Origin of the sequence: Bradyrhizobium viridifuturi (assembly GCF_001238275.1) — a bacterium.
Taxonomy (GTDB): Bacteria; Pseudomonadota; Alphaproteobacteria; order Rhizobiales; family Xanthobacteraceae; genus Bradyrhizobium; species Bradyrhizobium viridifuturi.
The window spans coordinates 55,109-111,289 of sequence record NZ_LGTB01000015.1 but is presented as its reverse complement, the minus strand read 5'-3'; the positions used below and the strand labels follow the sequence as shown (position 1 = coordinate 111,289).

53 protein-coding genes and 3 pseudogenes (2 of these 56 only partly in view) are annotated in these 56,181 nt (G+C 64.8%); 25 read left to right on the top strand and 31 right to left on the bottom strand.

The genetic code is table 11. The features are described 5' to 3' along the window. The 8 genes and pseudogenes from ALC15_RS15795 to dnaK form a co-directional block, all read right to left on the bottom strand. A protein-coding gene (locus ALC15_RS15795) for a 2,3-bisphosphoglycerate-dependent phosphoglycerate mutase (RefSeq protein WP_050628030.1) crosses the window boundary here: on the bottom strand, positions 1-273 show its start. It extends 351 nt beyond the left edge of the window; 273 of the gene's 624 nt are visible here — the first part of the coding sequence; it begins with the start codon at positions 271-273; its stop codon lies off the left edge, out of view. A 48-nt stretch (positions 274-321) separates the two neighbouring features. Continuing rightward, positions 322-1,134 carry a 4-hydroxy-tetrahydrodipicolinate reductase gene (gene dapB, locus ALC15_RS15790; protein ID WP_050628029.1) on the bottom strand — a complete coding sequence of 271 codons (813 nt, stop codon included), beginning with the start codon at positions 1,132-1,134 and terminating at the stop codon, positions 322-324. Positions 1,135-1,199: 65 nt separating this feature from the next. After that, complete coding sequence (locus ALC15_RS15785; protein ID WP_050424071.1) at positions 1,200-1,502, bottom strand: DUF1330 domain-containing protein; 303 nt, start codon at positions 1,500-1,502, stop codon at positions 1,200-1,202. Between the two features lie 19 nt (positions 1,503-1,521). Next, positions 1,522-2,244, bottom strand: a complete 723-nt coding sequence (gene pyrF / locus ALC15_RS15780) for an orotidine-5'-phosphate decarboxylase (RefSeq protein WP_050628028.1) — start codon at positions 2,242-2,244, stop codon at positions 1,522-1,524. A gap of 6 nt (positions 2,245-2,250) precedes the next feature. Then, a complete protein-coding gene (locus ALC15_RS15775) occupies positions 2,251-2,829 on the bottom strand; it encodes an NADPH-dependent FMN reductase (protein WP_050628027.1) in 579 nt (192 codons plus the stop codon). A 43-nt stretch (positions 2,830-2,872) separates the two neighbouring features. Further along, positions 2,873-3,474 (bottom strand): annotated as a pseudogene (locus tag ALC15_RS15770) (class I SAM-dependent methyltransferase). A 100-nt stretch (positions 3,475-3,574) separates the two neighbouring features. Further along, positions 3,575-4,702, bottom strand: a complete 1,128-nt coding sequence (gene dnaJ / locus ALC15_RS15765; protein WP_050628026.1) for a molecular chaperone DnaJ — start codon at positions 4,700-4,702, stop codon at positions 3,575-3,577. A gap of 160 nt (positions 4,703-4,862) precedes the next feature. Continuing rightward, positions 4,863-6,764 carry a molecular chaperone DnaK gene (dnaK, locus tag ALC15_RS15760; protein WP_050628025.1) on the bottom strand — a complete coding sequence of 634 codons (1,902 nt, stop codon included), beginning with the start codon at positions 6,762-6,764 and terminating at the stop codon, positions 4,863-4,865. A gap of 577 nt (positions 6,765-7,341) precedes the next feature. Here dnaK and ALC15_RS15755 point away from each other — a divergent pair. Together ALC15_RS15755 and pncA are read left to right on the top strand one after the other, a co-directional pair. After that, entirely contained in the window at positions 7,342-8,277 is a 936-nt protein-coding gene (locus ALC15_RS15755) for a hypothetical protein (protein WP_050628024.1), read from the top strand. A gap of 100 nt (positions 8,278-8,377) precedes the next feature. Then, positions 8,378-9,088, top strand: coding sequence for a bifunctional nicotinamidase/pyrazinamidase (gene pncA, locus ALC15_RS15750; RefSeq protein WP_050628023.1), 711 nt, complete (start codon positions 8,378-8,380; stop codon positions 9,086-9,088). Positions 9,089-9,107: 19 nt separating this feature from the next. Here the strand turns inward: pncA and grpE are convergent, their stop codons facing one another. Together grpE and hrcA are read right to left on the bottom strand one after the other, a co-directional pair. Next, the gene (gene grpE / locus ALC15_RS15745; RefSeq protein ID WP_050628022.1) at positions 9,108-9,713 is read right to left on the bottom strand and encodes a nucleotide exchange factor GrpE; all 606 of its coding nucleotides are present in this window, start codon (positions 9,711-9,713) and stop codon (positions 9,108-9,110) included. Between the two features lie 164 nt (positions 9,714-9,877). After that, the gene (gene hrcA / locus ALC15_RS15740) at positions 9,878-10,966 is read right to left on the bottom strand and encodes a heat-inducible transcriptional repressor HrcA (protein WP_050628021.1); all 1,089 of its coding nucleotides are present in this window, start codon (positions 10,964-10,966) and stop codon (positions 9,878-9,880) included. A gap of 182 nt (positions 10,967-11,148) precedes the next feature. Between hrcA and rph the strand changes: the two genes are divergently transcribed. From rph to hemW, 3 genes are read left to right on the top strand one after another with little or no spacing between them, the layout of a single operon-like run. Beyond that, a complete protein-coding gene (rph, locus tag ALC15_RS15735; RefSeq protein ID WP_050628020.1) occupies positions 11,149-11,862 on the top strand; it encodes a ribonuclease PH in 714 nt (237 codons plus the stop codon). 11 nt (positions 11,863-11,873) lie between these two features. Beyond that, a complete protein-coding gene (gene rdgB, locus ALC15_RS15730) occupies positions 11,874-12,509 on the top strand; it encodes an RdgB/HAM1 family non-canonical purine NTP pyrophosphatase (protein ID WP_050628019.1) in 636 nt (211 codons plus the stop codon). Then, on the top strand, positions 12,496-13,653 hold the full coding sequence (gene hemW, locus ALC15_RS15725; protein ID WP_050628018.1) for a radical SAM family heme chaperone HemW: 1,158 nt from the start codon (positions 12,496-12,498) through the stop codon (positions 13,651-13,653). Before rdgB ends, hemW begins: the two co-directional genes overlap by 14 nt. Positions 13,654-13,744: 91 nt before the next feature. Here hemW and ALC15_RS15720 read toward each other — a convergent pair whose 3' ends face one another. Continuing rightward, on the bottom strand, positions 13,745-14,947 hold the full coding sequence (locus tag ALC15_RS15720; RefSeq protein WP_050628017.1) for a penicillin-binding protein activator: 1,203 nt from the start codon (positions 14,945-14,947) through the stop codon (positions 13,745-13,747). Positions 14,948-15,267: 320 nt separating this feature from the next. On the opposite strand from ALC15_RS15720, the gene rsmI reads away from it, so the two are divergent. The 7 genes from rsmI to ALC15_RS15685 all read left to right on the top strand — a co-directional run bounded on the left by rsmI (position 15,268) and on the right by ALC15_RS15685 (position 23,373). Further along, positions 15,268-16,221, top strand: a complete 954-nt coding sequence (gene rsmI, locus ALC15_RS15715) for a 16S rRNA (cytidine(1402)-2'-O)-methyltransferase (RefSeq protein ID WP_050628016.1) — start codon at positions 15,268-15,270, stop codon at positions 16,219-16,221. Further along, positions 16,208-16,591, top strand: a complete 384-nt coding sequence (locus ALC15_RS15710; RefSeq protein ID WP_050628015.1) for a YraN family protein — start codon at positions 16,208-16,210, stop codon at positions 16,589-16,591. The genes rsmI and ALC15_RS15710 overlap by 14 nt, the downstream gene beginning before the upstream one ends. Positions 16,592-16,621: 30 nt before the next feature. Next, complete coding sequence (gene gshB, locus ALC15_RS15705; RefSeq protein WP_050628014.1) at positions 16,622-17,569, top strand: glutathione synthase; 948 nt, start codon at positions 16,622-16,624, stop codon at positions 17,567-17,569. A gap of 188 nt (positions 17,570-17,757) precedes the next feature. After that, complete coding sequence (locus tag ALC15_RS15700) at positions 17,758-18,729, top strand: MBL fold metallo-hydrolase (protein ID WP_050628013.1); 972 nt, start codon at positions 17,758-17,760, stop codon at positions 18,727-18,729. Between the two features lie 106 nt (positions 18,730-18,835). Beyond that, entirely contained in the window at positions 18,836-20,374 is a 1,539-nt protein-coding gene (locus tag ALC15_RS15695; RefSeq protein ID WP_050628012.1) for a YifB family Mg chelatase-like AAA ATPase, read from the top strand. Between the two features lie 130 nt (positions 20,375-20,504). Then, positions 20,505-21,020: a hypothetical protein gene (locus ALC15_RS15690; protein WP_050628011.1), complete on the top strand. Its 516-nt coding sequence runs from the start codon at positions 20,505-20,507 to the stop codon at positions 21,018-21,020. A gap of 103 nt (positions 21,021-21,123) precedes the next feature. Continuing rightward, complete coding sequence (locus ALC15_RS15685) at positions 21,124-23,373, top strand: PAS domain-containing hybrid sensor histidine kinase/response regulator (protein WP_050628010.1); 2,250 nt, start codon at positions 21,124-21,126, stop codon at positions 23,371-23,373. A 188-nt stretch (positions 23,374-23,561) separates the two neighbouring features. Here ALC15_RS15685 and coaA read toward each other — a convergent pair whose 3' ends face one another. The 7 genes from coaA to hisB form a co-directional block, all read right to left on the bottom strand. Next, a complete protein-coding gene (gene coaA, locus ALC15_RS15680) occupies positions 23,562-24,518 on the bottom strand; it encodes a type I pantothenate kinase (protein WP_050628009.1) in 957 nt (318 codons plus the stop codon). A gap of 35 nt (positions 24,519-24,553) precedes the next feature. Then, complete coding sequence (locus tag ALC15_RS15675; protein WP_050628077.1) at positions 24,554-24,877, bottom strand: phosphoribosyl-ATP diphosphatase; 324 nt, start codon at positions 24,875-24,877, stop codon at positions 24,554-24,556. Between the two features lie 109 nt (positions 24,878-24,986). Continuing rightward, positions 24,987-25,763, bottom strand: coding sequence for an imidazole glycerol phosphate synthase subunit HisF (hisF, locus tag ALC15_RS15670; protein ID WP_050628008.1), 777 nt, complete (start codon positions 25,761-25,763; stop codon positions 24,987-24,989). A 9-nt stretch (positions 25,764-25,772) separates the two neighbouring features. Beyond that, positions 25,773-26,504 (bottom strand): 1-(5-phosphoribosyl)-5-[(5-phosphoribosylamino)methylideneamino]imidazole-4-carboxamide isomerase, encoded by a 732-nt coding sequence (hisA, locus tag ALC15_RS15665; protein ID WP_050628076.1) that lies wholly within the window; start codon positions 26,502-26,504, stop codon positions 25,773-25,775. After that, positions 26,501-27,151: an imidazole glycerol phosphate synthase subunit HisH gene (gene hisH / locus ALC15_RS15660; protein ID WP_050628007.1), complete on the bottom strand. Its 651-nt coding sequence runs from the start codon at positions 27,149-27,151 to the stop codon at positions 26,501-26,503. Before hisH ends, hisA begins: the two co-directional genes overlap by 4 nt. Then, entirely contained in the window at positions 27,148-27,678 is a 531-nt protein-coding gene (locus ALC15_RS15655; protein WP_050628006.1) for a DUF2628 domain-containing protein, read from the bottom strand. The genes hisH and ALC15_RS15655 overlap by 4 nt, the downstream gene beginning before the upstream one ends. A gap of 87 nt (positions 27,679-27,765) precedes the next feature. Continuing rightward, positions 27,766-28,359: an imidazoleglycerol-phosphate dehydratase HisB gene (gene hisB, locus ALC15_RS15650; RefSeq protein ID WP_021078165.1), complete on the bottom strand. Its 594-nt coding sequence runs from the start codon at positions 28,357-28,359 to the stop codon at positions 27,766-27,768. A gap of 184 nt (positions 28,360-28,543) precedes the next feature. Between hisB and hslV the strand changes: the two genes are divergently transcribed. From hslV to ALC15_RS15625, 5 genes are all read left to right on the top strand, one after another. Continuing rightward, positions 28,544-29,101: an ATP-dependent protease subunit HslV gene (hslV, locus tag ALC15_RS15645; RefSeq protein WP_050628005.1), complete on the top strand. Its 558-nt coding sequence runs from the start codon at positions 28,544-28,546 to the stop codon at positions 29,099-29,101. Between the two features lie 2 nt (positions 29,102-29,103). Continuing rightward, positions 29,104-29,589 carry a GNAT family N-acetyltransferase gene (locus tag ALC15_RS15640; RefSeq protein WP_050628004.1) on the top strand — a complete coding sequence of 162 codons (486 nt, stop codon included), beginning with the start codon at positions 29,104-29,106 and terminating at the stop codon, positions 29,587-29,589. Beyond that, positions 29,586-30,182: a DUF2585 domain-containing protein gene (locus tag ALC15_RS15635; protein ID WP_050628003.1), complete on the top strand. Its 597-nt coding sequence runs from the start codon at positions 29,586-29,588 to the stop codon at positions 30,180-30,182. Before ALC15_RS15640 ends, ALC15_RS15635 begins: the two co-directional genes overlap by 4 nt. A 43-nt stretch (positions 30,183-30,225) precedes the next feature. Continuing rightward, positions 30,226-31,530: an ATP-dependent protease ATPase subunit HslU gene (gene hslU, locus ALC15_RS15630; RefSeq protein WP_050628002.1), complete on the top strand. Its 1,305-nt coding sequence runs from the start codon at positions 30,226-30,228 to the stop codon at positions 31,528-31,530. Between the two features lie 158 nt (positions 31,531-31,688). Continuing rightward, entirely contained in the window at positions 31,689-32,813 is a 1,125-nt protein-coding gene (locus ALC15_RS15625) for a hypothetical protein (RefSeq protein ID WP_050628001.1), read from the top strand. Between the two features lie 2 nt (positions 32,814-32,815). On the opposite strand, the gene ALC15_RS15620 is transcribed toward ALC15_RS15625, so the two are convergent. Genes ALC15_RS15620 through ALC15_RS15610 form a run of 3 tightly spaced genes read right to left on the bottom strand, consistent with a single transcriptional unit; the run spans position 32,816 to position 35,689 of the window. Beyond that, a complete protein-coding gene (locus ALC15_RS15620; protein ID WP_050628000.1) occupies positions 32,816-33,403 on the bottom strand; it encodes a Smr/MutS family protein in 588 nt (195 codons plus the stop codon). Further along, the gene (mltA, locus tag ALC15_RS15615; RefSeq protein WP_050628075.1) at positions 33,400-35,001 is read right to left on the bottom strand and encodes a murein transglycosylase A; all 1,602 of its coding nucleotides are present in this window, start codon (positions 34,999-35,001) and stop codon (positions 33,400-33,402) included. Before mltA ends, ALC15_RS15620 begins: the two co-directional genes overlap by 4 nt. Then, a complete protein-coding gene (locus tag ALC15_RS15610; protein ID WP_050627999.1) occupies positions 34,985-35,689 on the bottom strand; it encodes a Tim44/TimA family putative adaptor protein in 705 nt (234 codons plus the stop codon). The genes mltA and ALC15_RS15610 overlap by 17 nt, the downstream gene beginning before the upstream one ends. 420 nt (positions 35,690-36,109) lie before the next feature. Here ALC15_RS15610 and secB point away from each other — a divergent pair, with 420 nt between their 5' ends. Beyond that, positions 36,110-36,598: a protein-export chaperone SecB gene (gene secB / locus ALC15_RS15605; protein WP_021078157.1), complete on the top strand. Its 489-nt coding sequence runs from the start codon at positions 36,110-36,112 to the stop codon at positions 36,596-36,598. Between the two features lie 128 nt (positions 36,599-36,726). Here the strand turns inward: secB and dnaQ are convergent, their stop codons facing one another. From dnaQ to ALC15_RS15585, 4 genes are read right to left on the bottom strand one after another with little or no spacing between them, the layout of a single operon-like run. Further along, positions 36,727-37,449, bottom strand: a complete 723-nt coding sequence (dnaQ, locus tag ALC15_RS15600) for a DNA polymerase III subunit epsilon (protein WP_050627998.1) — start codon at positions 37,447-37,449, stop codon at positions 36,727-36,729. 29 nt (positions 37,450-37,478) lie between these two features. Continuing rightward, complete coding sequence (gene coaE, locus ALC15_RS15595; protein WP_050627997.1) at positions 37,479-38,078, bottom strand: dephospho-CoA kinase; 600 nt, start codon at positions 38,076-38,078, stop codon at positions 37,479-37,481. A gap of 37 nt (positions 38,079-38,115) precedes the next feature. Next, the gene (locus ALC15_RS15590; RefSeq protein ID WP_050627996.1) at positions 38,116-38,724 is read right to left on the bottom strand and encodes a Maf family protein; all 609 of its coding nucleotides are present in this window, start codon (positions 38,722-38,724) and stop codon (positions 38,116-38,118) included. 10 nt (positions 38,725-38,734) lie between these two features. After that, positions 38,735-39,571, bottom strand: coding sequence for a pyruvate, water dikinase regulatory protein (locus tag ALC15_RS15585; protein WP_050627995.1), 837 nt, complete (start codon positions 39,569-39,571; stop codon positions 38,735-38,737). 464 nt (positions 39,572-40,035) lie between these two features. Here ALC15_RS15585 and hemJ point away from each other — a divergent pair, with 464 nt between their 5' ends. Both hemJ and rho read left to right on the top strand, forming a co-directional pair. Further along, a complete protein-coding gene (gene hemJ / locus ALC15_RS15580; protein ID WP_050628074.1) occupies positions 40,036-40,458 on the top strand; it encodes a protoporphyrinogen oxidase HemJ in 423 nt (140 codons plus the stop codon). A 252-nt stretch (positions 40,459-40,710) separates the two neighbouring features. After that, the gene (rho, locus tag ALC15_RS15575) at positions 40,711-41,976 is read left to right on the top strand and encodes a transcription termination factor Rho (RefSeq protein WP_021078151.1); all 1,266 of its coding nucleotides are present in this window, start codon (positions 40,711-40,713) and stop codon (positions 41,974-41,976) included. A 290-nt stretch (positions 41,977-42,266) separates the two neighbouring features. On the opposite strand, the gene ALC15_RS47195 is transcribed toward rho, so the two are convergent. Beyond that, positions 42,267-42,389, bottom strand: coding sequence for a hypothetical protein (locus ALC15_RS47195; RefSeq protein ID WP_283806272.1), 123 nt, complete (start codon positions 42,387-42,389; stop codon positions 42,267-42,269). Between ALC15_RS47195 and mnmE the strand changes: the two genes are divergently transcribed. The 5 genes and pseudogenes from mnmE to ALC15_RS15550 all read left to right on the top strand — a co-directional run bounded on the left by mnmE (position 42,346) and on the right by ALC15_RS15550 (position 48,428). After that, positions 42,346-43,614 carry a tRNA uridine-5-carboxymethylaminomethyl(34) synthesis GTPase MnmE gene (gene mnmE / locus ALC15_RS15570; protein WP_244486109.1) on the top strand — a complete coding sequence of 423 codons (1,269 nt, stop codon included), beginning with the start codon at positions 42,346-42,348 and terminating at the stop codon, positions 43,612-43,614. The two genes, ALC15_RS47195 and mnmE, sit on opposite strands and share 44 nt — an antisense overlap. A gap of 212 nt (positions 43,615-43,826) precedes the next feature. Beyond that, positions 43,827-45,709: pseudogene (gene mnmG / locus ALC15_RS15565) on the top strand (tRNA uridine-5-carboxymethylaminomethyl(34) synthesis enzyme MnmG). A gap of 138 nt (positions 45,710-45,847) precedes the next feature. Next, positions 45,848-46,513 carry a 16S rRNA (guanine(527)-N(7))-methyltransferase RsmG gene (gene rsmG / locus ALC15_RS15560; protein WP_094193914.1) on the top strand — a complete coding sequence of 222 codons (666 nt, stop codon included), beginning with the start codon at positions 45,848-45,850 and terminating at the stop codon, positions 46,511-46,513. A gap of 31 nt (positions 46,514-46,544) precedes the next feature. Then, positions 46,545-47,396, top strand: a complete 852-nt coding sequence (locus ALC15_RS15555; protein ID WP_050627992.1) for a ParA family protein — start codon at positions 46,545-46,547, stop codon at positions 47,394-47,396. A gap of 141 nt (positions 47,397-47,537) precedes the next feature. After that, on the top strand, positions 47,538-48,428 hold the full coding sequence (locus ALC15_RS15550; protein WP_050627991.1) for a ParB/RepB/Spo0J family partition protein: 891 nt from the start codon (positions 47,538-47,540) through the stop codon (positions 48,426-48,428). A gap of 156 nt (positions 48,429-48,584) precedes the next feature. Here ALC15_RS15550 and holA read toward each other — a convergent pair whose 3' ends face one another. From holA to ALC15_RS15525, 5 genes and pseudogenes are all read right to left on the bottom strand, one after another. After that, the gene (gene holA / locus ALC15_RS15545; protein ID WP_050627990.1) at positions 48,585-49,616 is read right to left on the bottom strand and encodes a DNA polymerase III subunit delta; all 1,032 of its coding nucleotides are present in this window, start codon (positions 49,614-49,616) and stop codon (positions 48,585-48,587) included. An 8-nt stretch (positions 49,617-49,624) separates the two neighbouring features. Beyond that, the gene (gene lptE / locus ALC15_RS15540) at positions 49,625-50,182 is read right to left on the bottom strand and encodes an LPS assembly lipoprotein LptE (RefSeq protein ID WP_050627989.1); all 558 of its coding nucleotides are present in this window, start codon (positions 50,180-50,182) and stop codon (positions 49,625-49,627) included. Further along, positions 50,169-52,794 (bottom strand): annotated as a pseudogene (gene leuS / locus ALC15_RS15535) (leucine--tRNA ligase). The gene lptE and the pseudogene leuS overlap by 14 nt, the downstream one beginning before the upstream one ends. 344 nt (positions 52,795-53,138) lie before the next feature. Continuing rightward, a complete protein-coding gene (locus tag ALC15_RS15530; protein ID WP_050627988.1) occupies positions 53,139-55,739 on the bottom strand; it encodes an MASE1 domain-containing protein in 2,601 nt (866 codons plus the stop codon). A 348-nt stretch (positions 55,740-56,087) separates the two neighbouring features. Continuing rightward, positions 56,088-56,181, bottom strand: the 3' end of a protein-coding gene (locus ALC15_RS15525; protein WP_050627987.1) for a sensor domain-containing diguanylate cyclase. The gene runs 1,598 nt beyond the window's last position; 94 of the gene's 1,692 nt are visible here — the last part of the coding sequence; the start codon falls outside the window, past its right edge — the gene reads right to left on this strand; the stop codon is at positions 56,088-56,090.

The window sequence follows — 56,181 nt, the reverse complement described above, 5'->3', positions numbered from 1 at the left end:
GTCGCGTTCGTTGAGCGCGAGGTTCTTCGTGGTCGGCAATCCAGTCTGCCCGATCTCTTCCAGCATCAGCTTCAGCGTGTGCTGCGCGCGCGTCAGGTCGGAGGTGAAGGCGACATCGAACGACAGGCCCTGCGCCTTCAGCTTGCGGCCGGCGTCCTTGGCCTCACGGATGCCCTGCTCGGTGAGATCAGGATCCTTCCATCCGGTGAACAGGTTCTTCAGATTCCATTCGCTCTGACCGTGACGAACGAGCACAAGAAGGCGATCACTCATTTCAGATTCCGTTTTCGCTTGAGCTGGATTTCATCTCGACAAGCGACCTCAGTCGCTCAACCCGAGAACGTCGGTCATCGAATACATGCCGGGCTTCTTGCCATGCGCCCACAGCGCCGCTTTCAGCGCGCCTTGCGCGAACAGCGCGCGATCCTCGGCATGGTGCGACAGCGTGATGCGCTCGGAAGGACCGGCAAAGATCACGCTGTGATCGCCGGCCGCGGTGCCGCCGCGCAATGAGGCAAAGCCGATGTCGCCGGCGCGCCGTGCGCCGGTCAGGCCATCGCGGCCGCGCGCCGAATGCTGGTCGAGCGCGATCTTGCGGCCGGCAGCGGCGGCTTCGCCGAGCATCAAGGCGGTGCCCGACGGTGCGTCGATCTTGGACTTGTGGTGCATTTCGAGAATTTCGATGTCGAAGCTCTGGTCGAGCGACTGCGCGACGCGCTTGACCAGCGCCGCCAGCAGATTGACGCCGAGGCTCATATTGCCCGACTTCACCACGATGGCGCGGTCGGTGACGCTGCGGATCACCGCATCGTCGGACTGCGACAGGCCGGTGGTGCCGATGACGTGAACCAGGCCGCGTTCGGCCGCGATCGCGACATTGGCGATCGTCGCCGCCGGCACCGTGAAATCGAGGATGCCGTCGGCGCCCGCCGACATCGACCACAGATCGGCCGACAGCTTGACGTCGTTGGCGGGAAGCCCGGCGAGCACGCCGGCGTCCTTGCCGAGCAGTTCCGAGCCCGGCGCCTCCAGCGCGCCGACCAGCACCGCCCCCGGGGTCTCGGAAATCACCCGCACCAGCGTGCGGCCCATCCGGCCGCCGGCTCCCGCAACGATCAAACGCATGTCAGCCATGGCTCACCTCTGCAAGCCGTATAGCGAGCCATGGCTGTTCCGGCAACCGAACCGGGGGCCGCCGATCAGGGCTGCGGGCCGTCATAGCCCTCGATGATGATGAGATCGGCGATCGAATGCGGTTGCCGCACCTTGATGTTGGCCTGGTATTCCGGCGAGTTGTAGCAGGCCATCGCGGTCGCATAGTCGGGAAATTCGATCACGACGTTGCGCGAGCGGCTCTGGCCCTCGACGCAGTTGAGCTGGCCGCCGCGCACCACATAGCGGCCGCCGAACTTCTTGAAGATCGCAAGGTTGGCGACCGCGTAGGGCTTGTAGCCCTCGTCATTGTGAACGTCGACGCGTCCGATCCAGTATCCCTTCGCCATTGTCTTCTCCCTTGTTGGTTCAGGCGAGCGCCTGGGCGATCTCGGTGTGAATGGCTTCGGCTGCGGCCTTCGGATCGGCGGCTTCCATCACCGGGCGGCCGACCACCAGGTAGTCGGCGCCGGCGGCAATGGCACGGGCCGGCGTCATGATGCGCTTCTGGTCGCCGGTCGCCGAGCCCGCAGGGCGGATGCCCGGTGTCACCAGGTTCATCTGATCGCCGACGATCTTGCGCAGGGCGGCCGCCTCCTCGGGCGAGCTGACGAGGCCGTCGACACCGAGCGCCTGCGCCTGCCTGGCGCGCGCCTCGACGAGATCGGAGACATTGAGGCGGTAGCCTGCGGCGTGCAGGTCGGCATCGTCATAGGAGGTCAGCACCGTGACCGCGAGGATCTTGAGGCCGGAGCCGGCGCGGGCCTCGACGGCCGCCTTCATGGTTTGCGGATAGGCGTGCACGGTGAGGAAGGTCGCGCCGAGAGAAGCGACGCTCTCGACCCCGCGCGCAACCGTGTTGCCGATGTCGTGCATCTTCAGATCAAGAAACACCTTCTTGCCGCGAGCGGCGAGCTGCTGCGCCAGCCCGAGGCCGCCGGCATAACCGAGCTGGTAGCCGATCTTGTAGAAGGTGACGCTATCGCCGAGCCTGTCGATCATCGCCTCTGCGCTCGCGACCGACGGCAAGTCGAGCGCCACGATCAACCGGTCTCTTGGGGCGATCCTTGGAGCGATCCTGGCTGGCTGCATGTCACCTCACATCATGCGTTGGGAATGGTCGATCAGCTGCCGCACCAGCGCGCGCATCGTGTCGATGTCGGCCTGATGCTTCAGATGATCCATGTCGTCATAGGCCTGCTCGGCGAATGACAGCGCGAGCTGGTTCGGGATCACGGTGGCGTGGCACGCCGACAGGATCAGGCGCAGCGCCGCCAGCGCGCGGGTGCCGCCGAGCCGGTTGCCGGATGCCGCGGCGATCGCGAACACGCGCTCGCGGAATACCTGGCCGCGCGCCTCGTGAGGATCCTGCACGCGGCTGACCCAGTCGATCGTGTTCTTCACCAGCGCCGGCACCGAGGAATTGTATTCGGGCGTCACGACCAGCACGCCATGATGGGTGCCGATCATCCGCTTCAGATTGACGGCATGCTGCGGCACGCCCGATTTGGCCTGCAGATCGCCGTCATAGATCGGCAGCGGAAAATCGCCGAGCGAGATGCGGGTCACGTCGGCGCCCGACTGCGCGAGCTCATGCGCCAGCACGGCGGCCAGCTTCGCGTTGAGCGAGCCGGATCGAAGCGATCCCGGGATCACGAGGATTTTCAGCGCAGACATTTTGAAATCGCAGGTCCAGGGCGTGCGCCCCGGCGCGGGGCGATCAGCCCTTGCGATACACCCAGACCCGCGCGGGCGGAAGGTTCATCCAGATCCGCTCCGAGGCCTCTGTGGACACGCCCGGCAGCGACTTCGGGATCGGAGGCACCACGGAATAGGTGAACTGTACGAAGGGCGCACCGGGGGCGAGCGCCAGGAAGGCGTCGCGGACCAGCTTCAGGCGGGTCAGCATCGGCTTGGTGACCAGCGGCAGGCCGGAGACCACGGCCGAGGCCGGAGATTTCATGACGTCCCACAGCGTATCGCGCAGCCTGTAGGCGTCGCCCTGGACCACCTTGGCCTGCGGATAGCGTTCGCGCAGCAACGCGCAGAAGCCGGGATTGTACTCAACCAGGACGAGTCGCTTCTGATCGACGCCGTGCTCGATCAGCGCTTGGTGATCGCCCCGGTGCCGGGCCCAAGTTCGACGACCGGCCCTTCGGCGTCAGGATCGACATATTGCGCCATGGTGCGCGCGAGCAGCCGCCCGGACGGCATCACCGCGCCCATATGCAGCGGCTTCTCGATCCATGAACGGAGAAAACGAACCTCGTCGTCGAGACGGAGGGGCTTCTTCGACGCACGCACGGACGATTGCAGAGGCATGTCGCTACCAGGCGGGACCGCGCACAATCGAGCGGTTGTCAGAAAACAGTCATAAACACGTATAGATCGAACTCGTTACGGTCAAGCATAACGACTGCGACTAGGCGGAGCGGCTTCCGAAGAAGTCCTTGACCTTAGAGAAGAAACCCGCTGCCTCCGGCTGGGTCGCGCCGGACGAGAGTTTTTCGAACTCCATCAGCAGTTCTTGCTGCTTCTTGGTCAGATTCTGCGGAGTTTCGACCACGACCTGGACATACATGTCGCCGGTCTGGCGCGAGCGCAGCACCGGCATGCCCTTTGATGCGATGCGGAATCGCCGGCTGGACTGGGTGCCGGCCGGCACCTTCACCTTGGTCTTGCCCTTGTCGATGGTCGGCACCTCGAACTCGCCGCCGAGCGCTGCGGTCACCATCGAGATCGGCACGCGGCAGTGCAGGTCGGCGCCGTCGCGCTGGAAGAACTGGTGCGTGGTCAACGACAGGAAGATGTAGAGGTCGCCGGGCGGTCCGCCGCGGACACCGGCCTCACCTTCGCCGGCGAGCCGGATGCGGGTGCCGTCCTCGACCCCCGGAGGAATGTTGACCGACAGCGTGCGCTCGCGCGTCACACGGCCGGAACCCGCGCAGGAGGTGCAGGCGTCCTCGATCATCTGACCGCGGCCCTGGCAGCTGGGGCAGGTCCGCTCCAGCGTGAAGAAGCCCTGGGCCTGCCGGATACGGCCGGCGCCGCCGCAATGCGAGCAGGTCTTCGGCTTGGTGCCGGCCTTGGCACCGGTGCCGGAGCAGGATTCGCAGGTGACCGAGACCGGAATCTCGATCTGCGCAGTCTTGCCCTGGAAGGCCTCCTCGAGCGTGATCTCCATGTTGTAGCGCAGGTCGGCGCCGCGCTCGCGGCCGCCGCTGCGGCGCTGCCCGGCCATGCCGAACAGATCCTCGAAGATGTCGGAGAAGGACGAGGCGAAGCCGGCGCCGAAGCCGGGGCCGCCACCGCCCATGCCCTGCTCGAAGGCGGCATGGCCGAAGCGGTCATAGGCGGCGCGCTTGTCGCCGTCCTTCAAGACCTCATAGGCTTCGTTGATTTCCTTGAACCGGACTTCGCTGGTGGCGTCGCCCGGATTCTTGTCCGGATGCCATTTCATAGCGAGCTTGCGGAAAGCTGATTTCAGCTTGGTCTCGTCCGCGTTCCGCTCAACCTCGAGGGTCTCGTAATAGCAGCGCTTGGTGGACATCCTTCAATTCCGTCCGAAGTTCATCGCGATCATCAATAGGATCGCGTCAAGGATTGCGCCTGTCTGGAAGATGCAGCGATCGCCTTAAAGAAAAATGACCCCCACTCCTCCGAGACGCGGCGCGTGCTCTTTGGCGTGAGGGTCATGATCGCAAGCCCGCTTAGGCAGACTTCTTGTTGTTCTTGTCGTCGTCGACCTCGGTGAACTCCGCGTCGACAACGTCATCCTTGGCAGCGTCCTTGGCCGCATCGGCCTCGGCCTGCTGCTTGTACATGGCCTCGCCGAGCTTCATCGAAGCCTGCGCCAGCGTGTTGGTCTTGGCCTTGATCGCCTCGGCGTCGTCGCCCTTCAGCGCTTCCTTGAGGTCGCTGACGGCGTCTTCGATCGCGCGGCGCTCGGTGTCGGCGATCTTCGAACCGTGTTCGGCCAGGGCCTTCTCGGTCGAATGAACCAGGCCATCGGCATGGTTCTTGGCGTCGACGGCCTCGCGGCGCTTCTTGTCCTCGGCCGCATTGACCTCGGCGTCCTTGACCATCTTGTCGATGTCGGCCTCGGACAGACCGCCGGATGCCTGGATCCGGATCTGCTGTTCCTTGCCGGTCGCCTTGTCCTTGGCCGAGACGTTGACGATGCCGTTGGCGTCGATGTCGAAGGTCACCTCGATCTGCGGCATGCCGCGCGGAGCCGGCGGAATGCCCATCAGGTCGAACTGGCCGAGCATCTTGTTGTCGGCCGCCATTTCACGCTCGCCCTGGAAGACGCGGATGGTCACGGCGCCCTGATTGTCTTCGGCGGTCGAGAACACCTGGCTCTTCTTGGTCGGGATCGTGGTGTTGCGGTCGATGATGCGGGTGAACACGCCGCCCAGCGTCTCGATGCCCAGCGACAGCGGGGTCACGTCGAGCAGCAGCACGTCCTTGACGTCGCCCTGCAGCACGCCGGCCTGGATCGCAGCACCGATCGCGACGACTTCGTCGGGATTGACGCCCTTGTGCGGCTCCTTGCCGAAGAACTGCTTCACCACTTCCTGGATCTTCGGCATGCGGGTCATGCCGCCGACCAGCACCACTTCGCCGATCTCGCCGGCAGTCAGGCCGGCATCCTTCAGCGCCTTGCGGCACGGCTCGATGGTCTTCTCGACGAGATCGGCCACCAGCGCCTCGAACTTGGCGCGGGTCAGCTTCATCGTCAGATGCTTCGGACCGGTCTGGTCAGCCGTGATGAACGGCAGGTTGATTTCGGTCTGCGTGGTCGACGACAGCTCGATCTTGGCCTTCTCCGCAGCTTCCTTCAGGCGCTGCAAAGCGAGCTTGTCGTTGCGCAGGTTGATGCCCTGCTCCTTCTGGAACTCGTCGGCGAGATAGCCGACCAGGCGCATGTCGAAGTCTTCACCACCGAGGAAGGTGTCGCCGTTGGTCGACTTCACCTCGAACACGCCGTCGCCGATCTCGAGGATCGAGACGTCGAAGGTGCCGCCGCCGAGGTCGTACACGGCGATCGTGCCGGACTTGGTCTTGTCGAGACCATAGGCGAGCGCGGCAGCGGTCGGCTCGTTGATGATGCGCAGCACTTCGAGGCCGGCGATCTTGCCGGCGTCCTTGGTGGCCTGACGCTGCGCGTCGTTGAAATAGGCGGGAACGGTGATGACGGCCTGATCGACCTTCTGGCCGAGATGCGCCTCAGCGGTCTCCTTCATCTTCTGCAGGATGAAGGCCGAGACCTGCGAGGGCGAATAGGTCTTGCCATCGGCTTCGACCCAGGCGTCGCCGTTCGATGCCTTGACGATCTTGTAGGGGACGAGCTTCTTGTCCTTCTCGACCATCGGGTCGTCATAGCGGCGGCCGATGAGGCGCTTCACCGCAAAGAACGTACGCTCGGGATTGGTCACCGCCTGGCGCTTCGCCGGCTGGCCGACGAGGCGCTCGCCATCGTCAGTGAAAGCAACGATCGACGGCGTCGTTCGCATGCCCTCGGCATTCTCGATCACCTTGGCGTTCTTGCCATCCATTACGGCGACGCACGAATTCGTGGTGCCGAGGTCGATCCCAATGACCTTACCCATGGTTTTGATATCCTCTTTGCTACGGCAGGTTGGTTGGGCCCTGACGGCGCTCCGTACCGAACCCCCAGACGTTCACATACTCGCGATATTGCGACGGTGAGCCTGATATAGGAGAGAGGGTCCTGCCCGCAAGGACTGGACGCAACGTTGAGGCCTGAAAAGACTGACGTTTGAAAGATTGTGTCAGTCCGACTGCGGCGCCGGTTCAAGCGGCGACCAGCACCCCTGCCAAGTTAACAAATCGGCAATGATGCGGCCGGCGGTCGGCCGCGAACGTTCGCGGCGCGACGTCAGCGCTGTTGAGTGAACACTCACAAACGTCGTATGCGAGAGCGCGCACAGGTCGAGGGCGCGCTGTTTGGCCGCTGGCCACCATTCTTGGAAATGTCGGGAAACTGGAAAGTGCCTGCCAATCAGGGCGAAAAGCCCACGGAATCGAGCCTGCGGGCCCGGGGCGGAGAGTTGGCGGCCTGTTGCAGGGTCATCAAAACCGCTAAAAGCGGTCCGACTGAAAGAGGCCATCCAGCCCTGCACCGGCCCCGTTGCGCGGCCACCAAGCAAAACCGGTAGATCCCCCATGACGCCTTTTCGAGTTCTCGTTGCGGTTGCCTTGCTGATTGCTGCCACCTGTCGTGGCTTTGCCGCCGACGTGGTGTTTCCGCCGGGCGCGCATGTCGGGATGAAGCCGCTGGTGGGTCTTGTCCGGGCCAAATCGTTCATCGGCTTCGAGACCGAGGATCAGGGCGTGAAGGTCCTGATCGCCGACCTGCCGGCGGACGCCTACAACGAGGTCGTGACCGCCTTCAAAGCCAATCCCGCCGGCACCGGAAACATCAAGCCCGAGAGCCTCGAGACGCCGGCCGGCCTCGCCTACTACACCGTGGAAAGCGCGCGCGACGGCGCCAGCAATGTGCGGCGCTATTCCATGATCCTGCCGGGACCGACCTTCTCCGGCTATGTCGCGGTGCAGGTGCCGGAGAACGCCAGCAAGATCTACACCGACGACGCCGTGCGGCAGATGTTCGCCTCCGCCGAAATCCGCAAGGAGGTGCCGGTCGACGAGCAGCTCGGCATGATGCCGTTCAAGGTCACCGAGCTCAGCGGCTTCAAGAACATCCGCATGTTGGCGCCGGGCGCCGCGCTGCTGATGGCCGACGGCGACGACAAGAGCCTTGAGACCAAGCCCTTCATGCTGCTCGGCGTCATCGGGTCGGCCCCCGCCACGCCCGACGACCGCGGCCGCTTTGCCCAGCAGATCGCAACCACGATCCCCGGCGTGCGCGACGGGCGGATCACCATGTCCGAGCCGATCCGGATCGACGGCCAGCCCGGCTTCGAGACCCGGATCGACGCCGTCAGCGGCAAGGACAACACCCCGGTGACCATCGTGCAGTGGCTGCGGTTCGGCGCGCAGACGTCGGTGCGGGTCATCGGCAGCTCGCCGCGCACCGATTGGGAAACCGCCTTCCCGCGCTTCCGCGCGGTGCGCGACGGCATCCAGCCGCGCGGCTGACCGGCCCTTCGCAAGGCAAGTCGGAAAAATCCCGCTTTCGTCGTTCGCCGAACGGAACTAGCCTCCTCGCGCGGTATCACGCAAAGCGAGGAGGGGCGCGATGTTGGATCGACGACAGGTGGTTGCAGGGCTCGGCACGTTGGTGCTGGCGACCCTGGTTCCCAAACATCTCTGGGCCGCCGCGATCAAGCCCGACGACGGCTCCGCGCTGCTCGTGATCGACGTCCAGAACTGCTTCCTGCCCGGCGGCAGCCTCGCGGTGAAGGACGGCGAGCAGGTCGTGCCGGTCATCAACAAGATCGCCAAGAGCTTCGCCAACGTGGTGATGACGCAGGACTGGCACACGCCCGGCCACGTCTCCTTTGCCTCGGTCCATGCGGGCAAGAAGCCGTTCGAGACCGTCGACCTCGCCTATGGCAAGCAGGTGCTGTGGCCCGATCACTGCGTGCAAGGCACCGACGGCGCAGGGCTGTCGAAGGATCTTGCGATCCCGCAGGCCGAGTTGATCATCCGCAAGGGCTTTCACAAGGACGTCGACAGCTACTCCGCCTTCACCGAAGCCGACGGCAAGACCACCACCGGGCTTGCCGCCTATTTGAAGGCGCGCAACGTCGAGCGGGTTTTCGTGGCCGGACTCGCCACCGATTTCTGCGTGGCATGGACCGCGCTCGATGCCCGCAAGGCCGGCTTCGAAACCTATGTGGTGGAGGACGCCTGCCGTGGCATCGACACCCAGGGCTCGCTCGCCAAGGCCTGGTCCGACATGGACAAGGCCGGCGTCAAGCGCATCCAGTCGTCAGATATCGCGTAAGGCGCGGAAGTCCTGCGGATCAGACCGTGATGTCGGCGCTCGGAGCAGCCTTGGCGCCGCCCTTGGAGACACCGACCAGCGCCGGACGCAGGATGCGCTCGCCGATCATGTAGCCGGCCTGCACCACCTGCACCACGGTGCCCGACGGCACCGACGGATCGGGCACCTCGAACATCGCCTGCTGGAAATTCGGATCGAACTTCTCGCCGATCGGATCGAACTTCTTGACGCCGTTCTTCTCCAGCGCGTTGAGCAGCGAGCGCTCGGTCAGCTCGACGCCTTCGAGCAGCGCCTTCAGGCCGGGATCGGCGGCTTCCTTGGTCTCGGCCGGCACCGCGTCGAGCGCGCGCTGCAGATTGTCGGCGATATCGAGCACGTCGCGCGCGAAGCCGGTGATGCCGTAGGTCTTGGCGTCGGAGACCTCGCGGCGGGTACGCTGACGGAGATTCTCCATCTCGGCCAGCGTGCGCAGCGTGCGGTCCTTCGCCTCCGCGAGTTCCTTAGTCAGCGCCTCGGCCGATCCCACCTCGGGATCGTCAGGCATGATGTAGGGCTTCGAGACCACGGGCTCACCCGTCGGCGCCGAATTCTCGGTGTTGTCATTGGCCCGGTTCGGATCGGTCATGGCGTGCCTTCTCGAAAACTCGCGTCGGTTCAAATCTTGGGGATTGCTGCCCGGGATATCGTGCTTTAGGCGGCGAAAATCAAGCGCAACATGCCGGCTTCGGGAACAGGGACCTCCGGTTCGGGCGAAGAAAACCCGTCAAATGAAAGCGAAATCCGGGCGCTTCAGCCGCCCAACATCTTGCTGACGATGCGCGCGGCATAATCGACGGTTGGGATCACCCGCGCATAATTCAGCCGCGTCGGTCCGATCACGCCGAGCACGCCGACGATCCGGCCCTGGGCGTCGCCATAGGGTGCGATGATGGTCGAGGAACCCGACAACGAGAACAGCTTGTTCTCCGAGCCGATGAAGATCCGCACGCCCTCGCCGCGCTCGGCGCGGCCGAGCAGGTCGATCACGCCGCGCTTGGTCTCGAGATCGTCGAACAGCGACTTGATCCGCTCGAGATCGTCGAGCGCATGCAGATCCTCGAGCAGATTGGCGTGACCGCGCACGATCAGCTGGCGGTCCTCGCTCTCGCCGCCGGACCAGCTTGCGATGCCGGCCGCGACCACCTTCTGGGTGAGCTGATCGAGCTCGGCGCGGTTCTGCGTCAATGCCGTCTCAAGCTCGAGTCGCGCTTCAGCCAGCGTCCGGCCGCGGATCCGTGCATTGAGGAAATTGGTCGCTTCGGTCAGGGCCGAGGACGGAACTCCCGGCGGCAGCGCCAGCACCCGGTTTTCGACCTGGCCGTCTTCACCGACCAGCACGACCAGCGCCTTTTCCGGCTCCAGCCGCACGAATTCGATGTGCTTCAGCCGCGCATTCGATTTCTGCGTCAGCACGACAGCTGCGGCACGGGTCAGTCCCGACAGCCGCGTCAACGCCTCGCCAAGCGCCGCCTCGACGGATTGCGCGCGGCCGACGGTGGCCAGCTGGGTCTGGATCGATTGGCGCTCGGCCTCGGTGAGATCGCCAACCTGCATCAGGGCGTCGACGAAGAAGCGCAGGCCGAGCTCGGTCGGCAGCCGGCCGGCCGAGGTGTGCGGCGCGTAGATCAGGCCGAGCTGCTCGAGATCCGACATCACATTGCGGACCGAGGCCGGCGACAGCGGCAGTGCGATCAGGCGCGAGATGTTGCGCGAGCCGACCGGCTCGCCGGTCGCGAGATAGCTTTCGACGATTTGACGAAAAATGTCGCGCGAGCGCTCGTTGAGCTGGGCAAGCCCGGCATGCGGCGCGATCAGGCCGATCGGATCGTGGTGAGTCACACTCCAGTCCCTCACAATTGCTGCCTAATTTGTCGATCCGGGAGGCCGGTGACAAGCATGCATTCGGCCCTCTGGTACCGGACCAATCCGGGGCCGAAAACCCTCGCCAAGACCCTTGCCGCTGCCCCCTGCCCCTCCTACAAGCACGCCCAGCTCTATCTGTCGGATTTTTGGAGGATTTCATGCGGCCAAGCCGCCGTGCGCCCGATGAACTGCGCCCCGTGTCGCTGGAACGCGGCGTCGTCAAATACGCCGAGGGTTCCTGCATGGTGAGGTTCGGCGACACCCATGTGCTGGTGACCGCGACGCTGGAAGAGCGCCTGCCGCCGTGGCTGAAGGGCCAGGGCCGCGGCTGGGTCACCGCCGAATACGGCATGCTGCCGCGCGCCACCCTGGAACGCACCCGCCGCGAGGCCTCCGCCGGCAAGCAGGGCGGCCGTACGGTCGAGATTCAACGGCTGATCGGTCGCTCGCTGCGCGCCGCGGTCGATCTCGAAGCGCTCGGCGAGCGCCAGATCACGGTCGATTGCGATGTCATCCAGGCCGATGGCGGCACCCGCACCGCCTCGATCACCGGTGCCTGGGTGGCGCTTGCCGACTGCATCAACTGGATGAAGACCCGCAACATGCTGAAGACCAACGTGTTGCGCGACAATGTGGCGGCGATCTCCTGCGGCATCTACCAGGGCACCCCGGTGCTCGACCTCGATTATGCCGAGGATTCCGAGGCCGATACCGATGCCAATTTCGTCATGACCGGCGATGGCCGCATCATCGAGGTGCAGGGCACCGCCGAGAAAACGCCGTTCTCGCAGGATGAATTTTTGGCGCTGATGGCGCTGGCACGCAAAGGTGTCGCGCGTCTGGTCGACTTGCAAAAGATCGCGGTGGCGTAGTCAGATTGGTCATGCATCGCCGAATCACCGGAAGGCTCGTCATCGCCACCCACAATCCCGGCAAGCTTGCCGAGATGCGGGAACTGCTGGCGCCTCACGGCGTCGAAGCGGTGTCGGCCGGTGAGCTCGACCTGGCTGAGCCCGAGGAGACCGGCGACAGCTTTCGCGCCAATGCGGCGATCAAGGCGATCGCCGCGGCGAAGGCGACCGGATTGCCGGCCTTCGCCGACGATTCCGGCCTCGTGGTCGACGCGCTCGACGGCGCGCCGGGGATCTACTCGGCGCGCTGGGCCGGCGAGGGCAAGGATTTCATGGCGGCGATGACGCGGATCGAGCGGCTGCTGCAGGAGCGCGGCGCCACCACACCAGAGAAGCGCAAGGCGCATTTCGTCTCCGCGCTGTGCGTTGCCTGGCCCGACGATCACCTCGAAGAGGTCGAGGCCCGGGTCGATGGAACCCTGGTCTGGCCGCCGCGCGGCACTGCCGGCTTCGGCTATGATCCGGCTTTCCTGCCCGATGGTTACACGCGGACCTTTGGCGAGATGAGCAGCATCGAGAAGCACGGCCTGCCGCCGCTCGGGCTCGGCCTGTCGCATCGCGCCCGTGCCTTCGTGAAGCTCGCGGAGATCTGCCTTGAGCCACGCTGACCGAGAAGCTTTCGGCGTCTACGTGCACTGGCCGTTCTGCCTGTCGAAGTGCCCGTATTGCGATTTCAACAGTCACGTCCGGCATGCGCCGGTCGACGAAGATCGTTTCGTCCGCGCGTTCGCCCGCGAAATCGAGACCACGGCCGCACGGGTGCCGGGCCGCGAGGTCACTTCGATCTTCCTCGGCGGCGGCACGCCGTCGCTGATGCAGCCGCAGACCGTCGGCGCGGTGCTCGATGCGATCGGCAAGCACTGGCAGGTCGCACGCGATGCCGAGGTCACGCTCGAGGCCAATCCGACCAGCGTCGAGGCGACGCGCTTTCGCGGCTATCGTGCCGCCGGCGTCAACCGCGTCTCGCTCGGGGTGCAGGCGCTGGATGATGCGTCGCTGAAGGCATTGGGCCGCCTGCATACGGCGCGCGAGGCGCTCGATGCGGTTGCGATCGCGCGCTCGGCCTTCGACCGCTACTCGTTCGATCTGATCTACGCCCGCCCCGACCAGACGCCGCGGATGTGGGCCGATGAATTGAAGCAGGCGATCTCGGAAGCGGCCGAGCATCTGTCGCTCTATCAGCTCACGATCGAGGAAGGCACGCCGTTCTTCGGGCTGCATGCCGCGGGCAAATTGCAGACCCCGGATGAAGCGACCGCGCGCGCACTGTATGACGTGACGCAGGAGGTCTGCGCCCGCGAGGGATTGCCGGCCTACGAGATCTCCAACCACGCCCGCGCCGGCGCCGAGTGCAAGCACAACCTCGTGTATTGGCGCGGCGAGGAATATGCCGGCATCGGCCCCGGCGCCCACGGAAGGCTCGACATCGATGGCGTCAGGCACGCGACCGCGACCGAGCGGCGTCCCGAGGCCTGGCTACTGAATGTCGAGGAACGCGGCCATGGCGTGGTCACCGATGACAGCCTCAACAGCGAAGAGCGCGCCGACGAATTCCTGCTGATGGGGCTGCGGCTCGCCGAAGGCATCGATCCCAAGCGTTATGCGCAGCTCTCGGGCCGAAAGCTCGATCCGCACCGGATCGCGATGCTGCGCGAGGAAGGCGCGATCGCCGTCGATGCCGACGGACGGCTGCGCGTGACCAAGTCGGGATTCCCGGTGCTCGACGCCGTGGTCGCGGACTTGGCTGCCTAGGCATCCGCTGCAAAAATATCGAAAACAACCCCATGCAAAGCAGCCGGCGGGTGCCGGCGCTCGATAAGTCAGCTCGACCGCCTGACGAAAACTAGGCCCCAAAGCTCTTTGGCGAACCCGCGACCGGCGTGCTGCCGCCGGACGCCACCTTCATGACCGCAAGGCCGCGCTCATTGGTGCCGTCGGAGCGGAAGCGGAACAGGCCGTCGATGCCGGCAAAGCCGGACGGATTGGTCAGCGTCTCCGGCGCGAAGCGCTGTGCCCCTTGGGTGCGCGCCAGCGCCGCCATCAATGCCACCGCATCATAGGCAAGCGTCGCGGTGCGCACCGGCTCACCGCCGAATTTGGTGCGATAGCGGCCGGCGAAGCTGCGGAAGCCCGACGGATCGGGTGCGGCGTAGAGGCCGCCCTGCAACACGGGGCTCGCGAACACCCGGGGATTGTCCCACAGCCCGGTGCCGAGCAGCTGGATGTTGCGCAGATTAGCGCCCGCCGCGGTCAGCGCATCGGCGGTCGCGACCACCGAATCGCCGTCGTCGGCGATCAGCAGCGCATCGGCCTGGCCGAGTGCCTGCGCCACGGTCCGCGCCGGCGTCGCGCGATCGGCGCCATATTTCTCGAAGGCGACGACGCGGCCGTTCTTGCGGCCGACCGCCTGCTTGAAGGCGGCCTCGACCACGTTGCCATAGGCGTTGTCCGGCACCATCGCGGCGAACGAGCGCTTTCCGATCCCGGCGGAGTAATCGACGATCCGGTTGATGTCGGACTCCGGGAGGAAGCTCAGCAGATAGACGCCGTGCCCCGCGACGCTCGAATCGGTGGAGAACGCGATCACCGAGGTTCCGCGCGGCCGCGTCAGTTGCGCGACTGATGGCACCGAGCCGGCGAACAGCGGTCCCAGGATGATCTCGGCGCCTTCCGACAGTGCCTGCTGGGCACCCTGCGATGCGCCTTGCGGGCTGCCGCCGTCGTCCTTGATCAGGAGCTGGATGTTCGGGTTCTGGAATTCCGCCAGCGCCATTTCGGCGGCGTTGCGCATCGACTGCGCCGCAAGCCCGGCATTGCCGGACGCCGACAGCGGCAGGATCAATCCGATCTTGACCTGCCCAGTGCCGACCGCCTGCGGTTGTTGCTGCGGGCCGGCGGGACCGGCTTCCGGGTTGCTGGAGAATTGGCTCAAGCTCTGCTGGATGCCGGAACAGGCCGCGAGCAACGGCGCGCCCACGAGCAGGCCGAGCGCCGTCCGCCGGGTCGCGCCCGACGGCTGGGAGTTGCGGTGATGCGGGCCTTCCATCGTCTCTCTTCTCTTGGCCGACCAGGATCGGCCAGGACTCCATCGACCTCTGATGAGGCGGGTGGATTTGGGCATATTGTCGGCGAATAGTTAACTAAAACAAAAGGATTATGGCCTCGTGGCGCCGGTGCTGCGGCGTCCATTTCCTCGACTGGCAGCCGTCCCACCCACAGCATTGCGGATGTGGCGCTGGCGCTTCGCTCCATCTAGAGCCTACTCCGTTCCGATTGAATCGGAACGGGGCTCCAGATTCTTGTTTGACGCGTTTTCTTCATGCGAACCGGTATCCACTTCGCTCGAAAACGCTCTAGATTGCCATTATGCGCGCAAAAGCCAGTTCCCTCCACCATTCGGATGCCGCGACCGGCGCTGCCGCCAGAAGCTTTTCGATCGGCGGCCAGCAGCTGGCCGCGCCAAAGGCCAGGCCCGGGCTTCACCTGGTTGCGACCCCGATCGGAAACCTCGCCGACATCACCCTGCGCGCGCTGGAGACGCTGGCGGGGGTCGACGTCATCGCCTGCGAGGACACAAGAATTACGCGCCGGCTGACTGAGCGTTACGCGATCAGCGCAGAGCTCGCGCTTTACCACGAGCACAATGCCGCGCAGGCCCGGCCCAAGATCCTGGAGCGGTTGGCGCAGGGCGCCTCGATCGCGCTGGTGTCCGATGCGGGGACCCCGCTGATATCGGACCCCGGCTTCAAGCTGGTGCGCGAGGTCTGCGCCGCCGGGCATGCCGTCATCGCGGTGCCCGGGCCGTCATCGGTGCTGACGGCGCTGTCGGTTGCGGCGCTGCCGACCGACCGGTTTTTCTTCGAGGGCTTCTTGCCGGCGAAAGAGCATGCGCGGCGCGCGCGGCTCACCGAACTCGCCCGGATCGATGCGACGCTCGTGATGTTCGAATCCGGCAATCGCGTACAGGACACGCTGCGCGATCTCGCCGCGATCATGGGTGATCGCGATGCCGCGATCTGCCGCGAGCTGACCAAGCTGCACGAGGAGGTCAAGCGCGCGCCGGTCGCCGAGCTTGCGGTAAATGCGGACGCGCTGGAGACGCGCGGCGAGTTCGTGCTCGTCATCGCCCCGCCGGCCGACGATGCCGGGGTGATGGATGAGAACGCGCTCGACGACCTGCTGCGCGCGCAGCTTGCCCGCGGCAGCGTCAAGGATGCGGTCGCGCATGCGGTCGAGCTGTCGGGCCGGCCGCGCCGCGAGGTCTACGCCCGCGCGCTCGAGCTGGCCAAGACCATCGGGGACGGCGATGGCGAAGACTGACAGCGCCTCACCCGAACGCGTCGCCGCATTCCGAACCGGCCTGTCGGCCGAAAGCCGCGCCGCGGCCCTCCTGATCGCCAAGGGTTATCGCATCCTTGCGAAACGCTTCCGCACCCCCTATGGCGAGATCGATCTGGTGGCGCGGCGGCGTAACCTCGTCGCCTTCGTCGAGGTCAAGGCCCGGGCCAGCCTCGACGACGCCGCCTATGCGGTAACGCCGCGCCAGCAGCAGCGCATCGTCAATGCCGCCCAAGCCTGGCTGATGGCGCATCCCGAGCATGCCGAATTTGACCTCAGATTCGACGCCGTGCTGATTGCGCCGAGGAGCCTGCCGCGCCATCTGTTAGCGGCATTCGACGCAAGCCCTTAAAGTTACCCTCAGACCACTCGGGATACGCCTATGAAATTGAAGATCGCCGTCCAGATGGATCCCATCGCGCGCATCAACATCCGCGGCGATTCGACCTTTGCGCTGCTGCTCGAAGCCCAGAAACGCGGCCACGGCATTTCCTACTACACGCCCGACAAGCTGTCGCTGCGCGGCGAGGAGCTGGTGGCGCCGGTGCAGCCGCTCACTGTGCGCGACGAGGTCGGCGATCACTTCACGCTGGGCGAGCCGAAGCGCGAGGCGCTCAACGGCTTCGACGTCGTGCTGCTGCGGCAGGATCCGCCGTTCGACCTCGCCTACATCACCTCGACGCATTTCCTCGAGCGCATCCATCCGAACACCTTGGTCGTGAACAACCCGGCCAGCGTGCGCAATGCGCCGGAAAAGCTGTTCGTGATGAATTTCCCGCAGCTGATGCCGCCGACCCTGATCTCGCGCGACCTCGACGAGATCAACGCGTTCCGCGACCAGCACGGGGCCGTCGTCATGAAACCGTTGCACGGCCATGGCGGCGCCGCGGTGTTCCGCGTGATGCCGCAGGACATGAACTTCGGCTCGCTGTTCGACATGTTCTCGGTCACCTTCAGGGAGCCCTGGGTGATCCAGCGCTTCCTCCCCGAGGTGAAGCATGGCGACAAGCGCATCATCCTGGTCGACGGTGAATTCGCCGGCGCGGTCAACCGCGTGCCGGCGGCGGACGATCTGCGCTCCAACATGGTGCGCGGCGGCGCGGCCAAGGCGACCGAGCTGTCGGATCGCGAGCGCGAAATCTGCGCCACGCTCGGACCCGCGCTGCGCGAGCGCGGCCTGCTGTTCGTCGGCATCGACGTGATCGACGGCAATCTGACCGAGATCAACGTCACCTCGCCGACCGGCATCCGCGCCATCCAGCGGCTCAATGGCCCCGATGTCGCAGCGATGATCTGGGATACCATCGAGAAGAAGCGCGCCGCGAAATAATCCTTGTCCCTTGTGCGTTGCACATGCTGGCTGAATTTTAGCCAGCGCTTTGTCGCGCCTGCGTTCTCCTTATTCTTCTTGCCAGCTTGCGCAGGCGCGGGCAGCATCCTCTTGCCTGTGTCAGGTCAAGCGGCGGGCCAACGCGGGCAACAACGCGAAAATCTCAAAAAATTGTGGAGGAAGACGTTATGACGCTCAATGTCTCACGACGATCCTTGCTCGCGCTCGGTGCCGGTCTCGGCGCCAGCACACTTCTCGGCGGCACTGCACAGGCGCGCGCGCCGAAGCTCGGCACGCAGACTCCCTATTGGCACCGCTTCGTGCTCGGCGATGCCGAAGTCACCGTCGTCTCCGACGGTCCGCTTCCGCTCGGCGATCCCTCCGGCACATTCACCGGCGTGCCGAAGGAAGAAGTGAAGAAGATGCTCTCCGACAATTTCCTCTCGCCCGACAATGTCGTGCTCGAGCAGAATTCGCCGATCGTCAACACCGGCGACAAGCTGATCCTGTTCGATACCGGCATGGGCACCTCGAAGGCGTTCGGCCCGACCACCGGCCGGCAGCAGAAGAGCATGCAGGAAGCCGGCATCAAGCCGGAAGACATCGACGCCGTCGTGCTGTCGCATGCGCATATCGATCATATCGGCGGCATCGTCGGCGCCGACGACAAGCCGCTGTTCCCGAATGCGCAATACTACATCGCGCAGAGCGATCTCGATTTCTGGACCGACGAAGGCAAGATGGGCAGTCCGCTGAAGGACTTCGTCGTGCACGCCCGCAAGAACCTGCTGCCGGTGCGCGACCGCATCGTGTTCTTCAAGGACGGCCAGGAATTCCTGCCCGGCGTGACGGCGATCGCAGCGCCCGGCCACACCGTGGGCCACACCATCTTCATGGTGAGCTCAGGCGGCAAGTCGTTCGCCTTCCTCGGCGACCTCTCGCATCACGCGGTGCTGCTCCTGGAGCGGCCGCGGATGGAGTTCTCCTACGACACCGATCCGAAGCAGGCGGCGGCCTCGCGGGTCAAGCTGCTGGAGATGCTGGCCGCCAACAAGACGCCGGTCATGTCCTATCACTTCGCCTGGCCGGGCTACGGCCACGTCGCCAAGGCCGGCGAGGGCTTCCACTATTATCCCGAGCCGATGCAGATGACGCTGTGACGGTTGCCCATCCGGGGACGGCGCCCGTCGCCCCCGGATGTTCTCTTAATGTTCTTGCGCTGGGCAGCCCGCTCCGCTACCTTGGGTGGCGGAAGATAGGGGCAGCATGGTCCAGCGGGTTTCCACCGTCGCGTTCGAGGGGATTGAGGCCCGCGCGGTCGACGTGCAGGTGCAGGTCGCGCCGGGATTGCCGGCGTTTGCGATCGTCGGCCTGCCCGACAAAGCGGTGTCTGAGGCGCGCGAACGGGTCCGTTCGGCGCTGATCGCCTCAGGGCTGGCGCTGCCCGCCCGCCGCATCACCGTCAACCTCGCACCGGCCGACCTGCCCAAGGAGGGCAGCCATTACGACCTGCCGATTGCGCTCGGCCTGATGGCGGCGATCGGCGCAATCCCGCCGGATGCGTTGAGCGGCTTCACCGTGCTCGGCGAGTTGGGCCTCGACGGCTCGATTGCTCCGGTGGCGGGCGTGCTGCCGGCTGCGATCGGCGCCAATTCGCGCGACGAGGGGCTGATCTGTCCGGCCGCCTGCGGCTCGGAAGCCGCCTGGGCGAGCCCGGACATCCAGATCATCGCGGCGCACTCGCTGATCCAGATCGCCAATCACTTCAAGGGCACGCAGCTGCTGTCGCGTCCGCAGCCCAAGGTGCATGAGCGCGAGGAAGCGCTGCTCGATTTGCGCGACATCAAGGGCCAGGAGAGCGCCAAGCGCGCGCTCGAGATCGCGGCCGCCGGCGGGCATCATCTGCTGATGATGGGTTCGCCCGGCGCCGGCAAGTCGATGCTGGCGGCGCGGCTGCCCTCGATCCTGCCGCCGCTGTCGCCGTCCGAATTGCTCGAAGTCTCGATGATCGCCTCGGTGGCCGGCGAGATCCGCGACGGCGCGCTGACCGCGCGACGCCCGTTCCGCAGCCCGCATCATTCCGCGAGCATGGCCGCGCTGACCGGCGGCGGCATGCGCGCCAAGCCGGGCGAGATTTCGCTCGCGCATCAGGGCGTGCTGTTCCTCGACGAATTGCCGGAGTTCGATCCGCGCGTGCTCGATTCGCTGCGCCAGCCGCTGGAGAATGGCGAGGTCTCGGTGAGCCGGGCCAACCATCGCGTCACCTATCCGGCGCGCTTCATGCTGGTCGCGGCGATGAACCCGTGCCGCTGCGGCCACGCCTACGAGCCCGGCTATTCCTGCAAGCGCGGCCGGATCGACCGCTGCACCGCCGACTACCAGATGCGGATCTCCGGCCCGCTGATGGATCGCATCGATCTGCGGATCGAAGTGCCCGCCGTGACTGCGGCGGACCTGATCCTGCCGCCGCCGGCGGAGGGCTCGGCCGAGGTAGCCGCGCGCGTCGCGGCGGCACGCGACATCCAGCTCGCGCGTTATGCAGCGGCCGGCATGCCGCAGGTCCGCACCAATGCGGAAGCGCCGAGCTCGCTGCTCGAGACCATCGCGCAGCCCGATGCGCACGGCCAGAAGCTGCTGCGCGAGGCGGCCGACACCATGCACCTCACCGCGCGCGGCTATCACCGCGTGCTGCGGGTGGCGCGCACGCTCGCCGATCTCGACGGCGCTGACACGATCGGCCGGCTGCATCTCGCCGAAGCGCTGTCCTATCGTGCATTGGCCGACGATCTGCGCCGCGCCGCGTGACGCCAACCTGAGCCTGTTTCAATTCGTGGCGGAATCGCGCGCGTCAACACGACGGTAACCACTCTCATTTACGCTCCGCAAACCATAAGCACCGCGGTCCGCGGCACGCTTGGGTCGAGTGGGTTGTGTCATGTTGCGTATGAAGATTCTGGCCTCGGTGGTCCCCCTTGCCGCGGCCGCGGTATTTGCCCGCGCTGAGCTGCTGCCGGGTCCCCGGCCCTGCATCGAGGTGGGCGGTGCCACGATGCAGATCGCACCACTACCCTGGCAGGCCCAGCTTCGCGTCAGCTTCACCGACGACCCCAGCCTTGCGACCGTCCGGGTCCGGATCGCCGACAGCGCCGATGCCGCCGACTTCACGGTGATCGACGACATCGACGATGCCGAGGCCGGCGCGTGCGAAAGCAATGCGGTGCCGCAGCTCGTCGCGATTTCCAGCGAGCCGACCGCAACCGGTCCGGTGATCTATCTTTCCCACGACGGCCCGTTCGATTACCGCGTCTACGTGCAGTCGAAGACGTTCTCCGCGCGCGATGCCGCGGCCCTGATCGTCAGCGCCCGCGGCCCCCGCCACCTTGAGGCGGCATCGCTCGCGCCTGAGCGGCACCTTTCGCGCCGGATCATGGCGGAGTTAACCTCGCGCTAACCCTGTTCCGAGGGCAGCGCGAAACCGCCACCAATTTCAAGCAGTTTGCAAGGTCGCCGACGCATCCTCATCACCAGATCGGGCACTCTCAGGACCACCATTGATGGGGCGTTTCTTCCGGATCAAGTTACGCCTTCGCCGCTTCCTGCGGCGCCACTCCTGGCTCGCGACGATCGTCCGCTCCTTCACGATCTTCTCGGTCACGTTCGGCAGCGCCTTCGGGTTCATCTCCGGCGCCCTCTCGCCGCACAGCGGCTACGATCCCAACGCATTCGCGATCGGGGTCAGCTTCCTGTTCGCGCTGGCCTGTCTCTGGATCGTGACGCTCGGCATCCGGCTGCGGCTGATGCGCAGACGGCTGCGCACCATCGCCATGCACAACGAGGCAATGGCCGACCGCAACTGGGAACTGCAGGAAGCCGAGCAGCGCGCCTCCACCCTGTTCGAGGCACAGGACGATCTGATCGTGCTGCGCGACCTCGACGGCCTGATCACCTACGCCAACGACGCCTATTGCGAGCTGGCGCAGATTTCCCGCAGCGAACTGATCGGCGGCACCGCCACGCTCAAGGTGCTCGAGCAAGGCGATACCGCGCTCGAATCCAACGGCACGCGGGTCTACGACCAGAAGATCGAGGGACCGCACGGGCCGCGCTGGATCGCCTGGCGCGAGGGCCTCGTGCGCAACGATGCCGGTGCGCCGGCGGAGATGCAGAGCGTCGGCCGCGACGTCACCGACCGCACCGAGAGCGAGCGCGCGCTGACCGAGGCGCGCGATCAGGCCGACGCCGCCAACCGCGCCAAGTCGCGCTTCCTCGCGATGGCAAGCCACGAGATCCGGACGCCGCTGAACGGCATCATCGGCATGAGCGGCCTGTTGATGGACACCCAGCTGACGCCGGAGCAGATGACCTACGTCAAGGCGGTCAAGACATCCGGCGACGCGCTGATGGCGCTGATCGAGGAGCTGCTCGACTATTCCAAGATCGAAGCCGGCAAGATCGATCTCGAACACCGCCCTTTTGCGCTGTCCGGCCTGATCGAGGACATCACCGAGCTGCTGGCGCCGCGCGCGCAGACCAAGGGCATCGAGATCGCGGCCTATGTCGACGAGCGGCTGCCGATGCAGGTGAGCGGCGACGCCGCGCGGCTGCGCCAGGTGCTGCTCAATCTCGCCGGCAACGCCATCAAGTTTACCGCGACCGGCGGCGTGGCGCTGATCGTCGAGCCCGGCATCTGGCCGAACGAGATCAGCTTCCTGGTTCGCGATACCGGGATCGGCATCGCACCGGAGGCGCAGCAGCGCATCTTCCGGGAGTTCGAGCAGGCCGACGATCGCATCGCACGCAGCTATGGCGGCACCGGCCTCGGCCTTTCGATCAGCGACCGCATCGTCAGGCGTATGGGCGGCCGCATCACGCTCGCAAGCACGCCCGGTTCGGGCTCGACCTTCGAGGTGTCGATCCCGCTCATGGCCGCCGACACCGGCGAGGCCAACGGCTTCACCGCGCCCGACCTCGCCGGCCAGTCGATCATGCTGGTCGCGCCGCACAGCATCGAGGCTTCGCTGATCTCGCGGCGGCTGCAGCGCTGGGGCGCGCAGACCTGCATCGTGTCGGATGCCGATGTCGCCACGGCATTGCTGCCGGAGCGAAGCTGGCACAGCGTCTTGATCGACCACACGCTCGGCACAGAGGCGATGGAGGCGTTCGCCGAAGCTGCCCGCATCCACGCCACCCATCGCATCGTGATGGTCACGCCGTCGACCCGGCAGGACCTCGCGGCCTCCGAGACGGCGATGTTCACTGGCTACCTGGTCAAGCCGCTGCGCGCGTCGTCGCTCGCCGCGCGCCTGACCGCATCACCCGAGATCGCCGCGCCAAGCCTCGTGATAGAGGCAATTGCCGAGCCCACCACTACCGCGCCGGCGGCCGCGCCGCCAGGCAAGGGGCTCTCGATCCTGGTTGCGGAAGACAATGAAATCAACGCGCTCCTGATGCGCTCGCTGCTCACCCGGCTCGGCCACAACGTGGTCATCACCACCAATGGCGAGCAGGCGATGGAATCCTGGCTGTCGGCGACATCGGCCGGCACGCCCTATGATCTCGTACTGATGGACATCCAGATGCCGCGCCTCAACGGCATCGAGACCACCAAGCAGATTCGCAGCCATGAAGCAGGCCAGTCCGGACGCCGGACCCCGATCCTGGCGCTGACGGCGAATACGCTGGTGGAGGACCGCCACGCCTGCTTCGAAGCCGGCATGGACGGCTTCCTGATCAAGCCGCTCGACCGCGAGAAGCTGGAAGAAGCGCTCGCGGGCCTCGCCGCCGGGCGGCATATCGCGGCGTAGGTCGACACAAACTCGGTGTCGTCCCCGCGAACGCGGGGACCCATAACCACAGCCGTTTGCGGTTCGCAGGCTGTGGCCACAGCGCGTCGCAAAACCAGCATCGGTGGTTATGGGTCCCTGCTCCCGTGCGCAATTGCGCACCAGGCAGGGACGACAGCTGTGATGTGGTTCGCCAGAGTCGCTGATAACTACAGCCGCCGCAGCGCGACCGACTGCACCACATGATCCGCGCCCTTCTTCAGGATCAGGGTCGCGCGCGGGCGGGTGGGCAGGATGTTGTCCTCGAGATTGGCGAGGTTGGTGCGTTCCCAGATCGCGATCGCGGTTGCGGTCGCCTCATCGTCCGACAGCAGCGCATAGCGGTGGAAGTAGGAACGGGGATCGGTGAATGCGGTGTCGCGCAGCGCCAGGAAGCGCTTGATGTACCACTCCCGCAGCACGGCCTCGTCGGCGTCGATATAAACCGAGAAGTCGAAGAAGTCGGACACGAACGGCACCGCCTTGCCGTCGCGCGGCAGCCGGCCGGTCTGCAGCACGTTGACGCCCTCGACGATCAGGATGTCGGGCTGGTCGATTTCGACCCATTTGTTCGGCACGATGTCGTAGGTCAGATGCGAATAGACCGGCGCCCGCACCCGGCGCCGTCCCGCCTTGATGTCGCTGAGGAACGACAGCAGCGTCGGCAGGTCGTAGCTCTCGGGAAAGCCCTTCTTCTGCATGATGCCCTGCCGCTCGAGCACGGCATTGGGAAACAGGAAACCATCGGTCGTAATCAAATCGACCTTCGGCCGCGGCGACCAGCGCGCCAGCAGCGCCTGCAGCACGCGGGCGGTGGTCGACTTGCCGACCGCGACCGAGCCGGCGACGCCGACGATATAAGGCATCTTGCGGTCGCGGATGTTGAGGAACTGGCGCTGCGAATAGTACAGACGCTGGGTCGCATCGACATAGATCGAGAGCAATCGCGACAGCGGCAGGTAGATGTCCTCGACCTCCTGCAGATCGAGGCGGTCGTGCATCGAGCGCAGGCGGTCGAATTCGCCGGGCTCCAGCGTCATCGGCGTATCGTCGCGCAGATGCGACCATTGCTGGCGCGTGAAGATGCGGTAGGGGTTGTACTGCTGATCTGGTGCCCGGATGTCCATGAGGCCGCCCCTCTCAATGCGCTCGATCATTTGCGCTAGTCGCGCTTGCGCGACGCCTTCTCTTGCAGTCCCGACATCGTGGTGCGCTTCTCCAGCGCGGCCTCGACATCCTCCAGCTTCACGCCGCGTGATTTCAACAGAACCAGCAGGTGAAACACGAGATCGGCACTTTCCGCGATGAGATGATCGCGGTCATTCTCGACTGCGGCGATCACGGTCTCGACCGCTTCCTCGCCCAATTTCTTGGCGCAGTGCTCGGCGCCCTTGTCGAGCAGCTTGCGGGTATAGGACGCCTCGCCACCCGTTGCAGCGCGGGCGTCGATGGTGGCGGCCAGATCGTGAACCGTGAAACGCGACATCAACTCAACTCAAGCATGCGCACCGGCACCGCCAGGGTGCCATCCCTAACTGGGGACTTAGCATTTTTGTGACAAGGAGTCCCAGATCACTCTGTTTCCGGACCACGCGCTAGGGATCGAGCCGCATCGGCAGGCCGGCGCGCACCATGTGATCCTTGGCCTGGCGGATGGTGAATTCCCCGAAGTGGAAGATCGACGCGGCCAGCACACCGGTGGCGTGACCCTCGCGGACGCCATCGACCAGGTGATCGAGATTGCCGACGCCGCCGGACGCGACGACCGGTACGGGGACACTGTCCGCGATCGCCCGGGTCAGCGGCAGGTCAAAGCCCTGCCGCGTGCCGTCCCGGTCCATCGAGGTCAGCAGGATCTCGCCGGCGCCGAGCGCGACGACTTCCTGGGCATATTCGATGGCATCGATCCCGGTGGCATTACGCCCACCATGGGTGAAGATCTCCCAGCGGTCCGAGCCGCCGGCGCGCTTGACCCGCTTGGCATCGATCGCGACCACGATGCATTGCTCGCCGTACTTCTCGGCGGCTTCCTTGACGAACTCACGCCGGCTGACCGCCGCCGAGTTGATCGAGACCTTGTCGGCGCCGGAGCGCAGCAGGGTCTTGATGTCGTCGACGGTGCGGACACCGCCGCCGACCGTCAGCGGCATGAAGCAGGCCTCCGCCGTTCGCCGCACCACATCCAGCATGATGCCGCGGTTTTCATGGGTGGCGGTGATGTCGAGGAAGGTGAGCTCGTCGGCACCGGCGGCGTCATAGGCGATCGCGGCCTCGACCGGATCACCGGCATCGCGCAGATCGACGAAGTTGACGCCCTTGACCACACGCCCGTCCTTGACGTCGAGGCAGGGGATCACGCGAACCTTGAACATGGTCTCCTCCTAGGCCGCGCTGCGGATCAGCTTGAGGGCAGCCGCCGGATCGAGCCGTCCGTCGTACAGAGCCCGGCCGACGATGGCACCGGCAAGTTTCCTAGCACGAGGCTCAAGCAGCGCCTTGACGTCGTCGATCGAGGCGAAGCCGCCGGAGGCGATCACCGGAATCGAGATCCGGTCGGCGAGCGCGATGGTCGCATCGAGGTTGAGGCCCTTGAGCAGGCCGTCACGCGCGATGTCGGTGAAGATGATCGCGGCGACGCCGGCATCCTCGAATCGCTGCGCGATTTCGAGCGCGGTCACATGCGAGGTCTCGGCCCAGCCCTCGACCGCGACCTTGCCGTCGCGCGCATCGAGGCCCACCGCGACGCGGCCGGGGAATTTTCTCGCCGCGCCCTTCACGAGCTCGGGATCGCGCACCGCGGCGGTGCCGATGATCACGCGCGTGATGCCCTTGTCGAGCCAGGCCTCGATGGTCTTGAGGTCGCGAATGCCGCCGCCGAGCTGCACCGGCATCTTGACGGCCTTCAGCATCGCCTCCACCGCATGGGCGTTCATCGGCTTGCCGGCGAACGCGCCGTCGAGATCGACGACGTGGAGATATTCGAAGCCCTGCGCGGCGAAGCTCTTGGCCTGCGCCGCCGGATCGAGATTGAACACGGTGGCGCGCGCCATGTCGCCCTGCTCCAGGCGCACGCACTGGCCGTTCTTCAGATCAACCGCTGGAAAGAGGATCACGGCTTCCACTTCAAGAAATTGGAGATCAAAGCGAGGCCGAAGCGCTGGCTCTTCTCGGGGTGAAACTGGGTACCGATCGCGGTGTCCTTGGCCACGATCGCGGTGACCGGCCCGCCATAGTCGGCGCGCGCCAGCACGTCCGCCTCGTTGGCGGCGTTGAGGTGGTAGGAGTGCACGAAATAGGCGTGACGCCCCTTCGGTCCGAGCGGCAGCCGCTCCAGCACCGGGTGCTCGCGCACCATGTCGAGCGTATTCCAGCCCATGTGCGGGACCTTCAGGTTCTCGTCGCGCGGCTCGATCTTGACGACATCGCCGCCGATCCAGTTGAAGCCCTCGGTAATCACGTGCTCCTTGCCGCGCGTCGCCATCAGCTGCATGCCGACGCAGATGCCGAAGAACGGCCGCGCCTTGACCCGCACCGCCTCGGTCAGCGCTTCCAGCATGCCGTCGACCGCATCGACGCCGCGGCGGCAATCGGCAAATGCACCGACGCCGGGCAGCACAATGCGGTCCGCGCGATACACCGCATCGGGATCGCGCGTCACCTTGATGGCTTGCGGATCCTCCATGCTGCGCGCGGCGCGCTCGAAGGCCTTTGCCGCCGAATGCAGATTGCCGGAGCCGTAATCGATGATTGCAACGGTCATCGCGATCCTCCTGGCTCTGGAAACAATCCGATGATGCCGCCCTGCGGCATCGGCGGGGGTTTTGAGAATGACTGGCCCGGCACGTCCCGGGTCGGCGGCGGGCCGCCGCGATCGACCGAGCGCTGGTCGTTGAGGACGCCGCGATGCCGCGCGGTCCAGCGCTCGAAGAAGCGGCGCTCGGCGGCATCCACATTGTCGGCGACCACGACGTCGAGCTGGCGCCATTTGCGCCGCGACAGCGTCCAGCGTTGCAAGGTTGCGGCCTCCAGCCCGATCAGCACCATCAACACCAGGTCGACGAGCAGGATCGCGCCGCGGCCGATACCGAGCTTGGCCAGCGCAAAATCGATCGCGAAGGTGAGGACGAGCCAGCCGATCAGCGCCAGCCAGAGCCTGTTCCAGGCGAGCCAGAGCGCACCCGCGACCGCGGCCCAGACATGGAAGCCGTCGCGCACGAAGACGAACTTGTCGGTCGCCGCGAGATCGGCGCCGTTGGCCACGGGGGCATGCACTGTGTAGACCGGCATCGAACGCTCCGCCGAGGATGGACTCTTACTTACCGCATGATCTCCGGGAAACCGGTGCCACCGTGCCCCGGATCATGCTCCCGGGGATCAACCGCCGAGCTGACCCTTTGTCGAGGGCACCTCGCCCTGGGCCCGCGGATCGATCGCAACCGCGGTCCGGAGCGCCCTCGCCAAACCCTTGAAACAGGATTCGGAGATATGATGGCTGTTCTCGCCATATAGGGTCTCGACGTGGAGAGTCACGCCGGCGTTCATCGCGAAGGCGTTGAACCATTCGCGCACCAGCTCGGTGTCGAACTCGCCGATCTTGTCGCGCGGGAACTCGACCTTGAAGACGAGCACCGGACGGCCGGAAATATCGATCACGACGCGCGACAGCGTCTCGTCCATCGGCATGTGGATCGAGGCGTAGCGGGTGATGCCGGCCATGTTGCCGAGCGCCTGCTTGACGGCCTGGCCGAGCGCGATCCCGACGTCTTCGGTGGTGTGGTGGTAATCGACATGGAGATCGCCATCCGCCTTCACCGTGATGTCGATGCGCGAATGCCGGGCGAGGAGATCGAGCATATGGTCGAAGAAGCCGATCCCGGTCGAAACCGTGGATACGCCTGCCCCGTCGAGGTTGACCGTCACCTCGATGTCGGTCTCCTTGGTCTTGCGCTTGATGGTTGCGGTGCGCATGAAGATTAAGCTTTCCCGTGCCGAAAACGCCGGTCTTTTAACAGGCTGATGTCACCTTCGCTACTGCGGGATGACCTCGAAATGACCCAACTTCAGGCCATGGTGACCGGAAATCCTTGCTAAATCGGCCCCGATTGTAACCCCCTGCCCGACCGCCTAAATCTGCCCGGAAGAGAGGTAACCTATGCAAGCATCCCAAAATGAGCTGCCGGTCTGGCATGGCACCACGATCTGCACCGTCCGCAAGGGCGGCAAGGTGGTGATCGGCGGCGACGGGCAGGTCTCGATTGGCCAGACCGTGATCAAGGCCAACGCCAAGAAGGTCCGCCGGATCGGCAAGGGCGACGTGATCGGTGGCTTTGCCGGCGCCACGGCCGACGCCTTCACCCTGTTCGAGCGGCTGGAAAGCAAGCTGGAGCAGTATCCGGGGCAGCTGACCCGGGCGACCGTCGAGCTCGCCAAGGACTGGCGGACCGACCGCTATCTGCGCCGGCTGGAGGCCATGATGATCGTGGCCGACAAGGACGTCTCCCTGGTGCTGACCGGCACCGGCGACGTGCTCGAGCCCGAATCCGGGGTGATGGCGATCGGTTCCGGCGGCAATTACGCCCTCGCCGCAGCCCGCGCACTGGTCGATACCGACAAGGACGCCGAGACCATCGTCCGCCGCGCGCTGGATATCGCCGCCGATATCTGCGTCTACACCAACCGCAACGTGACGATCGAGACGATCGGCGGCTGAGCATGGCCGGCCGCTACCATTTCCGCCCGATGACGCCAGCCGACCTGCCGCAGATCAAGCAGTGGCTGTCGCTGCCGCATGTCCGGGAATGGTGGGGCGATCCGGCGGAGCAGTACGCGCTGGTCAGCGGCGACCTCGACGAGCCGGCGATGGACCAGTTCATCGCCGCGACCGACGAGGGCGATATCGGCTATATCCAGTGCTACGCACTGACGGCGTGGAATGCCGGTTTCGGCGCACATCCGGCCGGCACCCGCGGCATCGATCTCTTCATCGGCGAGCCCAGCATGATGACAGGCGGTCACGGTTCGGCGCTGATCCGCGCCTTCGTCGAGGAGCTCGTCGCGCAAGGCGTGCCGCGCATCGTCATTGATCCCAATCCGGACAATCCCCGCGCGATCCGTGCCTATGAGAAGGCCGGCTTTCAGAAGGTCCGCATGATCGATACGCCTGATGGCCCGGCGCTGCTGATGGTCCGCGACGCATGACGGTCGCGCCAAAACCCGACGCCGGCGTTTCAGCGTGGCAATGGCTTGCGATCGCCGCTGCACTGCTCGCATTGCAGGCGGCACTGCTCTATGCGATGGGCCGCTTGCCGATCTGCGCCTGCGGCTATGTCAAGCTCTGGCACGGCACGGTTCAGAGCTCGGAGAACTCGCAGCACATCGCCGACTGGTACACGCTGTCGCACGTTGTGCACGGCCTGCTGTTCTATGGTCTGACGTTCCTATTGCTGCCGCGGCTCGCCTGGCCGGGGCGACTGATCGTCGCGATGCTGATCGAGGGCAGCTGGGAGCTCGTCGAGAACTCCAACTGGATCATCGAGCGCTACCGCGCCGGCACGATCTCGCTCGACTATTACGGCGACACCATCGTCAATTCGGTGTCGGACACGCTCGCAATGGTTCTCGGCTTCCTGTTGGCGCGCAGGCTGCCGATCGCCGCAACCGTCGCGCTCGGCGTCGTGTTCGAAATCGTGATGCTGCTCCACATTCGCGACAATCTGACCCTGAACATCATCATGCTGATCCACCCGTTCGAGGCGATCAGGCAGTGGCAGGCCGGGCCACCCATCCTTTAGGCGGCCGCTTGCCGAGAGCGCGATTTCAACCTAGCTAGAGCCCATGACCGACTTCTCCCCCCGCGAAATCGTTTCTGAACTTGACCGTTTCATCGTCGGCCAGGCCGACGCCAAGCGCGCCGTCTCGATCGCCTTGCGCAACCGCTGGCGGCGGCTGCAGCTGGCTGGTTCCCTGCGCGAGGAGGTTCTGCCCAAGAACATCCTGATGATCGGGCCGACCGGCGTCGGCAAGACCGAGATCGCGCGGCGGCTGGCCAAGCTCGCAGGAGCGCCGTTCCTCAAGGTCGAGGCCACCAAGTTCACCGAGGTCGGCTATGTCGGCCGCGACGTCGAACAGATCGTCCGCGACCTCGTCGAGGTCGCGATCGCGCAGACCCGTGAGCGCAAGCGCAAGGACGTCCAGGCCCGTGCCCAGCTCGCCGCCGAGGAGCGCGTGCTGGATGCGCTGGTCGGCCCCGGATCGAGCCCGGCGACGCGTGAATCGTTCCGCAAGAAGCTGCGCGCCGGCGAGCTCAACGACAAGGAAATCGAGATCGAGACCCAGTCGTCGGGCAGCGGCATGCCGATGTTCGAGATCCCCGGCATGCCCGGCGCCCAGATGGGCGCGATCTCGCTCGGCGACATCTTCGGCAAGATGGGCGGACGCAGCAAGACCCGCCGCCTGACCGTGGAGGGCTCGCACGAAATCCTCGTCAACGAGGAATCCGACAAGCTGCTCGACACCGACCAGCTGGTGCAGGAGGCGATCAACGCGGTCGAGAACAACGGCATCGTGTTCCTCGACGAGATCGACAAGATCTGCGTGCGCGAGAACCGCGCCGGCGGCGATGTCTCGCGCGAGGGCGTGCAGCGCGACCTGCTGCCGCTGATCGAGGGCACCACGGTCTCGACCAAGCACGGCGCAGTCAAGACCGACCACATCCTGTTCATCGCGTCGGGCGCCTTCCATATCGCCAAGCCGTCGGACCTGCTGCCGGAGTTGCAGGGCCGCCTGCCGATCCGCGTCGAATTGCAGGCACTGACCCGCGACGACATGCGCCGGATCCTGACCGAGCCGGAGGCGTCGCTGATCAAGCAATACGTCGCGCTGATGAAGACCGAGGGCGTCACCCTCGACATCACCGACGGTGCGATCGACGCGCTCGCCGATGTCGCGGTCGCCGTGAACTCCACGGTCGAGAATATCGGCGCGCGCCGGCTGCAGACCGTGATGGAGCGGGTGCTCGACGACATCTCCTTCACCGCGCCCGATCGTCACGGCGAGACCATCCAGGTCGACGCCGACTACGTCACCAAGCATGTCGGCGATCTCGCGAAGAACGCCGATCTCAGCCGGTTTATTTTGTAGGCGCCCGCCCCGCAGTCGTCCCGGCGAAAGCCGGGACCCATAACCCCCACAGCCCGCGGTGACGAAGACTCGGGCCCACATTCCTTCTAGAACTACGTTCGGTGGTTATGGTCCCGGGTCGCGCTTCGCTTGCCCGAGACGACGACAGTGGGCAATCAATGATTCTGCGAACGTGGCAAAACCCCTGGCGCCTGATGCTGGCCGTCAACGCGGCCGTGCTGGCCGGGGTGTTCCTGCACAAGATCGCGCTGCCGCCCTTCGTCCCCTACATCCATCTGCTGGTCGACTATCACTACGGCTTCACCAAGCGCGCGCTGGTCGGTGCGATCGTATCGCTGTTCACCGACAAGGTGCCGGTGTGGCTGGTGTTCGCGCTGGCCGGCGCGATCTGGCTGCTGACGCTCGGGCTGTTCGTCAGACTTTTTCAGCGGACGTTCGGCTTCGACGATGCGCATTGGCCGCTGTTCGTCTTCATCGCGGGATCGCCGTTCTTCCTGAAGAATTTCATGCACACGCTCGGCCATTTCGACATCTATGGCTGTGCGTTGACGATCGTGCTGCTGCTGATCCCGGCGCGCTCGGTCATGTACGTGCTGATTGCAGCAACGTTCTCGATCGCGCTGATCCTGGTTCATCACATCTTCGTCCTGATGTATGTGCCGGCGATCGCCGCGATCGTGGTGCTGCGCTTCTATCTGATGCAGGGCGCGACACCGCGAAACATCGCTGTCGGGCTTGCGGCGCTCGCCGCGGTCGGCATCCTGTTCCTGGTCGCGCAGTTCGAAGGCACCGTCGACGTGCCCTATGACGAATTCATCCGTCACCTGCAAGGCCGGATGGCCGATCCCTCCCGCACCGATCTGCTTCAGTTCGGCTACATCTGGTACCAGCCGCTGTCGAAGGAGTTCGCCGACACCTGGGCGCGGATGCCCTCGAACATCCTGGGCGTGCCGGTGTTCGCGCTGCTGATCTGGCTGCACACGCCGCTGTGGCAGTATTTCGCGCGATTGATCGAAGCGCTCGCCAGCGAACTGCATCGCCGCATCGTGCTCGCCGCGCTCGTCCTGATCAGCGCCGGCTATGGCGTGATGTTCGTGACCGTGTTCGACTATTCGCGCTGGATCTCGAACTGGGCGGTCTGCATGTTCCTGATGCTGCACGCGGTAAAAATGCTGCCGGCGTCGAAGGATGTGCCTGTGATCCCCGCGGACGACCGCAAAACAACGGTCCTCGGCTGGATCGTCACGCTGATCCCACGCGTCGGGATCGTCAGACCCTTTTAGGTTCAGCGCGCCCGCCGGACCCGAACATAGAGCGCGCCCTCGCCGCCATGGCCGATATGCGCCTCCTCGAAACCGACCACCAGCGAGCGGAATTCCGGCAGGCTGAGCCATTCCGGCACCTGGCGGCGCAGCACGCCGCGCTCCGACTCCAGTCCGCCGACCTTTCCCTTGCCGGTGATCACGAGCACGAAAGTCAGCCCGTCAGAGTGCGCGCGCTGCAGGAAGGCGAACAGCACGCGGTGCGCGCGCATCTGGGTCATGCCGTGCAGATCGAGTCGCGCGTCAATCTCCTGCCGGCCGCGCGACAGCTTTGCGCGATCGCGGCGGCCGATCGGCGCCAGCGGCGGCTGCGGGCGCGGTGTCGACGCGGCCTTGACCGACGTCACCGGCTTGACCGGGATCGGCTTCGCTGCAGCATGATGGGTGGCCGGATCAGCGGCGACAGCATGGGCCTTCGGTGCGACCGATCTCTTGCGCAGCGGCTTGACCTGCTTGGCGACGCTTTCCCACAGCGCACGCTCCTCCTCGCTCAGCGCGCGTTTGCGCCGCGACGGAGCGGACAGATCGGGGATCGGCGCGGGTCGTTTCATTGCTCGCGGTGATGGCGATAGCGCCTGTAGCGCCGCTTCTCCGGTTGCTGCGGAATGTCGGGCCGGGCGACCGGCAACGGCACCGGTTCTGCCACAGGTGCGGCCTGCGCGACAGGGGTTGTTGCCGGAGAAGCGGCGGGCGCGGCATCCTTCGCGGCCGGGCTTTTGGCCACGTCCTTGCTGCCGGCCTTGGCGACCGTCGCCGTCGACACATCAGCAGGCTTCGCCGCCGGCTTGTCCTTCTGCGGATCGGTCTGCGGAAACAGTTTTGCGATCTTGGCTGACGGGCGCTCGTCAGGGATCGGCAGCTTGTGGCCGCGCGCGACGGGATCGAGCCCCTTCGGGACCAGCATCACGAACTGCATATTGTGCCGCAGCCGGCCCGAGACCTTTCCGGCGTCGGCGCCGGCGCCGAAATAGAGATCGGCGCGCGCCGGGCCGACGATCGCCGACCCGGTGTCCTGCGCGATCATCAGCCGGTGGAACGGGGTCTTCGACTGCTCCGATTCGATCGGCAGCTCGCCCGCGATGAAGAACGGCGTGCCGTAGACATGCAACGCCTTGTCGACCGCGATCGAGCGGCCGGGCGTCAGCGGCACGCCCTGCGCACCGACCGCTTCGTCCTTGTCGGACAGCGGCACCTCGCGGAAGAACACGTAGGCGCGGTTCTGCCGCCGCACCTCGTTGGCGCCGTCGGGATTCTGCTCCATCCACTCCCGGATCTTCTGCATCGACATCTGCTCCCTCGGGATGATGCCGCGGTCGATCAGGACGCGCCCGACCGGCGTGTAGGGATAGCCATTATGTGCATCGTAGTTGATGCGCAGCGTGGTGCCGTCCTCGAACTTGATCCGCGCCGAGCCCTGGATCTGCGCGAACAACAGATCGGTCTGGTTCTTGAGCCAGCAGATCTCGAGCCCGCGGCCGGCGATCGCGCCGTCCTCGATCTGGGCGCGGTCGTAATACGGCACGAGCTTGCGCCGGCCGATCTTGCGGTACACCGGACCGCTGTTGGGCAGGCCGACCGACGCTTGCGTCTTGCCGCGCACGAACAGGTTGGACGGGCGGCGATAGACCGGAACGTTGTAGACGTCGGTCTGCGTCTTCGAGCCGTCGAGCACCGGCTCGTAATAGCCGGTGACGAAGCCGGCGTCCTCGCCGAGCCGCGAGATGCTCAGCGGCACGAAATTCTGCTCGAAGAATTCCTTTGCCTTGACGCCGTCACTTAGCTCGAGCCCCTTGGCGATCCGGCAGGGATCGCGCAGCGAGCTGCCGAGCGCTTTCGACTCCGCCGGCGCGCCCTGTTGGGCCGCGATCGGCTTGCAGCTGGTGCGGAACGCCTTGTAGGCGGCGAGATGATCGTCATCGCCCCAACCGGCGACGTTGGCCCAGGTCAGCGGCTCATACTGGCTGCCATTGACCTGCAGCGGCAATTCCAGATTGGGATAGGGGATTGGGTGGGTATGCTCGTGCCGGGGCGGCGGGTGCCGGCTCGACCTGTAGCGTGCGGCAATCGCCGCGGTGGAGCACACAACGGCGAGCGCGCAGCACGCGATCGCGAGGCGCCCGTAGCTGAGATGTCTAGTGAGCGCTTCCAGTGCCAACCAGCTTCCAATTCGGATCGCGGGAAGTCGAGTCGCGGGCGAATGTCCAGATGTCGGTGATGTCGGCGACCTTGTCCGGGCTGCCGTCGACGATGGTTCCCGCCTTGTCGCGGGTGACCGAGATCATCTGCGACACGAAACGGACAGTCAGCTGGGTCGAGCGGTCGCGCGTCTCCGCGCTGACGATCTCGGCCTTGTCGATCGAGACGAACCGCGTCTCGGTCTTCTGCTCGGCCTTCTCGCGATCCTTGATCGCGGCCTCGAAGCTTTCATAGACCTCGGTCGACAGCAGGTCGCGCAGCGCGCGGCGATCGCCATTGGCGAAAGCGAGCACGATCATTTCATAGGCCGAGCGGGCGCCCGAGAGGAAATGCCGCGGATCGAACGAGGAATCCTGGGCGGCGACCGTGTCGAGACCCTGCGCCAGCGGCGTGCCGGGCTCGGCGATGCCCTTCCAGCGTTCGGTCGGCTCGACCGGTTCGGCGGGCGCGGCCGGAGCCGGCTGATCAATCACCGATCCCGGGATCGGCACGACGTTGTTATCCTGGCCGCGCTGCAGGACGTTGGGTGCTGCACGATCATACGGCGGCCGCTCGCTTCCCGTGCGCTGTCCGAGCACGCTGCGCAGGCGCAGGAAGATAAACACGGCCAGCGCCAGGAAGATGATGGTGTAGATATCCACGTCGAGTTCGCTTTCTGGTCTCTGCCGGCAACGGGCCGGGCATCAAAGCGTTCCCGGTCGGGAACGGCAGAGATTACATCACCGATTAAGTCCGCAGCATGTAGGCACGAAACTATGCCCGGCCAATGGCGCTTTTTGGCACGGGCAAGTGTAGCGCGTTTTGACCCCGGGGGGAAACCCGTTCCTGCCCGGAAATCGCGCATCTTCAATAATTTAGGAAGCCGTTAAGAGATTGGGCGGAGGTTCGGTATGCGCATCCTTCGCCGGCGATTTGGCGGCAAGGCCCGCTGGCGCGCACTTCGTCGTCCTTGTGGAGCGAGCCGGGCCTATGATAGCCACTCGCCCGGCATCGGCATTTCCAAACCCTAACGCGTGCCGTCGGACATCCTGTCCATCGAGCGCTGCTCCAGGAGACATTTCATGACCAATGGCAACGGCGCCCCCGTCGAACAGGCCGCTCCCCAGCTCAACGTGCTGGCGCAGTACACCAAGGACCTGTCGTTCGAGAACCCGAACGCGCCAGCCTCGCTCGGCCAGCAGCAACAGCAGCCGGCGATCAACATCCAAATCAACGTCGGCGCCAACAACCTCTCCGAGAACGAGTACGAGGTGATCCTCTCGATCGAGGGCAAGGCCGAGACCGGCGGCAAAGTGATGTTCAGTTTCGACCTCGCCTATGCCGGCGTCTTCCGGATCGTGAATGTGCCGAAGGAGAACCTCCACCCGCTGGTGATGATCGAGTGCCCGCGGCTGCTGTTCCCGTTCGCCCGCGAGATCGTCGCGACTTCGGTGCGCGACGGCGGCTTCCCGCCCTTGCTGCTCGATCCCGTCGACTTCGTCGGTCTCTACCGCCAGAACATGGAACGGCAGGCTGCCGCCCAGGCTGCTTCCGGCGCCAAGCCGAGCTGATCGGCTAGTCTACCCCCGGCATTGCGAGCGCAGCGAAGCAATCCATCCCCGAAGGGAGAGATGGATTGGTTCGTCGCTGCGCTCCTCGCAATGACGAAGAGTTACAGCCCCCAATATAATCAAGGATTTCAAGCCGCCGGGGCTGCAGCAGGCGCTGGCGGCGGCAGGTAATCGTTCCAGATCGGCTTGTCGCCCAGGGTGGCGACAAAGGCCCGGTGGGCTTCCCGGTCCACCTCGCTGACCCGCGCCACCAGCGGGATCTCGCGCTGCCGCCGCGGCGCATCACTGTGGCCGCCCATGCGCGCGTCAGATGCTTCCGACGCCAGGATGAGCTGCGACTGCCGCGCCCCGATCAGGTCGATATAGACCTCGGCCAGCAGCTCGGCGTCGAGCAAGGCGCCGTGCTTGGTGCGGCGGGAATTGTCGATCTGATAGCGCGAGCAGAGATCGTCGAGCCGGTTCGACACGCCGGGATGCTTGCGCCGCGCCAGCAGCAGCGTATCGACCAGGCGGTCCTTCGGGATCGCCTTCCGCTTGATGCGGTCGAGCTCGGCATTGATGAAGCTGATGTCGAACGACGCATTGTGGATCACCAGCGGCGTATCGCCGATGAAGGCCAGGAACTCGTCGACCACTTCGGTGAACAGCGGCTTGGAAGCCAGGAACTCGGTCGACAGCCCGTGCACGTTGAACGCTTCCACCGGCATGTCGCGTTCGGGATTGATGTAGACGTGGTAGGTCTGCCCCGTCGGCATGCGATTGAATATCTCGACGCAGCCGATCTCGACCAAACGGTCGCCGCGCAGCGGATCGAGGCCAGTGGTTTCGGTATCGAGAACGATTTCGCGCATGACGTGAGGTAATCCGGAACGCGGGCGAATCAGGCCCGCCGCTGCGGCATCTTAGCAACCTCGGCCAGGATGTCGCGGATGCGCGCCCGCACCGGATCAAGCCCGTGCGAGGTATCCACGATGAAATCGGCGCGCTTGCGCTTCTCGGCGTCCGGCATCTGCTTGGCGATGATGGCATCCAGCTTGGCGGCATCCATGGTGCCGCGCGCCAGCACGCGCTCGCGCTGCAGTTCCGGCGAGGTGGTGACGACGACGACGGCATCGACGCGTTTCTCGCCGCCGGTCTCGAACAGCAGCGGGATGTCGAGGACGACGATGGGTGCGCCCGCGGCCTCTGCGTCGGCGAAGAATTTCTGACGCGATGCGCCGAGCATCGGATGCACGATCTGCTCGAGCTGCTTGATCGCCACGGGGTCTTGCACCACGCGTGCCGAAAGTTTTGCACGGTCGACCTTGCCGCCGGCGGTGGTGCCGGGAAAGGCAGCCTCGATCGCCGGCGCGGCTTCGCCTTCATAGAGCTGATGCACCGCCGCATCGGCGTCGTAGACCGGCACGCCCGCCTCCATGAACAGTTTGGCCGTGGTGGATTTCCCCATCCCGATCGAGCCGGTCAGTCCCAAAATCAACATCGGTTCAGCATCTCTCCGTCGCCGCGCCTCGGCATCTTCACACCGCGAGCAGTTTTTCGCGGCGCAGGAAGGCGAGCAGCGACAATAGCGGCAGGCCGAGGATGGTGAAATGGTCGCCTTCGATCCGCTCGAACAGATGCACGCCGAGACCTTCGAGCTGATAGGCGCCGACGCTGGTCGTCACCGCCTCCCCGGCCTGGTCGAGATAGGCCGCGATCTCGCCGGCACCGAGCGGCCGCATCGTCATCCGGGCGACGCTGACATCGTCGAACAGGACTTTGCCATCGCGCGCCACCGAAACCGCCGAGTGCAGCGCGTGGGTCTGTCCGGCGAGCACACCGAGCTGCTCGGCTGCCTGCACGCGGCCGGCAGGCTTGCTGAACATCCGCTCGCCCAGTGCCAGCGTCTGATCGGCGCCGACGACATATTGACCGGGTTTCTGCCGCGAGACGAATAGCGCCTTCTCGCGCGCCAGCAGCGATGCGATCTCGCCCGGCGCGGAAAGGCCGGAATTCTTCTGCACCGCGCGTTCGTCGATATCGGCCGGCAACGCTTCGAAATCGAGACCGGCGTTTTCAAGCAGCATCCTTCGCGCACGGCTTTGCGACGCAAGGATCAGCTTTTGGGAGCCGCGCCAGATGCTCATGATTTGGCGATCATTCCGACGGCCGCGCGCGCTGGCGGTCGTTATAGAGCTTCATGATCGCAGCCGCCGTCTCCTCGATCGAACGCCGCGTCACGTCAAGCAATGCCCAGTTGAATTTCGCGCTGAGGCGTCGGGCGAATGCGACTTCGTCCGCCACCGCCTGCTTGTCGATGTAGGTGTCGTTGTCACGGTCGCCCATGGTGAGCAGGCGGTTCTGCCGGACCTGGATCAAGCGTTCCGGCGTCGCATGCAGGCTGACCACCAACGGCTTCTTCAGAGTCTCGAGCTGGTGCGGCAGCGGAATGCCCGGCACCAGCGGTACGTTTGCAGTTCTGATGCCGCGGTTGGCGAGATAGATCGAGGTCGGGGTCTTCGAGGTGCGGGACACACCGACCAGGACGACGTCGGCCTCCTCGAGGCCTTCGACATGCTGACCGTCGTCATGGATCATCGTGTAATTCAGCGCGTCGATCCGGCTGAAATATTCCGCGTTCAGCACGTGCTGCGCGCCGACACGGCCGGTCGTCGCGGCACCCAGATACGCCTCGAACAATTGCATCACCGGCCCGATGATCGACAGGCTCGGAACGTTGATTTCCTTGCACTTGCCTTCGAGCCGGCCGACCAGATCCTTTTCCAGCAGCGTGAACAGCACGATGCCGGGCGATTCCTCGATCTCGTCGAGCACGCGATCGAGCTGCTTCTGGCTGCGCACCAGCGGATAGACGTGCTCGACCGCGGTCACGTTGGCGTATTGCGCGGCGACCGCGCGGGCCACGGTGATCAGCGTCTCGCCGGTCGAGTCCGACACCAGATGCAGGTGGAAATAATTGGAAGTCGTCGGCACCAGAGCCCCTGTCTATCCTGTGAATCCCTGTGGAGGTCGAGGAGAAGAATCCGGGTCCGCCGCCCCGCCCGTGAATATCTCATCCCTTTCTTCACAGCACCCCGCAAAAGGATAAGTCGGCGTCATGGCGGCGATGATAGTGAACCGGTGTGGATTTGTCTCTTCATAAGCTGGCCATGGAGCTGCGCAACCATTTGAGCAGAGCGGCAGATTCCGGATATCGGCTGCCGCCGGGCGGGATGTTGAGGGATGTGAACAAGCCCGCAAGAACGGCTGGATCGCATTGCATGAGTCAAATTCACTGCCATTAAGACTCAAACCTTAGATTCTAAAATTAATTAGGTTTAGGAGAGCCGTGTGTGCGGATATGTATCCGTCCCTCGCTTGCGGAGCTTTGCACGCAAGGTCGAGACCGCCTGAGTTGTTTCCTGCCGAGCTGTTCCCCGAAAGGCATCGCCGCGATGTTGTATGACTGGATCAAGGCCCTGCACGTCGTTGCGGTCATTTCCTGGATGGCGGGCATGCTCTATCTGCCGCGGCTTTTCGTCTATCATTGCGAGGCCGAGCCCGGCTCGAAGCAGTCCGAGACCTTCAAGGTCATGGAACGCCGGCTTTTGAAGGCGATCATCAATCCCGCGATGATCGTGACCTGGCTCGCCGGGCTTTACCTGGCCTGGGCCGGACACTGGTACCTTTCCGGCTGGTTTCACGTCAAATTTACGCTGGTGCTCGTCATGTCGGGTATCCACGGCTTTTTGTCCCGCTGCGTGAAGGATTTCGCCGCCGACCGGAATCAGCGAACCCAGAAATTCTACCGCATTATCAACGAGGTGACGACGCTGCTGATGATCCTGATCGTCATCATGGTGGTCGTGAAGCCGTTCTAGACATTGCGATGCCCAGGACGCATGCTTCAGTCCTTCTTGCGAAGGACGGATCGATTTTCTATATAGGTTTTATCCCACCCCACGCAGGCGGATGTGGTCGCGTTCCGGTTCTTTTCGGGCCGGCGCCGCATCAGGTTTGAAAGCCCAAACGGCACTTTCCTGGCTGAGACCTGCGGACCTTCCTTTGGCGTCCGCTTTTTCCAGAGCCACCTCGCACCCCTTCCCTACTTACTTCCTCACAGGACGACCCCGATGCGGGAAATCAAACTCCAGGACCTCAAATCGAAAACGCCGGCCGAGCTCGTCTCGTTTGCGGAAGAGAATGGGGTCGAGAATGCCAGCACCATGCGCAAGCAGGAGCTGATGTTCGCAATTCTCAAGCAGCTCGCGATCGCCGAGACCGACATTATCGGTGAAGGCGTTGTCGAGGTGCTGTCCGACGGCTTCGGCTTCCTTCGTTCGCCCGACGCGAACTATTTGCCCGGCCCCGACGACATCTATGTTTCGCCGTCGCAGATCCGCCGTTTCGGCCTGCGCACCGGCGATACGATCGAAGGCCATATTCGCAGCCCGAAGGAAGGCGAACGCTATTTCGCGCTGCTGAAGGTCAACACGCTCAATTTCGAAGACCCGGAAAAGTCGAAGCACAAGGTCAATTTCGACAACCTCACGCCGCTGTTTCCCAATCAGCGTTTCCGCATGGAGCTTGAGGATTCCACCAAGAAGGACCTTTCTGCCCGCGTCATCGACATCGTCGCGCCGATCGGCAAGGGCCAGCGCGCGCTGATCGTGGCGCCGCCGCGCACCGGCAAGACGGTGCTGATGCAGAACATCGCGCACTCGATCACCGCCAATCATCCGGACTGCTATCTGATCGTGCTGCTGATCGACGAGCGTCCGGAAGAAGTCACCGACATGCAGCGTTCGGTGAAGGGCGAGGTGGTGTCGTCGACCTTCGACGAGCCCGCCGTGCGCCACGTCCAGGTCGCGGAGATGGTGATCGAGAAGGCCAAGCGCCTCGTCGAGCACGGCCGCGACGTCGTGATCCTGCTGGATTCGATTACCCGCCTCGGCCGCGCCTACAACACCGTTGTGCCGTCATCCGGCAAGGTGCTGACCGGCGGTGTCGACGCCAATGCGTTGCAGCGCCCGAAGCGCTTCTTCGGCGCCGCGCGCAACATCGAGGAGGGCGGTTCGCTGACCATCATCGCGACCGCGCTGGTCGACACCGGCAGCCGAATGGACGAGGTCATTTTCGAAGAGTTCAAGGGCACCGGTAACTCCGAACTGATCCTCGACCGCAAGGTTTCGGACAAGCGGACCTTCCCGGCGATCGACATCGCGCGTTCCGGCACCCGCAAGGAGGAGCTGATCACCGATCCGCAGGTGCTGAAGAAGATGTACGTCCTGCGCCGCATCCTCAATCCTATGGGCACGATGGACGCGATCGACTTCCTGCTCGACAAGCTCCGGAACACGAAGAGCAATTCGGAATTCTTCGATTCCATGAACACTTGAGGCCGAAGAGAATAGTGCGGCCGAAGAGAATAGGGCGCTCCGCAAAACGGGGCGCCTTTTTCATGCTGCGGGTTTGCTGCGGCGGAGTGCAGCATAAACCGAACTTCGACGGTACGCCGAATATTCATATAACATACTGATATTGTTTATTTTTATAATATAGGCTTCTGGGCAGACTGGCTGAACCGCAGCAAAATTGCTGCATGGCTGCCGCAATGAATCTCGATCATATTGCATCGCAGCATTCTGCAACATCGCATGCGAAATGAGAGCGGCATTGCCTTTGCCGACTAGCTTGGGAAGAAATAAGCGATGCATCCGCGCGACCAGACGATCTTCGCTTTATCCTCCGGACGGCCGCCAAGTGCGATCGCCATCGTCAGGCTGTCTGGCCCAATGGCCGCGTCGGTCATTGAAGGACTGGTGGGAAAGACGCCTGTGCCGCGAATAGCAACCCGCGCGCTGCTCCACGATTCGAACCATCAGCCGATCGACGACGCGGTGGTGTTGTGGTTCCCCGGCCCGGCGAGTGCGACCGGCGAGGATGTCGCCGAATTCCATGTCCATGGCGGACGCGCGGTGCTGTCGGCGATGTTCGATGCCATCGGATCATTGGGCAATGTGCGACCGGCCGAACCAGGCGAGTTCACCCGGCGGGCGTTCGAGAACGGCAAGCTCGACCTGACCGAGGCCGAAGGCCTCGACGACCTGATCCACGCCGACACCGATCGCCAGCGGCGCCAGGCGCTGCGGCAGTTGAAAGGGCTGCTCGGCGATCGCGCCCGCGACTGGCGCGAGCGGATCATCGCGGCGTCGGCGCTGATCGAGGCCGGCATTGATTTCTCTGAGGAAGGCGATGTCCCGGCGGAGCTGGTCGCGCCGGCGCTTGAGCGGATCCGCGCGCTGCACGACGAGATCAAGGAAGTGCTTGCGGGGCAGGGCCAAAGTGAACGGTTGCGCGACGGCCTGGTGGTTGCGATCGCGGGCCCACCGAATGTCGGCAAATCGACCCTGATCAACCAGCTGGCGAAGCGCGAGGTCGCGATCGTTTCGCCGCATGCCGGCACGACCCGCGACGTGATCGAGGTGCAGCTCGATCTCGATGGCTATCCGGTCACGGTCATCGACACCGCCGGGATCCGCGAGACCGACGATCCGGTGGAGCAGGAGGGGGTTCGCCGCGCCCGGGCCCGTGCCGCGGAAGCTGACCTTGTGCTTTGGCTGGCTGACAGCGGGGTCGCGAAGGCTGGGCACGGCGGTACGGCTCCGACCTGGCTGGTGCGAAACAAGATCGACCTGGTCAGGGCTCAGTCGGGCGAGGGCGGTAGCACCCCCGAGTTTAGGATCTCGGCAGCCCGCGGCGACGGCCTGTCTGAGCTCATCGCCGCACTGGTCGGTTTCGCCCACGACTATTTCGGAACCAGCGAAGGCGGTTTGATCAGCCGGACCCGACAGCGCGGGTTGCTCCAGGAGACTGTCGACGCTCTCCAGCGCAGCATAGATGTGGTCGGGCAGGGTGAGGAGCTCGCGGCGGAGGAACTTCGCGGGGCGGCGACTGCACTCGGCCGTCTGCTCGGCCGGGTCGACGTCGAGGACATCCTGGACGTCATCTTCCGCGAGTTCTGCGTCGGGAAGTAGCCGGGGTCGGAACTGTTTCACGTGAAACATGGTTTCGGACTGGTTAATGAGCCGACTTTCGTTTCACGTGAAACATTTGGCTTGGCGTGACCGCTGCTGTTTCACGTGAAACAGTGGCGGGGTGAGCAGGATCGATCCATATTTCAGGTCTCCGGCCGGCGATCTCAACTTCGTTCTTCCGGCTTTCATCACTCCACGATAGAAGTCCCGCCATGACTTCCAGGGCAGACTCATTCGACGTTATCGTCATCGGCGGCGGCCATGCCGGCTGCGAGGCCGCGAGCGCGGCTGCGCGGATGGGCGCGAAGACGGCCCTGGTGACGCATCGTTTCGCGACCATCGGCGCGATGTCCTGCAATCCCGCCATCGGCGGACTCGGCAAGGGTCATCTGGTCCGCGAAGTCGACGCACTCGATGGTCTGATGGGCCGGGTCGCCGATGCCGGCGGCATCCAGTTCCGCATGCTCAATCGCCGCAAGGGTCCGGCGGTCCGCGGTCCGCGGGCCCAGGCCGACCGCAAGCTCTATGCGGCCGCGATGCAGGCCGCGATCACAGAGACCGCGAACCTCAGCGTCATCGAAGGCGAGGCGGATGAGTTGGTCGTCGTTGATGGGCGCGTCGCCGGCATTCGCCTGGGCGATGGCCGTCAATTGTCCGCCGGTGCGGTCGTCATCACGACCGGAACCTTCCTGCGCGGCCTGATCCATCTCGGCGAGAAGAACTGGCCGGCCGGCCGTGTCGGCGAAGCGCCTGCCATGGGCCTATCCACTTCGTTCGAGCGGGCGGGTTTTGTGCTCGGCCGGCTCAAGACCGGGACGCCGCCGCGTCTCGACGGTACCACGATCGACTGGTCGGCGGTCGAAATGCAGCCCGGAGACGATCCGCCGGAGCCGTTTTCGGTCATGACGGACCGGATCACGACCCCACAAATCCAGTGCGGCATCACGCGGACCACGCCGGCGACGCATGACGTGATCCGGGCCAATGTGCACCGCTCGCCGATGTATTCCGGCCAGATCAAGAGTTCCGGACCGCGCTATTGCCCCTCGATCGAGGACAAGATCGTCCGCTTTGGCGATCGCGACGGCCATCAGATCTTCCTGGAGCCGGAAGGGCTCGACGACGACACAGTCTATCCCAACGGCATCTCGACCTCGCTGCCGGAAGAGGTTCAGCTCGCGATCCTGGCCAGCATTCCCGGCCTCGAGTGGGTGAAGATGGTCCGGCCGGGTTACGCAATCGAATACGATCATGTCGATCCGCGGGAGCTCGATCCGACCCTTCAGACCAAGCGCCTGCGTGGGCTTTTCCTGGCCGGCCAGATCAACGGCACCACGGGATACGAGGAGGCGGCGGGGCAGGGCATCGTTGCCGGCCTCAACGCCGCACTGGCCGCCAGTGGGACCGATCCGATCGTGTTCGACCGTGCTGACGGCTATCTCGGGGTGATGATCGACGACCTCGTGACCCGGGGGATCACCGAGCCGTATCGCATGTTCACCTCGCGCGCCGAGTACCGGCTGACGCTGCGGGCCGATAATGCCGACCAGCGGCTGACCGACAAGGGCATCGCCCTCGGATGTGTCGGTGCCGCCCGCGCCGAACGCCACCGAACCAAGATGTCGGCGCTGGACGCGGCGAAATCCCTGGCGAAGTCGCTTGCGATCACGCCGAATGAAGCCGCCAAGCATGGTCTCGCCCTCAATCGCGACGGCAATCGCCGCTCCGCCTTTGAGTTGCTGGCCTATCCGGAGATCGAATGGCCGGCAGTCCAGGCCATCTGGCCGGAGCTGTCGGCCATTGACCCTGCGATCGCGGTGCACCTCGAGATCGATGCCAAATACGATGTCTATCTGAAGCGCCAGACCGCCGACGTCGACGCCTTCCGGCGCGACGAAGGCTGGTCCTGACCGATGTCGATTATGCCGATGTGCCCGGTCTCTCGAACGAAGCGCGCGCCAAGCTGCAGAAGGCGCAGCCGCGGACGGTCGGGCAGGCGGGCCGGATCGACGGCATGACACCGGCGGCCCTGGGTATCCTGGCGGCCTACCTGCGACGCGAGGCGCGACGGAAATCGGCCAAGGCCAGCGCCTGACGTTTCACGTGAAACAATGCGGCCTTACGCCGTCATTGCGAGGAGCGAAGCGACGAAGCAATCCATGTCGCCGCAAGCTGTGAGGTGGATTGCTTCGCTCCGCTCGCAATGACGGACACCAACCTGGCATTCAAGAGAATGGCTTCAGCCTCCCGTTCTGCAGACCTTGAAATCTCCGCAGCCGACAAAGCAGCGGCGCTCGCCCTCACTCCTGTTTCACGTGAAACGGAAGCCCGGCTCGATCGCTACGTCGCTCTCCTGCTGGAGTGGCAGGCCAAGACCAATCTCGTCGCGCCGTCCACGCTGCCGAATCTCTGGACCCGCCATGTCTCCGATTCGCTGCAGCTGCTGAGTCTCGCGCCGACGGCGAAGTCCTGGGTCGATCTCGGCAGCGGCGGTGGCTTTCCTGGCGTCGTGCTCGCCTGTGCATTGGCCGAGACGCCGGGCACCCAGATCCATCTGGTGGAGCGAATCGCCAAGAAGGCCGCATTCTTGCGGGAGGCGATTCGGGTGACAGCGTCGCCGGGGACGGTGCATCTGGCTGATATCGGGGATACTGTGGATAGAATCGCGGGGCCGATCGATTGCGTCACCGCGCGGGCGCTGGCTCCGTTACATCAACTGATCGGCTTTGCGGATCCGTGGGTCAAAAAGGGCGCCAGGGCGCTGTTTTTGAAGGGTCAAGATGTAGAGGCCGAATTGACCGAGGCCACTAAATATTGGATTATTGAGCCAAAGCTACACGCCAGCCGGACCGGCGGACAGGGCTGGATCGTCGAACTCGGGTCAATCGAGCGGCGCTAGGGGACTCCGCAAGAGCAAATGGTATTTTGGTATGACTGTGATGGACGAGGTTTATCAAGGGGATAAGGCGCTCCAAGCGCCGGGCCATCCGCGCATCCTGTCGCTCGCCAACCAGAAGGGCGGGGTCGGCAAGACCACCACAGCGATCAACCTTGGTACCGCACTCGCTGCGATTGGCGAGCGTGTGCTGATCGTCGATCTCGATCCGCAGGGCAACGCCTCGACCGGGCTCGGCATCGATCGCCGCAACCGCAGCTGCTCGACCTACGACGTGCTGATCGGCGAAGCGCCGCTGCGCGATGCGGTGGTCGCGACCGCGGTACCGCGGCTGCACATCGCGGCCTCCACCATGGACCTCTCCGGCCTCGAGCTCGAGCTCGGCACCACGCCGGGCCGCGCCTTCCGGCTGCGTGATGCGATCGCAGGATTGAACAACAACGTCTCGCCGGACTCCGATTACACCTATGTGCTGATCGACTGCCCGCCCTCGCTCAATCTGCTCACCGTCAACGCGATGGCCGCGTCGGACGCGATCCTGGTGCCGCTGCAATGCGAGTTCTTCGCGCTCGAAGGCCTGTCGCAATTGCTGCAGACCGTGGAGCAGGTGCGCTCGACGCTCAATCCGACGTTGTCGATCCACGGCATCGTGCTGACCATGTTCGACTCGCGCAACAACCTCTCCAACCAGGTGGTTGCCGATGTGCGCCAGTTCATGGGCGACAAGGTGTACGACACCATGATCCCGCGCAACGTGCGCATCTCGGAAGCGCCGTCCTACGGCAAGCCGGTGCTGGTCTACGATCTCAAATGCGCCGGCAGCGATGCGTATCTCAAGCTCGCCACCGAGGTGATCCAGCGCGAGCGCGAGCTGCGCGCGCACTGACGATGCACGGGATGGGCGCGGTGAAGCGAACCCCATCGCGGCATGCAACGAGAGCGATGGGTTTCGCCGCGCGCGGCCCATCCTGCGATTCTGAAATTCAAGTCTGGAGTACTGCGCGTGAATCCAAGGGAGCTCGCAACAATGGCCGATGAAGCGCGTTCGCGACTGGGGCGCGGGCTGGCAAGCCTGATCGGAGACGTCGGCGGCGAGGCAGCCGCGCATGTCGAGCGGCCGCGCAACCAGCGCAAGGTGCCGATCGAATTCCTCAAGGCCAACCCGCGCAACCCGCGGCGGACCTTCGCCGATGCCGAGCTCGGCGAGCTTGCCGATTCGATCAAGGCACGCGGCGTGATCCAGCCGATCGTGGTGCGCGCGATCAAGGGCGCGCAGGACCGTTTCGAGATCATCGCCGGCGAACGGCGCTGGCGCGCCTCGCAGCTCGCCGGTCTGCACGAGGTGCCGATCGTGCCGGTCGAGGTCTCCGATTCCGACGCGCTCGAGATCATGATCATCGAGAACGTCCAGCGCGAAGACCTCAACGCGATGGAAGAGGCGCTGGGCTATCACGCACTCGCCGACGAGTTCAAACGCAGCCAGGAAGACATCGCCAAGATCGTCGGCAAGAGCCGCAGCCATGTCGCCAACATGATGCGGCTGACCAAGCTGCCGGCCGAAGTGCAGGCGCTGATCTCGAAGGGCGATCTGTCCGCCGGCCATGCCCGCGCGCTGATCGGCGTGCCGGATCCGATCGCGGCCGCCAAGCGCATCGTTGCCGAGGGGCTCAACGTCCGCCAGGCCGAGGCGCTGGCGCACGAGGAGGGCGTGCCGGAGCGCAAGCCGCAGAAGGCGCGCGCCGGCAGTGCCGCCAAGGTCGACAAGGATGCCGATACGCTGGCGCTCGAGAAGCGCGTCAGCGATGCGCTCGGCCTTGCGGTCACCGTCAGCCATCGCGATCCCGGCGGCACCGTCCAGATCAACTACCGCAACCTCGAGCAGCTCGACGAGGTGGTGCGGCGGCTTGAGGGCGGCTAGATCTTCCGAGATCTCTCCGCGTCATTGCGAGCGTAAGCAAAGCAATCCATTTCTCTGCATCTGCGGAGCGATGGATTGCTTCGTCGCTTCAGCGCAAAATTGCTTTCGCAATTTTGTCGCGAGCTCCTCGCAATGACGTCTCTCCAATAAAGCGTCTCATCCCCGCCGCTTCGCGTTCGCCGCAATGGAGAGCAGGGCGCGCTGCGCGATCACGGCGGCGAGCGCGGCCTGCTTGCGCATGTCGAGCGCCGCGGTCGCGAGCTGGTCGATGATGTTCACCAGATGCTGCGGCGTGAAATTGCGCAGCGCGATCTCGACCGCGGGTTTGCGCGAGAAATGCAGCCGCGGAAATCCGCCTTCGAGCACGGCTGACGCCGGCGTGCCGTCCGCGATCGCCAGCGCCGATTTATGCAGCCACGCGGCCTGGCGCTGCGCGGCCGAGATGATCACGCCGGGATAGGTGCCGGCGACCATTGCTTTCGTGAACTCGCTCTCGACCAGCGCGGCGTTGCCGGCGAAGGCGCCGTCGACGATCGGATCGAGCTTCAGCTCGGAGGCGTCCGAGACCACGGTCATCACGTCGTCGAGCGTGATCTCGCCCTTGCCATGCGCGAACAGCGCGAGCTTGCGCAGCTCGTTGCGCGAGGCCATGCGGTCGCCGCCGAGCAGCGACATCAGCACCGCGCGCGCGTCCTGCGCGAGCCGCAGATTGGAGATCCGCAGCTCGTCCTCGATCAGCTTGGTCAGGTCGCGCTCGGTGTCGGGATAGCAGCCGATCGCGACCGCATTCTTGGCGCGCTCGCATATCTTGCGGAGCGGCGATTCCGGCCTGAGCTCGCCGGCCTCGATCACGATGCGGCAATCCCTGAGCGCCGGCGTCTCAGTCAGCGTCTCGACGCCGCTCGAAAAATTGCGCGAGCCGGCGCGGACGCGGATGGCGCGGCGGCCGCCGAACAGCGGCACCGTCATGGCTTCATCGACCAGCCGCGACGGCTCGGCGGCGAGCTCGTCGCCATCGAGCCGCACCAGCGAGAACGGATCGTTGGGATCGTCGACCGCGGAGGCCATCAGCGCGTCGGCGCGCTCGCGCACGAGGCCGAGGTCCGGGCCGTAAAGCAGGATGATCGGGCGGCCGGCGTCAGGCCGGGCGAGGAAGTTGTCGATCTCTTTTCCGCGAAGTGCGACCAATGCGGCAATCAGGTCCCGCTGGAGAAGAACGAGGCGAGCCGGGTCTGGATATTGTCGGCGATCTCCTGCGCGGCGCGGTCCTCGGCATCGCGCAGGGCGCGCTGGCGGGAGAAGCGCTGGTAGGAGCCCGGCATGTCATAGGACACGCGCGAGAACGTGGTGCCGGTCATGACCGACTTGTTCGAGGCGATCTCGACAAGGTTGAACTGGGCGTCGATGCCGTAATTCTCGCTGGTCGGCAGCGCGGTGGTCGGATCGATCATCAGCGACGAGCGGCTCGTATAGAAGCGCAGCACCAGCCGGTGCGTCGGCGGTGCGCCGGTGGCGGTGCCGTAGAGCTTGAAGGCCAGCGCGTTGCGGACCTCGACGCCGACCCGGGCCTCGCGCGAGGCGTTGGGCTTGTCGACCGGCGGAACCTCGACGCCCATCAGCTTGTCGCGCAAGGCGGACGACTGACCGTCGAGGGTGCGCTCGGCATACATCGGCTGGAAACATCCGGCCGTCAGCGCGGCCAAGGCAGCCACGGCCACAAACCGGGCGGCGATCCTGATCCTAGCCGACAACATTGACGATCCTCATGGGCACCACGATCACCTTGCGGACGGGTTTGCCATCCAAGGCGGCTTTTACCGCATCGAGCGCCAAAACGGCAGCCTCTATCTCCGCATTTTGGGCGGTGCGTGGCACGGTAACATCACCTCGTTTTTTACCGTTGACCTGGACCACCAGGGTCACGCTGTCTTCAACCAGCAAATCGCGCTCGATTTGCGGCCAATCGGCCTCGGAAACCAGCCCTCGCTGGCCCAGAACCACCCAGCACTCTTCGGCCAGATGCGGCATCATCGGCGAGAACAGCTGGACCAGGATGGTCGCGGCCTCCTTGACGGCCCAGGCGACATCCGGCGCCGGCTTGTCACCCTTGGCCAGCACCTCGGCCAGCGCATTGGCGAATTCGCGGATATGGGCGAGGCAGACGTTGAAATGCAGCCGCTCGATCCCGGACGACACCTTGTCGAGCGCGCCATGGGCCGCCTTGCGCAGCGCCTGCGCCTCGGGTCCGAACGTTGCCGGCCGGGCCGCCGGCGCCGCCTTGCCGATTTCGGCCGATTCGTTCACCAGCCGCCACAGCCGCTGCACGAAGCGTGCGGCACCCTGCACCCGCTCGTCGCTCCCAGATCACGTCGCGGTCCGGCGGTGAGTCCGACAGCATGAACCAGCGCGCCACGTCGGCACCATAGCTCGCGATGATGTCGTCGGGGTCGACGGTGTTCTTCTTCGACTTCGACATCTTTTCGATCGGGCCGATCTCGACGTCCTCGCCGGTCGCCAGCAGCACCGCGCGGCGGCCGTTGCCTCCGACCTCGATCTTCACCTCGGCCGGCGTGACCCAGCTGCCGTCGGCCTTCTGGTAGGTCTCGTGCACCACCATGCCCTGGGTGAACATGCCGGCGAACGGCTCGCTCATGTCGATGTGGCCGGTCGCCTTCATCGCGCGGGTGAAGAAGCGGCTGTACAGCAGATGCAGGATCGCGTGCTCGACGCCGCCGATATATTGATCGACCGGCATCATCCGGTTGGCGACCGCGGGCGTGGTCGGCGCGGTCTCGTTCCACGGATCGGTGAAGCGCGCGAAGTACCAGGACGAGTCCACGAAGGTGTCCATCGTGTCGGTCTCGCGCACGGCCTTGCCGCCGCACTTCGGACAGCTGACGTGCTTCCAGGTCGGATGGTGGTCGAGCGCGTTGCCGGGCTTGTCGAAAGAGACGTCCTCCGGCAGCGTCACCGGCAACTGGTCGTCCGGCACCGGCACCACGTCGCACTTCGGACAATGGATCACCGGGATCGGGCAGCCCCAATAGCGCTGGCGCGAGATGCCCCAGTCGCGCAGCCGGAAGTTCACCTGACGCTCGCCGACCGGCGCATTGCCGCGCAGCTCGCTTTCCAGGCGCTTGGCGACCTCTTCCTTCGCCGCGTCGATCGTCATGCCGTCGAGGAAGCGCGAGTTGATCATGCGGCCGTCGCCGTCATAGGCGACGTCGGTGATCACGAAGGTCTTCGGGTCCTGGCCCTCGGGGCAGACCACCGGCACGTTGCCGAGATTGTACTTGTTGACGAAGTCGAGGTCGCGCTGGTCGTGCGCCGGGCAACCGAAGATGGCGCCGGTGCCGTATTCCATCAGCACGAAGTTCGCGACATAGACCGGCAGCTTCCAGCTCGGATCGAACGGATGCACGGCCTTGATGCCGGTGTCGAAGCCCTGCTTCTCGGCGGTGTCGATGATCGACTGCGCGGTGCCGATCTTCTTGATGTCGGCGATGAACTCCGCGAGCTTGGGGTTCTTCGCGGCAGCCGCCTGCGCCAGCGGATGATCCGCCGAGATCGCCATGAACTTGGCGCCGAACAGCGTGTCCGGCCGCGTGGTGAAGATCTTCAGCTCGGTCTCGCCGGCCGGCGTGGTCGCCGCATCCAGCGCGAAGCGGATCAACAGGCCTTCCGAGCGGCCGATCCAGTTGCGCTGCATCAGCCGCACCTTGTCGGGCCAGCGGTCCAGGCCATCCAGCGCTTCCAGCAGCTCCTGCGAGTACTTCGTGATCTTGAAGACCCACTGGCTCATCTCGCGCTGTTCGACGACGGCGCCCGAGCGCCAGCCGCGGCCGTCGATCACCTGCTCGTTGGCAAGCACGGTCATGTCGACCGGGTCCCAGTTCAGCTTGCGCTTCTCGCGCTCGGCGAGGCCGGCGCCCAGCATGTCCAGGAACATCTTCTGCTGATGCTTGTAGTAGCTCGGGTCGCAGGTCGCGAACTCCCGGCTCCAATCCAGCGACAGCCCGATCGACCGCAGCTGCTTCTTCATCGCGGCGATGTTGTCGTAGGTCCAGGCCTTCGGCGCCACCTTGCGCTCGATCGCGGCGTTTTCCGCCGGCAGGCCGAACGCATCCCAGCCCATCGGGTGCAGCACGTTGAAACCCCTGGCGCGCATGAAGCGGGCCAGCACGTCGCCGAGCGTGTAATTGCGGACATGGCCGATATGGATGCGCCCCGACGGATAGGGGAACATCTCGAGCACGTAATATTTCGGCCGCGGATCGTCGTTCTTGGAGGCGAAGATCGCCTTCTGGTCCCAGGTGGCTTGCCAGCGGGGTTCGGATTCACGGGCGTTGTAGCGTTCGGCGGTCATGAAATCGCAGGGTTTTCGGTGATTTTCGGGTCCCATCCGGGGACGGCGGACTAGGCCACAAAAACGCCCATGGGGTCAACGGCTTGGGGTCTGCCAAATGGTCATTGTGAAGGGCCGCCGACCTGCCCCGTCGTCCTGGCGAAAGCCAGGACCCATAACCACAGGCGTTTGTTGGGAAAGGGATCACGGCCCCAGCTTCGCGCAATCATGAGCAGCAGGGGTATTGCGTCCTGGCCTTCGCCAGGACGACGCTGAATATGCGGCGTCGCCTGGTAGTCATGGTTCCACATTTCCGCGGCATGATTTGCCCGAGTTTTGCCTCTCGCCCGCGACGGCGCGACCGGTCAATGTCTGCGCAAAGCGTCGGTCGTGTTTGATGTCAAAGGCACGACGGATGATCGCGTCGATCTCGGGGGCGCAAGATCCTGGATGAAATCTCTGAGTGCCTCGGTGTCGAACGGCTTGCGGAGTATCTTCAGGCTTGGCGGTGCCGCATTTGCAGCGTCGCTGTAACCGGTTGTCAGGGCGATCGGCAAACCCGGGTAGCGTGACCGCACTTCTCGCGCGAGCCCGACGCCATCGATGGTTCCCGGCATGACGATATCGCTGAAGACGAGATCGATCCTTGTGCCGGCATCGAGCAGTTTCAACGCCGCTTCGGCCGAATCCCGGTAGATCGTCTCATAGCCCAGATGCTCGAACAGCGAGGATGTCACATCCGCTACTTCGGGGCTGTCGTCGACAACAAGAACCGTCTGCCGCTGCGGCTGCCTCGGTCTCGCTCTGGCAGCGGCGAGGTCTTTGCTGGCGGTTTGCTCGTCTGCACAGGACGGCAAATAGATTGTAATTGTTGTTCCCTGACCAACCCTGCTGTCTGCCGTGACCGTTCCACCGGCCTGGTGGGCGAAACCATAGACCTGGGACAAGCCGAGCCCGGTCCCCTTGCCGACCTCCTTGGTCGTGAAGAACGGATCGAACATCTTGGACAGAAGATGCGGCGGAATGCCGGTACCCGTGTCGCCAAGCGCGATCGCAAAGAAAGCCTTTGCACGGTCGCCGCCGGCTTCCTCGTTCGCGGTCACCGCATGGACGGACAAGGTGAACGTGCCGCCGCTCGGCATTGCATCGCGCGCATTGACGGCGATATTGACGATCGCAAGCTCCAGCTCGGCGAGATCCACCTTGACCGACGCGGCGCCCTCACCGACGTTCTCGTTGTAGACGATGTTTCCGCGAAGCGAGCTCTCGATCATCGTCCGCATGTTCTTGATCGAGGCATTCAGATCGACGACAGTCGGGCTGAGATGCTGATGACGGGAGAAGGTCAGCAATTGGCGCGTGAGGCTCTCGCCGCGTTTGGCCGCAGTCTGGATGGCTTCGATTGCTTTGGGCAGTTTCGGATCAAGCAGGCGCGTGAAGATCTGGGCACTGCCGCCGATGATCATCAATAGATTGTTGAAGTCGTGCGCGATCCCGCCGGTCAGTTTGCCGATCGCCTCCATTTTCTGAGACATCGCGAGCTGTTCGCGGGCCTGGACCAGCTTCTCCTCCGCGTCGCGCCGCTCGGTCGCGTCGCGCAGAATACTGATGAAGCCGATCAGATTTCCAGCGTCATCACGGCTCGACGACACGGAGCCCGTGATGAAGAACGGCGTACCATTCTTTCTGATGCGCCAACCCTCCACGTCGTACTTGCCTCGTTCGACTGCCGTCTCCAGCGCGTGTGCGGGCGAACCCGCGCGGCGTTCATCCGGCCGATAGAAAATTCCGAAATGCTTGCCGATGATTTCTTCCGAGCTGTAGCCGGTGATCTTTTGAGCGGTGCTATTCCAGCTCGTGACGTGTCCCTCGCGATCGAGCGCAAAAATCGCATAGTCGACGACGCCTTCGATAAGGGTCTGGAAATGCCGCCTGATGTTGTCGAGCGCCAGGGCTTTCCGTTCGAGTTGATCGTTCAGTTGGTCCCGAACAGAAGCGAGATGGTCTTCCGTGGTCTGGCGCGTCGCAATGGCCGCTGCCAGCGCAAGAGGAGGTGCCGATACGCAGATCGAGAGCACGAGCAAGGATAACAGTGCGCCATTCGGATCCATTTTCGGAAATGGCTCATTCCCCACCGAGAACCCCCACACGGCCATTCCGACAAAAAGGAACGCGGCCGTCGACACGGTGCATCGATCGCCGCGCAGGCCGGCCCAGATCAAGGGCAGCAGAACCAGAAAGCCCAGAAGGCCCCGATGCGGCAGCAACGCGTCGAGGTCAGTGCTGATGAGATCGCTACCGATGAGCGGGCTGTAAGCAACGATCCCGACGATGCCCGCGAGAGCGGGGACAGCGATCGATTCCAGCAGCTTCAATTTGGAAGGAATGCGGAAGGGCATCGTCGCCCAGAGCACGATGAGCGGAGTAATCACCAGCGCTCCGGCAGCGTCCGCAAGCCACCAGGTGACCCCGGCGACGACGGAATCGGAAAGGCTCGATTCATTGGCGAGGGCAAAGCCGGTCGAGGCGATGGCTGAACTGATGATCGTCGTCGGCGCAAAGCAAATGATTGCAAACTTTGCGACACCGACAGGCGTGGCAAACGTCTGGCGACCGTTCGACCAACGGTCGATCAGCCATGTTCCGGCACATGCAGCAAGCAGGCTGCCGATCCCGGCGGTGCCAAACTCCAGGAGCGATCGGTCGGCCATGAAGTAAGGAGAGACGGCCCCCACCAGGATCGCCGGCCAGATCCGGTAGCCGCGAAGCAGGACCAGCGCGAGCGCAAGCCCGGTCGGTGGCCATAGCGGTGTCGCGGTTGGATTGATCGCGGGAACCAGTCGCGCGGCTTCGGCAAGGCCGCCACAAATCGCGGCGATTATCAGGATTTCGACCGCGTAGGTCGCAATGCTCCGAGCGTCGCCAAAAGCGAGCACCCTGGCCTGATCGAACGTTGCCCTTTCCATCGCAAGCCTTTGCCGAGGGCATCTCAAGAATGCGTTGGCGACCTGTCCCCTGATCCAGTGTCACCAAAAGCGGCGAATCGCATTGTCGTGACGTCGATGTTCCCGCCAAGCACTCAACGCAGTTTTGACCAAAGCATGGCCGCACGATGGTGAGTAGAGATATGCCCGGCAACTTCGGAACGAGGGGCTATCGGGCAGCAGCATTGACCTAATAGCAGCGGCTATCCGAAACGGGTCACGGCGGCATCCGGACTACCAATTGGGTACGATCCCGCTACGTGTCGATGGGAGCGCCAGCAATGTCTGGGATGATCTCTCGAGGCTGCCCACCTGGACTGGGCGATGCAGCTAGCTCGCCAGCGCCATCCCCGCTTCGTCCAGGGTCTGCAGGAAGCCGTGCTCGATGACGGCGTTCCGGCCGCGGCGCTTGGCGGCGTAGAGG

What these genes read in the sequence shown, in the direction of transcription:
- rdgB (WP_050628019.1), top strand. Translation starts at nt 11,874, where the DNA reads ATGCATCGCCGAATCACCGGAAGGCTCGTCATCGCCACCCACAATCCC.
- ALC15_RS15755 (WP_050628024.1), top strand. Translation starts at nt 7,342, where the DNA reads ATGACGCCTTTTCGAGTTCTCGTTGCGGTTGCCTTGCTGATTGCTGCC.
- grpE (WP_050628022.1), bottom strand. Translation starts at nt 9,713, where the DNA reads ATGACCGATCCGAACCGGGCCAATGACAACACCGAGAATTCGGCGCCG.
- ALC15_RS15675 (WP_050628077.1), bottom strand. Translation starts at nt 24,877, where the DNA reads ATGTCGCGTTTCACGGTTCACGATCTGGCCGCCACCATCGACGCCCGC.
- hisH (WP_050628007.1), bottom strand. Translation starts at nt 27,151, where the DNA reads ATGACCGTTGCAATCATCGATTACGGCTCCGGCAATCTGCATTCGGCG.
- rph (WP_050628020.1), top strand. Translation starts at nt 11,149, where the DNA reads ATGCGGCCAAGCCGCCGTGCGCCCGATGAACTGCGCCCCGTGTCGCTG.
- rsmI (WP_050628016.1), top strand. Translation starts at nt 15,268, where the DNA reads ATGCGCGCAAAAGCCAGTTCCCTCCACCATTCGGATGCCGCGACCGGC.
- ALC15_RS15775 (WP_050628027.1), bottom strand. Translation starts at nt 2,829, where the DNA reads ATGTCTGCGCTGAAAATCCTCGTGATCCCGGGATCGCTTCGATCCGGC.
- ALC15_RS15700 (WP_050628013.1), top strand. Translation starts at nt 17,758, where the DNA reads ATGACGCTCAATGTCTCACGACGATCCTTGCTCGCGCTCGGTGCCGGT.
- ALC15_RS47195 (WP_283806272.1), bottom strand. Translation starts at nt 42,389, where the DNA reads ATGACCGACGCGGCCATTGGGCCAGACAGCCTGACGATGGCGATCGCA.
- dnaQ (WP_050627998.1), bottom strand. Translation starts at nt 37,449, where the DNA reads ATGCGCGAAATCGTTCTCGATACCGAAACCACTGGCCTCGATCCGCTG.
- ALC15_RS15530 (WP_050627988.1), bottom strand. Translation starts at nt 55,739, where the DNA reads ATGGAAAGGGCAACGTTCGATCAGGCCAGGGTGCTCGCTTTTGGCGAC.
- hisB (WP_021078165.1), bottom strand. Translation starts at nt 28,359, where the DNA reads ATGCGCACCGCAACCATCAAGCGCAAGACCAAGGAGACCGACATCGAG.
- ALC15_RS15710 (WP_050628015.1), top strand. Translation starts at nt 16,208, where the DNA reads ATGGCGAAGACTGACAGCGCCTCACCCGAACGCGTCGCCGCATTCCGA.
- ALC15_RS15550 (WP_050627991.1), top strand. Translation starts at nt 47,538, where the DNA reads ATGGCCGATGAAGCGCGTTCGCGACTGGGGCGCGGGCTGGCAAGCCTG.
- ALC15_RS15635 (WP_050628003.1), top strand. Translation starts at nt 29,586, where the DNA reads ATGACGGTCGCGCCAAAACCCGACGCCGGCGTTTCAGCGTGGCAATGG.
- pyrF (WP_050628028.1), bottom strand. Translation starts at nt 2,244, where the DNA reads ATGCAGCCAGCCAGGATCGCTCCAAGGATCGCCCCAAGAGACCGGTTG.
- ALC15_RS15655 (WP_050628006.1), bottom strand. Translation starts at nt 27,678, where the DNA reads ATGCCGGTCTACACAGTGCATGCCCCCGTGGCCAACGGCGCCGATCTC.
- rsmG (WP_094193914.1), top strand. Translation starts at nt 45,848, where the DNA reads ATGGCTTCAGCCTCCCGTTCTGCAGACCTTGAAATCTCCGCAGCCGAC.
- ALC15_RS15590 (WP_050627996.1), bottom strand. Translation starts at nt 38,724, where the DNA reads ATGAGCATCTGGCGCGGCTCCCAAAAGCTGATCCTTGCGTCGCAAAGC.
- rho (WP_021078151.1), top strand. Translation starts at nt 40,711, where the DNA reads ATGCGGGAAATCAAACTCCAGGACCTCAAATCGAAAACGCCGGCCGAG.
- ALC15_RS15785 (WP_050424071.1), bottom strand. Translation starts at nt 1,502, where the DNA reads ATGGCGAAGGGATACTGGATCGGACGCGTCGACGTTCACAATGACGAG.
- secB (WP_021078157.1), top strand. Translation starts at nt 36,110, where the DNA reads ATGACCAATGGCAACGGCGCCCCCGTCGAACAGGCCGCTCCCCAGCTC.
- ALC15_RS15690 (WP_050628011.1), top strand. Translation starts at nt 20,505, where the DNA reads ATGTTGCGTATGAAGATTCTGGCCTCGGTGGTCCCCCTTGCCGCGGCC.
- ALC15_RS15695 (WP_050628012.1), top strand. Translation starts at nt 18,836, where the DNA reads ATGGTCCAGCGGGTTTCCACCGTCGCGTTCGAGGGGATTGAGGCCCGC.
- ALC15_RS15620 (WP_050628000.1), bottom strand. Translation starts at nt 33,403, where the DNA reads ATGAAACGACCCGCGCCGATCCCCGATCTGTCCGCTCCGTCGCGGCGC.
- ALC15_RS15640 (WP_050628004.1), top strand. Translation starts at nt 29,104, where the DNA reads ATGGCCGGCCGCTACCATTTCCGCCCGATGACGCCAGCCGACCTGCCG.
- ALC15_RS15720 (WP_050628017.1), bottom strand. Translation starts at nt 14,947, where the DNA reads ATGGAAGGCCCGCATCACCGCAACTCCCAGCCGTCGGGCGCGACCCGG.
- coaA (WP_050628009.1), bottom strand. Translation starts at nt 24,518, where the DNA reads ATGGACATCCGGGCACCAGATCAGCAGTACAACCCCTACCGCATCTTC.
- ALC15_RS15685 (WP_050628010.1), top strand. Translation starts at nt 21,124, where the DNA reads ATGGGGCGTTTCTTCCGGATCAAGTTACGCCTTCGCCGCTTCCTGCGG.
- ALC15_RS15555 (WP_050627992.1), top strand. Translation starts at nt 46,545, where the DNA reads ATGACTGTGATGGACGAGGTTTATCAAGGGGATAAGGCGCTCCAAGCG.
- dnaK (WP_050628025.1), bottom strand. Translation starts at nt 6,764, where the DNA reads ATGGGTAAGGTCATTGGGATCGACCTCGGCACCACGAATTCGTGCGTC.
- hslV (WP_050628005.1), top strand. Translation starts at nt 28,544, where the DNA reads ATGCAAGCATCCCAAAATGAGCTGCCGGTCTGGCATGGCACCACGATC.
- coaE (WP_050627997.1), bottom strand. Translation starts at nt 38,078, where the DNA reads ATGTTGATTTTGGGACTGACCGGCTCGATCGGGATGGGGAAATCCACC.
- pncA (WP_050628023.1), top strand. Translation starts at nt 8,378, where the DNA reads ATGTTGGATCGACGACAGGTGGTTGCAGGGCTCGGCACGTTGGTGCTG.
- hisF (WP_050628008.1), bottom strand. Translation starts at nt 25,763, where the DNA reads ATGTTCAAGGTTCGCGTGATCCCCTGCCTCGACGTCAAGGACGGGCGT.
- ALC15_RS15625 (WP_050628001.1), top strand. Translation starts at nt 31,689, where the DNA reads ATGATTCTGCGAACGTGGCAAAACCCCTGGCGCCTGATGCTGGCCGTC.
- dapB (WP_050628029.1), bottom strand. Translation starts at nt 1,134, where the DNA reads ATGGCTGACATGCGTTTGATCGTTGCGGGAGCCGGCGGCCGGATGGGC.
- dnaJ (WP_050628026.1), bottom strand. Translation starts at nt 4,702, where the DNA reads ATGTCCACCAAGCGCTGCTATTACGAGACCCTCGAGGTTGAGCGGAAC.
- lptE (WP_050627989.1), bottom strand. Translation starts at nt 50,182, where the DNA reads ATGTTGTCGGCTAGGATCAGGATCGCCGCCCGGTTTGTGGCCGTGGCT.
- hslU (WP_050628002.1), top strand. Translation starts at nt 30,226, where the DNA reads ATGACCGACTTCTCCCCCCGCGAAATCGTTTCTGAACTTGACCGTTTC.
- gshB (WP_050628014.1), top strand. Translation starts at nt 16,622, where the DNA reads ATGAAATTGAAGATCGCCGTCCAGATGGATCCCATCGCGCGCATCAAC.